General features: G+C 65.9%; 50 protein-coding genes and 2 pseudogenes (1 of these 52 running past the window's edge). 25 read left to right on the plus strand and 27 right to left on the minus strand.

Translation table 11 applies throughout. The annotated features are described in order from the left end of the window. Positions 1-91: 91 nt before the first annotated feature. The gene (locus tag ACZ60G_RS30890; protein ID WP_465814503.1) at positions 92-670 is read left to right on the plus strand and encodes a TetR/AcrR family transcriptional regulator; all 579 of its coding nucleotides are present in this window, start codon (positions 92-94) and stop codon (positions 668-670) included. A gap of 51 nt (positions 671-721) precedes the next feature. Here ACZ60G_RS30890 and ACZ60G_RS30895 read toward each other — a convergent pair whose 3' ends face one another. The 5 genes from ACZ60G_RS30895 to ACZ60G_RS30915 all read right to left on the minus strand — a co-directional run bounded on the left by ACZ60G_RS30895 (position 722) and on the right by ACZ60G_RS30915 (position 6,853). Next, on the minus strand, positions 722-2,194 hold the full coding sequence (locus tag ACZ60G_RS30895; RefSeq protein ID WP_465814505.1) for an amidase: 1,473 nt from the start codon (positions 2,192-2,194) through the stop codon (positions 722-724). A 398-nt stretch (positions 2,195-2,592) separates the two neighbouring features. Beyond that, positions 2,593-3,438, minus strand: a complete 846-nt coding sequence (locus ACZ60G_RS30900; protein ID WP_465814507.1) for a class I SAM-dependent methyltransferase — start codon at positions 3,436-3,438, stop codon at positions 2,593-2,595. Between the two features lie 495 nt (positions 3,439-3,933). Further along, entirely contained in the window at positions 3,934-4,854 is a 921-nt protein-coding gene (gene sigJ, locus ACZ60G_RS30905) for an RNA polymerase sigma factor SigJ (RefSeq protein ID WP_465814509.1), read from the minus strand. Next, positions 4,851-6,044: an NAD(P)/FAD-dependent oxidoreductase gene (locus tag ACZ60G_RS30910; protein WP_465814511.1), complete on the minus strand. Its 1,194-nt coding sequence runs from the start codon at positions 6,042-6,044 to the stop codon at positions 4,851-4,853. The genes sigJ and ACZ60G_RS30910 overlap by 4 nt, the downstream gene beginning before the upstream one ends. A gap of 407 nt (positions 6,045-6,451) precedes the next feature. Continuing rightward, positions 6,452-6,853 carry a winged helix-turn-helix transcriptional regulator gene (locus tag ACZ60G_RS30915; protein ID WP_465814806.1) on the minus strand — a complete coding sequence of 134 codons (402 nt, stop codon included), beginning with the start codon at positions 6,851-6,853 and terminating at the stop codon, positions 6,452-6,454. 113 nt (positions 6,854-6,966) lie between these two features. On the opposite strand from ACZ60G_RS30915, the gene ACZ60G_RS30920 reads away from it, so the two are divergent. Next, positions 6,967-7,839, plus strand: coding sequence for an alpha/beta fold hydrolase (locus tag ACZ60G_RS30920; RefSeq protein ID WP_465814513.1), 873 nt, complete (start codon positions 6,967-6,969; stop codon positions 7,837-7,839). Positions 7,840-8,096: 257 nt separating this feature from the next. On the opposite strand, the gene ACZ60G_RS30925 is transcribed toward ACZ60G_RS30920, so the two are convergent. The 7 genes from ACZ60G_RS30925 to ACZ60G_RS30955 form a co-directional block, all read right to left on the minus strand. After that, positions 8,097-10,067 (minus strand): S9 family peptidase, encoded by a 1,971-nt coding sequence (locus ACZ60G_RS30925; protein ID WP_465814515.1) that lies wholly within the window; start codon positions 10,065-10,067, stop codon positions 8,097-8,099. Positions 10,068-10,430: 363 nt separating this feature from the next. Then, positions 10,431-10,829 (minus strand): DUF4870 domain-containing protein, encoded by a 399-nt coding sequence (locus tag ACZ60G_RS30930; RefSeq protein WP_465814517.1) that lies wholly within the window; start codon positions 10,827-10,829, stop codon positions 10,431-10,433. A 1,099-nt stretch (positions 10,830-11,928) separates the two neighbouring features. After that, complete coding sequence (locus ACZ60G_RS30935; RefSeq protein ID WP_465814519.1) at positions 11,929-12,867, minus strand: SDR family NAD(P)-dependent oxidoreductase; 939 nt, start codon at positions 12,865-12,867, stop codon at positions 11,929-11,931. Positions 12,868-13,151: 284 nt separating this feature from the next. Further along, positions 13,152-13,421, minus strand: a complete 270-nt coding sequence (locus tag ACZ60G_RS30940; protein WP_465814521.1) for a hypothetical protein — start codon at positions 13,419-13,421, stop codon at positions 13,152-13,154. Positions 13,422-13,531: 110 nt separating this feature from the next. Then, positions 13,532-14,299, minus strand: a complete 768-nt coding sequence (locus ACZ60G_RS30945) for an enoyl-CoA hydratase-related protein (protein WP_465814522.1) — start codon at positions 14,297-14,299, stop codon at positions 13,532-13,534. Continuing rightward, a complete protein-coding gene (locus ACZ60G_RS30950) occupies positions 14,299-15,567 on the minus strand; it encodes an acetyl-CoA hydrolase/transferase family protein (RefSeq protein ID WP_465814524.1) in 1,269 nt (422 codons plus the stop codon). Before ACZ60G_RS30950 ends, ACZ60G_RS30945 begins: the two co-directional genes overlap by 1 nt. A gap of 8 nt (positions 15,568-15,575) precedes the next feature. Next, positions 15,576-16,721 (minus strand): CaiB/BaiF CoA transferase family protein, encoded by a 1,146-nt coding sequence (locus ACZ60G_RS30955; protein ID WP_465814525.1) that lies wholly within the window; start codon positions 16,719-16,721, stop codon positions 15,576-15,578. Positions 16,722-16,830: 109 nt separating this feature from the next. Between ACZ60G_RS30955 and ACZ60G_RS30960 the strand changes: the two genes are divergently transcribed. From ACZ60G_RS30960 to ACZ60G_RS30980, 5 genes are read left to right on the plus strand one after another with little or no spacing between them, the layout of a single operon-like run. Then, on the plus strand, positions 16,831-18,324 hold the full coding sequence (locus tag ACZ60G_RS30960; protein WP_465814527.1) for a class I adenylate-forming enzyme family protein: 1,494 nt from the start codon (positions 16,831-16,833) through the stop codon (positions 18,322-18,324). Then, positions 18,321-19,085, plus strand: coding sequence for an SDR family NAD(P)-dependent oxidoreductase (locus ACZ60G_RS30965; RefSeq protein WP_465814528.1), 765 nt, complete (start codon positions 18,321-18,323; stop codon positions 19,083-19,085). The genes ACZ60G_RS30960 and ACZ60G_RS30965 overlap by 4 nt, the downstream gene beginning before the upstream one ends. Positions 19,086-19,110: 25 nt before the next feature. Continuing rightward, the gene (gene acuI / locus ACZ60G_RS30970) at positions 19,111-20,094 is read left to right on the plus strand and encodes an acrylyl-CoA reductase (NADPH) (RefSeq protein ID WP_465814530.1); all 984 of its coding nucleotides are present in this window, start codon (positions 19,111-19,113) and stop codon (positions 20,092-20,094) included. A gap of 22 nt (positions 20,095-20,116) precedes the next feature. Continuing rightward, positions 20,117-21,316, plus strand: a complete 1,200-nt coding sequence (locus ACZ60G_RS30975; RefSeq protein ID WP_465814532.1) for an FAS1-like dehydratase domain-containing protein — start codon at positions 20,117-20,119, stop codon at positions 21,314-21,316. A gap of 12 nt (positions 21,317-21,328) precedes the next feature. After that, positions 21,329-23,029 (plus strand): class I adenylate-forming enzyme family protein, encoded by a 1,701-nt coding sequence (locus ACZ60G_RS30980; RefSeq protein WP_465814534.1) that lies wholly within the window; start codon positions 21,329-21,331, stop codon positions 23,027-23,029. Between the two features lie 52 nt (positions 23,030-23,081). On the opposite strand, the pseudogene ACZ60G_RS30985 reads toward ACZ60G_RS30980, so the two are convergent. The 7 genes and pseudogenes from ACZ60G_RS30985 to ACZ60G_RS31015 all read right to left on the minus strand — a co-directional run. Then, a pseudogene (locus ACZ60G_RS30985) lies at positions 23,082-23,236 on the minus strand (nitronate monooxygenase); the annotation flags it as partial. 2 nt (positions 23,237-23,238) lie between these two features. Next, positions 23,239-24,321: an acyl-CoA dehydrogenase family protein gene (locus ACZ60G_RS30990; protein WP_465814536.1), complete on the minus strand. Its 1,083-nt coding sequence runs from the start codon at positions 24,319-24,321 to the stop codon at positions 23,239-23,241. Between the two features lie 11 nt (positions 24,322-24,332). After that, positions 24,333-25,535: an acyl-CoA dehydrogenase family protein gene (locus ACZ60G_RS30995; RefSeq protein ID WP_465814538.1), complete on the minus strand. Its 1,203-nt coding sequence runs from the start codon at positions 25,533-25,535 to the stop codon at positions 24,333-24,335. Between the two features lie 76 nt (positions 25,536-25,611). Continuing rightward, positions 25,612-26,394: an enoyl-CoA hydratase/isomerase family protein gene (locus tag ACZ60G_RS31000; RefSeq protein WP_465814807.1), complete on the minus strand. Its 783-nt coding sequence runs from the start codon at positions 26,392-26,394 to the stop codon at positions 25,612-25,614. Positions 26,395-26,399: 5 nt separating this feature from the next. Continuing rightward, the gene (locus ACZ60G_RS31005; RefSeq protein WP_465814540.1) at positions 26,400-27,377 is read right to left on the minus strand and encodes an acyl-CoA dehydrogenase family protein; all 978 of its coding nucleotides are present in this window, start codon (positions 27,375-27,377) and stop codon (positions 26,400-26,402) included. Further along, the gene (locus ACZ60G_RS31010) at positions 27,374-27,496 is read right to left on the minus strand and encodes a hypothetical protein (RefSeq protein ID WP_465814541.1); all 123 of its coding nucleotides are present in this window, start codon (positions 27,494-27,496) and stop codon (positions 27,374-27,376) included. The genes ACZ60G_RS31005 and ACZ60G_RS31010 overlap by 4 nt, the downstream gene beginning before the upstream one ends. After that, entirely contained in the window at positions 27,493-28,662 is a 1,170-nt protein-coding gene (locus ACZ60G_RS31015; protein WP_465814543.1) for an acyl-CoA dehydrogenase family protein, read from the minus strand. The genes ACZ60G_RS31010 and ACZ60G_RS31015 overlap by 4 nt, the downstream gene beginning before the upstream one ends. 116 nt (positions 28,663-28,778) lie before the next feature. Between ACZ60G_RS31015 and ACZ60G_RS31020 the strand changes: the two genes are divergently transcribed. Then, positions 28,779-29,585 carry a FadR/GntR family transcriptional regulator gene (locus tag ACZ60G_RS31020; protein WP_465814545.1) on the plus strand — a complete coding sequence of 269 codons (807 nt, stop codon included), beginning with the start codon at positions 28,779-28,781 and terminating at the stop codon, positions 29,583-29,585. A 158-nt stretch (positions 29,586-29,743) separates the two neighbouring features. Here the strand turns inward: ACZ60G_RS31020 and ACZ60G_RS31025 are convergent, their stop codons facing one another. From ACZ60G_RS31025 to ACZ60G_RS31035, 3 genes and pseudogenes are all read right to left on the minus strand, one after another. Further along, positions 29,744-31,192 (minus strand): aldehyde dehydrogenase family protein, encoded by a 1,449-nt coding sequence (locus tag ACZ60G_RS31025; RefSeq protein ID WP_465814809.1) that lies wholly within the window; start codon positions 31,190-31,192, stop codon positions 29,744-29,746. 55 nt (positions 31,193-31,247) lie between these two features. After that, positions 31,248-32,168, minus strand: coding sequence for an SDR family oxidoreductase (locus tag ACZ60G_RS31030; RefSeq protein WP_465814547.1), 921 nt, complete (start codon positions 32,166-32,168; stop codon positions 31,248-31,250). A 164-nt stretch (positions 32,169-32,332) separates the two neighbouring features. Further along, a pseudogene (locus ACZ60G_RS31035) lies at positions 32,333-32,464 on the minus strand (cytochrome P450); the annotation flags it as partial. Between the two features lie 126 nt (positions 32,465-32,590). On the opposite strand from ACZ60G_RS31035, the gene ACZ60G_RS31040 reads away from it, so the two are divergent. From ACZ60G_RS31040 to ACZ60G_RS31110, 15 genes are all read left to right on the plus strand, one after another. Beyond that, positions 32,591-33,880 carry an amidohydrolase family protein gene (locus ACZ60G_RS31040; protein WP_465814549.1) on the plus strand — a complete coding sequence of 430 codons (1,290 nt, stop codon included), beginning with the start codon at positions 32,591-32,593 and terminating at the stop codon, positions 33,878-33,880. 120 nt (positions 33,881-34,000) lie between these two features. Further along, the gene (locus tag ACZ60G_RS31045; RefSeq protein ID WP_465814810.1) at positions 34,001-35,278 is read left to right on the plus strand and encodes a TetR/AcrR family transcriptional regulator; all 1,278 of its coding nucleotides are present in this window, start codon (positions 34,001-34,003) and stop codon (positions 35,276-35,278) included. Between the two features lie 68 nt (positions 35,279-35,346). Then, the gene (locus ACZ60G_RS31050; protein ID WP_465814551.1) at positions 35,347-36,420 is read left to right on the plus strand and encodes an NAD(P)H-dependent amine dehydrogenase family protein; all 1,074 of its coding nucleotides are present in this window, start codon (positions 35,347-35,349) and stop codon (positions 36,418-36,420) included. Between the two features lie 180 nt (positions 36,421-36,600). Beyond that, positions 36,601-38,211, plus strand: a complete 1,611-nt coding sequence (locus ACZ60G_RS31055) for an SMP-30/gluconolactonase/LRE family protein (RefSeq protein ID WP_465814553.1) — start codon at positions 36,601-36,603, stop codon at positions 38,209-38,211. 7 nt (positions 38,212-38,218) lie between these two features. Next, positions 38,219-39,073, plus strand: coding sequence for an SDR family NAD(P)-dependent oxidoreductase (locus tag ACZ60G_RS31060; RefSeq protein WP_465814555.1), 855 nt, complete (start codon positions 38,219-38,221; stop codon positions 39,071-39,073). Positions 39,074-39,089: 16 nt separating this feature from the next. Further along, positions 39,090-40,460 carry an aromatic ring-hydroxylating oxygenase subunit alpha gene (locus ACZ60G_RS31065; protein ID WP_465814557.1) on the plus strand — a complete coding sequence of 457 codons (1,371 nt, stop codon included), beginning with the start codon at positions 39,090-39,092 and terminating at the stop codon, positions 40,458-40,460. Between the two features lie 17 nt (positions 40,461-40,477). Then, a complete protein-coding gene (locus ACZ60G_RS31070; protein WP_465814558.1) occupies positions 40,478-42,301 on the plus strand; it encodes a flavin-containing monooxygenase in 1,824 nt (607 codons plus the stop codon). Positions 42,302-42,332: 31 nt separating this feature from the next. After that, positions 42,333-43,247 (plus strand): SDR family NAD(P)-dependent oxidoreductase, encoded by a 915-nt coding sequence (locus tag ACZ60G_RS31075; RefSeq protein WP_465814560.1) that lies wholly within the window; start codon positions 42,333-42,335, stop codon positions 43,245-43,247. A 2-nt stretch (positions 43,248-43,249) separates the two neighbouring features. Continuing rightward, the gene (locus ACZ60G_RS31080) at positions 43,250-44,986 is read left to right on the plus strand and encodes a thiamine pyrophosphate-binding protein (protein ID WP_465814562.1); all 1,737 of its coding nucleotides are present in this window, start codon (positions 43,250-43,252) and stop codon (positions 44,984-44,986) included. Next, positions 44,986-46,410, plus strand: a complete 1,425-nt coding sequence (locus ACZ60G_RS31085) for an aldehyde dehydrogenase family protein (protein WP_465814564.1) — start codon at positions 44,986-44,988, stop codon at positions 46,408-46,410. The genes ACZ60G_RS31080 and ACZ60G_RS31085 overlap by 1 nt, the downstream gene beginning before the upstream one ends. Positions 46,411-46,419: 9 nt before the next feature. After that, on the plus strand, positions 46,420-47,247 hold the full coding sequence (locus ACZ60G_RS31090; RefSeq protein ID WP_465814566.1) for a TauD/TfdA dioxygenase family protein: 828 nt from the start codon (positions 46,420-46,422) through the stop codon (positions 47,245-47,247). Next, positions 47,244-47,999, plus strand: a complete 756-nt coding sequence (locus tag ACZ60G_RS31095; RefSeq protein WP_465814568.1) for an SDR family NAD(P)-dependent oxidoreductase — start codon at positions 47,244-47,246, stop codon at positions 47,997-47,999. Before ACZ60G_RS31090 ends, ACZ60G_RS31095 begins: the two co-directional genes overlap by 4 nt. 23 nt (positions 48,000-48,022) lie before the next feature. After that, the gene (locus ACZ60G_RS31100; RefSeq protein ID WP_465814570.1) at positions 48,023-48,601 is read left to right on the plus strand and encodes a carboxymuconolactone decarboxylase family protein; all 579 of its coding nucleotides are present in this window, start codon (positions 48,023-48,025) and stop codon (positions 48,599-48,601) included. Positions 48,602-48,612: 11 nt separating this feature from the next. Further along, positions 48,613-49,512 carry an acyl-CoA thioesterase gene (locus ACZ60G_RS31105; protein ID WP_465814572.1) on the plus strand — a complete coding sequence of 300 codons (900 nt, stop codon included), beginning with the start codon at positions 48,613-48,615 and terminating at the stop codon, positions 49,510-49,512. Positions 49,513-49,527: 15 nt separating this feature from the next. Then, entirely contained in the window at positions 49,528-49,911 is a 384-nt protein-coding gene (locus ACZ60G_RS31110; protein WP_465814573.1) for a DUF427 domain-containing protein, read from the plus strand. A gap of 15 nt (positions 49,912-49,926) precedes the next feature. On the opposite strand, the gene ACZ60G_RS31115 is transcribed toward ACZ60G_RS31110, so the two are convergent. The 5 genes from ACZ60G_RS31115 to ACZ60G_RS31135 all read right to left on the minus strand — a co-directional run bounded on the left by ACZ60G_RS31115 (position 49,927) and on the right by ACZ60G_RS31135 (position 55,660). Further along, a complete protein-coding gene (locus ACZ60G_RS31115; RefSeq protein WP_465814575.1) occupies positions 49,927-50,787 on the minus strand; it encodes a mycofactocin-coupled SDR family oxidoreductase in 861 nt (286 codons plus the stop codon). Positions 50,788-50,882: 95 nt separating this feature from the next. Beyond that, a complete protein-coding gene (locus ACZ60G_RS31120; RefSeq protein WP_465814577.1) occupies positions 50,883-51,671 on the minus strand; it encodes an AAA family ATPase in 789 nt (262 codons plus the stop codon). Further along, positions 51,668-53,269, minus strand: a complete 1,602-nt coding sequence (locus tag ACZ60G_RS31125; RefSeq protein ID WP_465814579.1) for a nitric oxide reductase activation protein NorD — start codon at positions 53,267-53,269, stop codon at positions 51,668-51,670. Before ACZ60G_RS31125 ends, ACZ60G_RS31120 begins: the two co-directional genes overlap by 4 nt. 134 nt (positions 53,270-53,403) lie before the next feature. After that, complete coding sequence (locus tag ACZ60G_RS31130; protein WP_465814580.1) at positions 53,404-54,543, minus strand: spirocyclase AveC family protein; 1,140 nt, start codon at positions 54,541-54,543, stop codon at positions 53,404-53,406. A 4-nt stretch (positions 54,544-54,547) separates the two neighbouring features. Continuing rightward, a complete protein-coding gene (locus tag ACZ60G_RS31135; RefSeq protein WP_465814582.1) occupies positions 54,548-55,660 on the minus strand; it encodes an ABC transporter substrate-binding protein in 1,113 nt (370 codons plus the stop codon). A 313-nt stretch (positions 55,661-55,973) separates the two neighbouring features. On the opposite strand from ACZ60G_RS31135, the gene ACZ60G_RS31140 reads away from it, so the two are divergent. Both ACZ60G_RS31140 and ACZ60G_RS31145 read left to right on the plus strand, forming a co-directional pair. After that, entirely contained in the window at positions 55,974-57,149 is a 1,176-nt protein-coding gene (locus tag ACZ60G_RS31140) for a cytochrome P450 (protein WP_465814812.1), read from the plus strand. Between the two features lie 6 nt (positions 57,150-57,155). Continuing rightward, a protein-coding gene (locus ACZ60G_RS31145; protein WP_465814584.1) for an acyl-CoA dehydrogenase family protein crosses the window boundary here: on the plus strand, positions 57,156-57,671 show its 5' end (the start). Its footprint extends 642 nt past the window's final position; 516 of the gene's 1,158 nt are visible here — the first part of the coding sequence; the start codon lies at positions 57,156-57,158; the stop codon falls past the right edge of the window.

Genomic DNA, 57,671 nt, shown 5'->3' on the forward strand with positions numbered 1-57,671 from the left:
CCTCGACCGAGGCAGAAAGCCATCAGCTACACCCCACCGCTCTGGGCATCCAGGGCACCAACCCCAGACAACAACGAACTTAGGGAACGCCATGACTAGGGCAGATGTTGTCGCGCGTGAAGCCGACAGTCGACAGCGCCTGATCGACGTCGCGGTCGCACTATTCATCCGGCACAGCTTTGCCGGGACCTCGCTGCAGATGATCGCCGATGAGCTCGGCTTCACCAAGGCCGCGATCTACTACCACTTCCGCACCCGGGAACAACTACTCCTCGCGGTGCTGCAACCACTGCTGCAACAACTCCGGTCGGTGATCGAAACCGCCGAACAGCAGCGCACCCCGCGCGCTCGCGCCGAGTCGATGCTGATCGGTTACGCCGAACTCGCCGCCGCGAGCCGATCGATCGCCGCCGTCGTGACCACCGATCCCAGCGTCATTCGGGTGGTGCGTCAGCAACCTGACTGGCGCAAGGTGATCGATCGGCCTGTCGCACTACTGGCTGAGCTCACTCCGGGACCCGATGGTGTCATCGCGGCCACCGCGGTGCTGACGGGTCTAGCCGGTGCTGCGTCCGGCGCGCCGAGCGATGTCGATCAGGAGACGCTGAACCGTCAGCTGCTCGACATCGGCCGCCGCATACTCGGACTGCGCAGACCGCGAGTCACATAACGCCGCACCACATTTCGGGCCACCGGCGGTCCGCCGGAGTCCGCTTGTCGGCTATCGAACCTGCTCGGCCACTGACATCGGTGCCTCGAAACCGCCGATCTCCTGCTCGAGCAGTTCGGCCAGCCGCAGCGAGGTGCGGTCCTCGAACATCGGGCCGATGAGCTGCACTCCTACCGGCAGGCCCTCGGGAGACCGGCCCGCTGGTACGGCGGTGGACGGTAGGCCGGGCATGGTCGCCAGACCCGCCCAGACGAGCTGGTCGGCGAACGGGTATGCCACGCCGTCGATGTCGATCCGCCGGTCTCCCAGACTGGGGGTGTGGTCGTGCGGGAACGCGGGAGTCGGCGTGATCGGGCAGACCACGGCATCGAACTCGGCGAAGAGCTGCCGCCAGCCGTGGCGGTGGCGCTCGCGACGGTTGTTGGCCTCGATCCAGTCGCGGTGGCTGAATACCGCGCCGCGCAACCGCGCCGCGTCGAGACTCTGGTCGTCCGCGTTCAGTCCGGTGGCGTGGGTCCGCAACTGCTCGTAGCGCTCCGCGGGATACATCGCGGCGAGGTTCGCCAGCAGCAACTGCGTGTAGAGCGTCGCGGCCTCGGTCAGATCGGGCAGCAGCGGACTGTGCCGTTCCACGCGGGCACCAGCGGCGACGAGCGCGTCGGCGACCCGGTTCACCGCAGCCCGCACAGCGGAGCCGGTCGGAATGAGCGGATGATCGTCGATGACCAGGACACGGAATTCGGAGAGCCGCTCGTGGCGCGCGGCCGGAAGAGCCAAGTCGAATGCGACGCCGAGAGTCAGCGGGTCCGGGCCGGCCATCACGTCCAGCAGCAGCGTGAGGTCGCGGGCGGTGCGCGCCATCGGACCGACGACGGCGAGGTCGCGCTCGGACGGCAGTGCCGGCGCGGGCGGCGGGACATGTCCGCGGCTCGCCACCAACCCATATGACGGCTTATGTGCGTAGACGCCGCAGAAATGCGCCGGGTTGCGCAGCGAACCGCCGATATCGGAGCCGATGGACAGCGCACCGAACCCGCACGCGAGGGCGGCCGCCGATCCGCCGGAGGATCCGCCCGGGGTGCGGCCGAGATCCCACGGGTTGTTGGTGGTGCCGTAGATCTCGTTGAAGCTCTGCAGATCTCCGAGCATGAACGGCACATTGGTCTTGCCGAGCACCACCGCGCCCGCGGCCTTCAGCCGCGACACCTGTACCGCGTCCTCGGCTGGCACATAGTTCGCATGTGGCGGCACGCCCCAAGTCGTCGGCAGCCCGGCCATGTTGTAGGACTCTTTAACCGTCACAGGAATGCCGAGCAACGGCCCATCCTCGCCGCGAGCACGCGCCTCGTCAGCACTGCGCGCCGCGGCACGCGCCCGATCGAAGTCCGGCACACAGATAGCGTTGATCGCCTTGTCGTCCCGCTCGATCCGGGCGATCGCCTCGTCGGTCAGTTCCACCGAGGTCACCTCACCGGAACGCAACGCAGCTGCGAGCTCTTCGGCCGACCGCAAACTCCACTCCATCAGACCGACCCTACCGGCCCGGCGCCTGCGCTCGATGCAAGCGTTTGCGAATTGTGTGGTGACGCTTGATATCCGCAGGCCCTCAGAGGTCGTTCCGGCGTGTGGATGGGAATGAGCGCTGAACAGCAGAGACGATTGCGGCTCGGGGGTCGCGTCTTGCTCTCGTCGGTAGAAATGATGCTGAGCTGAGGCGAAATTCAGGTGTCGCTTGCCTCCAGTAAGTGGTCCTGGCGCGTCGCCGAAAGCAGATATCTCCAGGCCATGTGGGCGCAGCGTAGGCATTTGCCCAGGTCAGGCGGAAAACCGTAGGTGAGGCGATGGTGCGGTACTCCTCTGCCGTACCGTCACTGCCTGGCCCTCGCAGAGGGGTGAAGTTGCCGGACGTGGCCTGCACTCGCTCAGGTGACCCGTGCGGCCACCAGGGTCTCGAAGGTATAGGGCCGCACGCCATCGGTACGGCCGGCGAAGTACCGCTGCTGGAGGTCTGCACGTGCGGGATGGTCCACGACCTTCAGCCCGCACCGGCTGATCAGCCTCTCGATCTCGGATACCGGCCAGCCAGCCTGAAGAGGCTCGCCGACAGAAGCCGCGATCGGCGTGTAGATACGGGCGAATTCCGTCCCCACGTCGTCGAGCGCACAGTCCTCGGCCCGGTAGGAGAACACCACCTCAGACCCGGGAGCAGCCGCCGCGATCGTGCGCAACCCCGACTCGATCGCCTGTGCCGTCAGATAGGGGGCGACGCCCGTCCAGCAGAACATCGCCGGCTGCGCCCAGTCGAACCCGGCCGGGCCCAGAGCATCCTGAACCGGTCCGGCCTCGAAATCAGCCGGCACGAATACCTGCGAGTCGCTGAGCGGCAGGCCGAGCTCCCTGATCCGCTCGAGCTTCCAGGCCTGGGAGGCAGGGTGATCAACCTCGAACACCGTCAGCGAGCCGAGCAGATCCGGCCGCCGCCACGCGAATGAGTCAAGCCCCGCGCCAAGAATCACGTACTGCGTGAAGGCGCCAGCAGCCAGCCGGTCCTCGGCGTACCGGCTGCGGGTGCAGACAGCCGCGCGGGATTCGCGACGGACCGGGCCGGGGAACAGCGGATCGAACTGGTCTCGCAGCTGCTGCCATACCGGGCCGACAAGCACCAGGGCCAGCACATCGTCCAGTACCCACGGCGACGCCGTCTCCAGGCGAAACAATCCACGCGACACGGCCGCAAACATCGCCGTCATGCTCGGCGCGCTTTCCATGCATTCCTCCTCGCTGGCCAGAACCCAGCATGCCGACCACGCTCGCCCACTCTGCGCACTTCACAGGATGCGCTTGAAACGCCCTGACGGCCATAGCCAGATCGCCTGGCCGCCACGATCTGCTCGCCATCGGGATACTCCAAAACGGCCATGCACGCCAGCATCACAACCGCCTGCACGCCACCACGCCCGGAACGCCACCAGGCCCCCGAGGCCCTCCGACTCGACCCCGCATGAATAAAACGGACATAACGCGACTATGCCGAGGCCTTGGGCTCACCCCCAATCTCATGCCGCCAACGCAGCTGACCATTGCTGGATCTCTCAGAGTATCGCTGGACGAATGCCCTGGTGCGCCAATGGATTAGTACGAACGAACATCCGGCATTCGGCAATACCGGACATCGGGAAGCGCTGTCGACCAACCGATTTGGTCGATTGCTTAACGCGCTCCATGCGGCATTATGGGATGTCGGCACCGCGTGCGGGGTGGGGTTACGTCGTGGGTGTTTCGGTGCGACTGATTGCGCGGGGGATTCCGAGGGCGGACAGTTTGTCGGGGTTGCGGATTCCGTAACCGTTGATGATCCTGTCGTCGGCGATATCGAATACGAGAAGGGCTTCCAGTTTGTCGCCGATATAGCACGCTAGTGCCGGTTGGCTGTTGCAGTTCACTGTCTCGATTCGAACCTGCGGTCGCCGCTGCGCGTATCGGAAGACCGCCATGAGAATCGCGCCCACCCGCTCGGCGCCGACGATGACCAGTTCCGGCAGCGCGGTCACCTTGCCGCCGCTGTCGGTGGTCCAGGTGATATCCGGCGCGAGCATCGACAGCAAGCCTTCCATGTCTCCGGTGGTCGCAGCGGTGATGAAGCGTTCGGTGACCGCGGCGGTTCGGGCGGTGTCGACGGGGCCGTACCGCTTGCGCCGGGCTTGCACGTGGTTGCGGGCTCGGCGGGCCGTCTGATAAACGGTGTCGATGGATTTGCCTGTCGCGGAGGCAATCTCGTCGTAATCGAAGCCGAAGACCTCGCGCAGCACGAAGACCGCCCGCTCGATGGGGGTGAGCGTTTCCAACACCACCAGCATCCCCATCGAGACCGATTCGGTGAGCACCACGTCGCTCGAGGCATCACCGTCGGCGAGCAGCAGCGGCTCGGGCAACCACGGACCGACGTACTCCTCGCGGCGGCTGGCACCGGCCCGCAACGTATTCAACGCCTGGCGGGTGACTAGTTGGGCCAGATAGGATTTGGTGTCACGGACAGTGGTCAGGTCCACGCGTCGCCACCGCAGATAGCTGTCTTGCAGCACATCGTCGGCTTCGGTTGCCGAGCCGAGGATTTCGTAGGCGATGGTGAACAGCAGCGGTCGCAGGTGCACGAAACGCTCGGTGTGTTCATCGATGGGGTTCACGGCTGCACGGTCCTCTCCGGTTCGGCTGCGCGCAGTTCCTTGCGCCTGCCCAAGCCCATGAAGGTGGGGGTCGCGCCGGGCTTGCGGGCTTCCTTGCGGATGGTCGCGATCGGTCCGGCGAGACCCACCCGCTCCTTGATCTGCCCGGCCACGCGCCCGCCGAGGTACATCGGCACGGGTGTGTCGTCACGGCGGCTGAACTGCATCACACCCGCGCGGCTGCCCAAGCCCACGGTGCACGCCACGAACGCCACGTCCAGCACGCTGGGTTCGGATCCCGCGATGCGGGCCAGCACGTTGTCGGCGGCCCGGGCGCCCAGGGGCTGGGCGGCATAGCAGCTCATCCGCAGTGGACGGCCCGAGGGCGCGACCGCGTCCCCGGCGGCGACGATGCGATCGTCGTCGATACTGGTCAGCGTCTCGTCGGTCAGCAACCGGCCCAGCTCGTCGGTGCGCAGGCCGCTGCGCGAGGCCAGCTCGGGCACCCCGAATCCGGCGGTCCATATCGTGAGTGCACCGGGTAGCACATCGCCGTCGGCCAATACGACCCCGTCGCGTCGCACCTCGCGCACTCGCACCTCCTGGCGCACATCGACTCCGTTCCCGGCCAGCCACTTCGCCACCGACCGCCGCGCCGGATTCGAGAAGTTCGCCGCCAACCTATCGCCACTCACGATCGTGACGGTGCGGCCCTGCTCGACGAGTTCGGCGGCGGTCTCGATTCCGGTCAGCCCGCCGCCGACCACGACGATCGGAGCCCCTACGGGCACCTCCCCCAGCGCGGCGCGCAGCCGCTGGGCGTGTTCGTATTCGGCGATCGGATAGGCGAACTCGGCCGCACCAGGTACCGACGCGGGCACCGTGGCGGTGCTGCCGACTGCGTAGACCACATAGTCGTATCCAAGCGCGCGCCCCGAACTCAGTTCCACCATGCGAGCGGCGGTATCGATGCGGACGGCACGATCCACGACGAACCGCACGCCCGCGCCGAGCAGCGTGTCGTAACCGATAGCGGCCTCGTGGGTACCGGCCACGAACTGGTGCAACCGCATGCGCTCGACGAACTGGGGGCGCGGATTGACCATTGTGATCTCGATATCCCGACGCAGCCGCAGCCGATTGGCCGCTACGGCACCGGCGTAACCGCCGCCGATGACGACCACTTTGGTGATGGCGTTCAAATCAGTCATGCCCTCGAGACACGCCACACCACCCGGATCTGACACGAAGTGACACTCGTCACGTTCGCGGCCCCGCAGCCACGCACTGGTGGGGTTACAGACCCGGGACAAGACGCGGTGCGCGCAAATCGGCTACTTACAGGGCCTTCATGGAGCGATAGGCGCCTACCCGAGTCATGGGCATTAGAAGTGTGACTCTGGCGTCCATGCGACATGAGGCGGCTTCTTTCACCAAGCCAAGGCATACCTCACAACATTCCGGATGGCCTGTACCACAACTCATCTCACATCAGCAGGAGCGAGCACTGCCGCCGGCCATACGACGCTCTGCCCGTCGATCTTCCGGTGCCCCGCGCTGGCCGGTTCGGTCAGCGCGGTATGCGGCATAGGTCGTTGGGAAGCCGTATGTAGGAGCGTTATTCGCTGGTGGCGAGGTCGGCTTGTGCGTCGTTGACGGCATTGGCGTGGTCGATCGCGGGCATGTGCTCCTCGGCCCAGGTCCGCAGTGCGGCCAACGGGATCTCCAGGGACAAGCCCAGTTCGGTGAGCCGGTAGTGCACGCGTGGTGGCACGGTCGGCTCCACTCGGCGGGTGACCAGACCGTCCCGGACCAAGTTGTGCAGGGTTACCGACAGCATCTTCTGGGACACGCCGGGCATTCGCCGCCGCAGCTCGGCGAACCTGACCTCGCCCGGAGCAGCCTGCGCGAGGACCTTGACCGCCATCGACGTCCATTTTGTGCCGATGCGGTCCAGCAACTGACGTGTCGGACATTGGCAATCGAACAGATCACCACGCTCCGTGGTCTTCGTATGCACTGATCGAGTAGTCACCTGGACCTCACCACCTGTAGCCAACGTGCCGTCTTGGCAGCACAACCGAGGTTACCTACCGTTGTCTGGTAACCGATGGTAACCACCTGGGAGGCTCTATGTCCTGCACGCCGCCGCTCCACGCCGCGTCGATCGAGTTGCGCCGGATAGAGACCAACGGCATCCGCGCCAACGTCGCCATCGCCGGTAGCGGCCCCGCAGTCGTTCTGCTGCACGGCTTTCCACACACCTGGCGACTGTGGAGCGAGATCATCGGCCCGTTGTCCGCGCATTACCGGGTCATCGCCCCGGACCTCCGCGGATTCGGTGCCACCACCCGAGCCCCGGACGGCTACGACGCCGACACACTGGCCACTGATATAGCCGGGATCCTCGATGCCCTCGACGAACCCTCCGCGGCCGTGGTCGCGATCGATGCCGGCACCCCGGTCGCGGTCCTGCTCGCCCTGCGCCACCCCGACCGGGTCCGACAGCTGGTGGTCATGGAAGCACTGCTGGGCACACTCCCCGGCGCAGAAGACTTCCTCGCCGCAGGTCCGCCGTGGTGGTTCGGATTCCATGCCGTCCCCGGCCTCGCCGAAACGGTGCTGAGCGGCCAGGAGGCGCGGTATATCGAGTGGTTTCTCACCAGCGGCACCCGCGGCCGGGGCGTTCGGGCCGATATCCACGACGCCTTCGTCGATGCCTACACCGGAAATGATGCCCTACGCTGCGCCTTTTCCTATTACCGCGCACTGCCGACGAGCACCCAGCAGATCAACGACGCTGCGGCGGCCGGTCGGCTCACCACCCCCACCCTGGCGATCGGCGCCCACCCGGTCGGCGACGCGCTCGAGCGGCAGCTGCACGCCATCGCCGAGGATCTCACAGGACACGTCATTCCCGATTGCGGTCACATCATCCCGTTGGACCGGCCCCGGGAACTGCTCAGCCACATGCTGCCGTTCCTCGCCGCCGGGCGACCAGCCTGATCAAGCAACCGCAAAGCCTTCCGTCATGCGGCGCCCCTAGCGGCGGATATCGTTGGGCCACAGTTCATCTCACCGTCAACCGGGGCCGCGTCGTCCTGGCTCGGTCAGCGCGGTATGTGGCAATAGCGGACGTTTCGCACCGACTGAGATGATCTCCGCCCGTTGATCTTTCGAGGACACGCCCTGGACCGCGCGCCCATGCGGGCATGTCCGCGCATTCGCAAGACCCTCGGCCAATCTCAGCGTGCCGGCCGAACTCAGGTGAGGTTTTCGACAGTGACCGGCTCGATACCTTCGGCTGGTGGCGGCGTGAACCCGAATACTTGGCCGTAGAAACTCAGTTCGGCGTCCAGCGCACGGCGGATGTTCTCCGCGCGGCGGAAGCCGTGCTGCTCGCCTTCGAAGACCAGAAAGGCCACCGGAATCCGCCGCGCCCGCAGCGCCTCGACGATCATCTGTGATTGATTGAGCGGCACCACCGGATCGTCGCTGCCCTGCAACACAATCAGGGGCTTGCGGAGCCGGTCGACGTGATGGATCGGCGACCGCTCGCGGTAGATGTCACGTCTGGCCGGGTATTCCCCGATCAAACCGTCGAGGTATCGACTTTCGAACTTGTGTGTTTCGGCAGCGAGCGCCTCGAGGTCGGCGACTCCGAAATGGTCTGCACCGGCGGCGAACGGGGTGTCCGCCCTGGCCAGCGCGGCGAGCGTCGTATAACCGCCTGCCGAGCCGCCGCGGATAGCGAGCCGTTGTGGATCGACCCGGCCGTGCTCGCCGAGCCATCTGGCCGCGGCGATACAGTCGGCTACGTCCACCACTCCCCACGCGCCTTTGAGCAGTTCACGGTAGTCACGGCCGTATCCGGTGGAGCCGGCGTAGTTGACGTCGACGACAGCGAATCCTCGGCTGGTCCAGTATTGGGTGTGCAGTGACAGCAGGGGCAGCGCGGAACCGGTCGGGCCACCGTGAATCATGACCAACAGCGGTGGCAGTTCTCCGGCCGGGCCGCCGTAACGGCTGCTCGCGGGTGGGTAGAACAGCGCGTGTGCGGTCCGTGGTGCGCCGGTGTGGTCCACCGAGAGAAAGGAGATCGGCTCGGGGACCGAGACCGAGGCGAGGTCGAGACCGAGCTCCCGCGGCGGGCGGAGGAGCTCGACATGTGGTGTGCTGTCGCCGAATTCGATGCGGTACACGCCGAATTCGGTAGTCGGAGTGGCCGCCACTACGACGACGGCGTCCGCGCCGGCACGCTCGATCGCGGTGATCGCAGAGAAGGGCACGTCCAGGTCGGCCACCGAGCCATCCGGCCGGCGCAATCCGAGGCCGTCGTAGCCGTCGCGCCGGCGGGCGAACACGATGCTGCCGTCATCGAGTACGGTGTAGCGCGTCGACCCCAATTGCCAAGCGGGCGTGCCGATCTCGGCGTTCATCTCGATCACGGGGGCGACCGTACCGCCCGGTATCCAGCGGTAGAGATTCCACCATCCACTGCGGTCGGAGAGGAACAACAGCGAACCGTCGGGCTGCCAGCGCGGTTCCAGTACCGATTCTCCGGGCCCGCCCGCGACGACGGTGTCGGCGCCGGTCGCGAGATCACGCACCCGCAGGACGGTGTCATCCCACGGCATGGACGGGTGATCCCACGACACCAGGGCAAGCGCACCCCCATCCGGACTCAGCCGGGGCGCGACGACAAAGTCCGGTCCGCTCACCAGGACTTCCGGCTGCGACGCACGGTCCGCGGACAGACGCACGATCTCGTTGCGAACATCGATCGCGCCACGCCCGTCGGCCGGATGGCTTTCGAGGACAGCCACGACGGCCGTTCCGTCTGGAGCAAGTTCGCCGTCGCCGTACCGGTCGCCGCGGGGCGCGGCGGGGACCGGGGTCAGCGGCACCGGCACACCACCGGGCTCGAGCCGGTACAACCGCTGGTCGGCCCAGTTGGCGAACCAGAGCACGCCGTCGCGCACCCACCACGCCGCGCCGCCGTATTCGTGGACTGCGGTGCGCGCGTCCATACCGTCCGGCAGCAAATCGGTGACGGAACCGTCGGCGCTGCGGCGCACGATCTGGGTGCGGCCGCCCTCGGTGGGACGTCCCTCCGACCAGTAGACATCCGCCCCGTCCACCCGCACCTCCCACAGCCGCACCGCGGCCGTGACGACGAATTCGGAGGTGATGGAAGTCGGCCACGATCCGAAGGGCATCTCTGTGACTGTCACCGGCCCAGGCTAGTCGCCACCAGCCCAACGAACCCGAACGATGCTGGGTACAGCATCCGCTATTCGGCATTATCGGACGTTCCGCGCGGACGTCAACGACCCACGTAGCCTCGGGCCGTTGATCTTCGGACTGTCGCATCTGGCCGCCGGTAGGGTGCCGACAGCATCGCCGATTACGAAATCTAGTGCCGCGTCCAGATTGCTTGCTGCGCTATCTGCCTCCGGCAGCTCGCCGAGCGTAGTGATATGGCGGTCGAATTCGCCGTGGGCGACCATCATTCGACTACGTTCGACGGAACCCCGGGCAGCGATACGGCAGAAGCTATCTGGACACGGCACTAGCTGGGGAGTTCGAATATGCCGCTACGTGACCGAGTTGGCCAACTGATCGGCATATGGGGCAGTGAATTTTCCGACAATGGGAAGCTCTGCGCGGACACCGCCGGTGTTGTTGGTCTGGACCATGGCCATGATCCAGACGACTACTGCGAAGACCGCGACTGCGAGTCCGGCGAGGCTGAAGATGATCCCCAGGACTCCGAGCAGCGAGCCGACGATGCTCAGAACAATATTGACCACCGAGACCGCCCCGAAGAAGACGATCGATTGCGAGGCATGGAATTTCACATCGGGATCGTTCTTTCCCACGAATAGGAAGATGATTCCGGTGAGCCACCCCAGTGCGTAGGACAGGATCGCGCTGGTCTTTTTGTCCAAGCCGGCGGGCTGCGGTTGGTTGGTGGGAGGTTGAGAAGATGCCATGGGGTAAGTAGATGCCGCGCGCGCCACCTACCGATCCCAGGTTTCAGCACGAACCCACAGGTTGCGGGCCAGCCGGCGACCGGGATCCTGGACGGGGTTGTCTCGACGAGATGACTGCCGACGACCTCGAAACGACTGGGATACTCGTCCAGTTCCCGTTGCTCGCAAAACCAAGATTTGGTCGGGTCGAACCATTCGCTCGGCGTCGGGCGCCGGGCGATCATGTAGTCGAGAGCTTCGCGCATCATGTTTCCGTGGACCGGATTCGTGGCGACATTGTCGCGCTCTACCAGGGCAAAACGCCACATCAGGTCACCCAAGTCTGCGTAGTGCATGTAGACGAGCGGCCACAGCAGACGATTGATATGCGGGATTTCGTCCCACCATCTGGTCTTCGCGCGCAAAGTCTCACTGGCCCTTATGTTGGGGCGTGATTTTGCGGCAGGCGCCGGGTAATAGGAGGGGTTGAACGCTCGGTCGACACCCCGGGGCCGCCACGTCGGCCCGGTTCGAAGGTTCATGGGTGGGTACCACACGCGCTGGCCGGTTCACAAGGTTGTGTTCAGCATTCTCCAGGTCGAGTCCGCGATATTACTTCCGGCACAACGGAATCGGCGAATGGGATTTCATCGTGACAGATGACTTCGGATACCAGGATCGAGCGGATCGAGACATCGGCGGATATACGTACTCTCATCCATCGGACGATTCGACTCCGGAGCGGACTCCCGGTCGCCCAGACCAGGTGGTGTCGGCGAGGGGTGCATCCGACAGCCGACTGTCGAGGGATGGTTCGCCACTGCAGGACGGTGAGGCGCCAGCAGCCCTGGCCGCTGTGCCGACGGAGCGGGTGGTCGCCATCGTGTGCGCGGTGGTCGTGGTGCTGGGTTCGCTCCTCGCCGGGTTCCTCAGCGCCGCTAGCCGAGATCGGCATGAGCGGGATGTCCTGAGCCGCAGCACATCTGGGTCGGTGATCGCCCGCCCATCGGCATTATGACGCGTTCGTTTCGAACGTGCGCGGTCGCCGGTTTCGGATCGTGGGCGCCGCGGCAATTCGGGGTCCTCGGTCATGATGATTTGGGCGAAGCAGGAGCGGTTGTCATGGCCGGATCGGGGTAGCCGGACGCTCCAGCGGATCCACGCCGGTGAGGGCGGCACTGGCGGCCCAGAGTCCGCCGGCGGTGTCGAGGTCGGTCATGTGCGCGTGGGGTGTTTCCCGGCGTGGTTGTCCGCGGAGACCGAAAACTCTTGGCCCCCACAGTTGCCCGCTGGTGATCTCGGTGTCCAGGACAGCTCGGACGATGCTTTCGGCCCCCTCGTGTTTGCCGTGCAGCACCACGCCCGCGGGCAGCGCGCGCAGGCGCTGGGCAGCGGTGCTGACGAACAACGGCGGTCGAGGCGGGGTCAGTGCGTCCAGTGCGCCGCCGGGATGGACGACGATGCTGGCGGTATCGGCGCCGCGTGCCCGCAGGCGGCGATCCAGTTCGAAACCGAACAGCATCTGGGCCAGTTTCGATCGCCCGTAGCTGCGCTTGGGGCGGTAGTCGTGCTCTGACTGCAGATCGGCAAGATCCAGCCGTTCCGACCGCGCGGCGAAGCTGCCCACCGTGACCACCCGGCTGTTCGCAGCGGCCGCCAGCATCGGCGACAGGTGAGCGACCAGCGCGAAGTGCCCGAGATGGTTTGTCGCGAACATCAATTCGTGCCCCCGAGCGTTCACGCGGCGTGCGGGGCCCGACAGCAGCACTCCGGCATTGAGCACTACCGCGTCCAGGCAATCGACGCCGAGTGCGTCCACTGTCGCAGGCAGCGAGGACAGATCCGCCAGGTCCAAGCGCACCGGCCGCAGTCGAGCGGCCGGAACCCGTGCTCGGATCGCGCGTATCGCGCGGTCGGCCTTGTCGGTGTCACGACAGCCCAGCACCACGGTGGCACCGTTGGCCGCGAGTTGCTCTGCGACGAAATACCCGATGCCCGCGCTGGCACCGGTAACCAGAATTGTCTTCCCCTCGGCCCGATTGCCGCCATGCCACGTCATGCCGGCAACCCTGACACCACACTCTTGCACCGCCCTCACATCCCACTGGCATGCAGGCCCACACCAATCGCAAATACCCACTCGGTCCGCCGGAAGCGGACGACGAATATCCGGAATTCGGCATTGTGGTGCGGTCGAACTCAGTGCACGCGCTGGTAGCGGAGATAGACTCGGCCGATCTCGGCAAACCCGCACGGCGGCAGGCACGTTCGGGCATCTTGGCGGACCCGTTCGTGTTCCGCGACGCTCCGGGCAGCGATGTGGACGAGGAACCTGCCCCGGTGTCAGCGCCTCATTTGCCCCGCCATCGCCATCAGCGCATCGCGCCGCGGCATCGAGAGGAGTGTTTCGAATGTCGCCCGGTAGTAGTCGCTGCTGATGAAGACGGGACCCTCGGAGAGGTTCTCCAGGGTGAGTCGCGCTACTTCCTCGGCCGACATCACTTCGGGCAGTGTCGACATGTCGATGCCCTGGTTGGCTGCGGCTTCGGATTCCGTTGCGCCGGGGCGCTGGAGTGCGTTTGGACCGCTTCTGTCGTACAGCGCGAACACCATCACCCAGCCGGACCGGCTGCGGCGCACGATCGCGGATGTCCGGCAACGGGGTTTCGCATGGTGCCGGGGGGAGGCCGGACGAGCGCATGATCGGTCGCGGATGGGATGGCTCATCGTCCCTGCCAACGCGGGGAACGCTTTTCGGCGAATGCGCGCGGCCCCTCCTGCGCATCTTCGCTGTGATAGCAGTATTCGGCCGCGTGCCGTGCGGCTTGCAGGGCGGCCGTACGACCCATCTCGGTGGCGAGCATGACCGTTTCCCGGGCTGCCCGCACCGACAGCGGAGCACCCGCGAGAACTTCGGTGGCCAACTCGAGCGCGGTCGCCAGCACTTCCTCCGGTTCGGCGAGGCGATTGACCAGGCCGATCTCATATGCGCGGTGAGCGGTGATCGGCTTGCCGGTGAGCAGGATTTCCATCATGATCCGCTGCGGGATCATATGAATCAGGGGCGCCGCCCACGGCGCGCTCCGGCCCACCTTGACCTCGGTGATCGCGAAGCGCGCAGCAGTGCTGGCGACACACAGATCGCAAGCCTGGGCGATCATCCAACCGCCCGCGTAGGCAACACCGTTGACCGCCGCGATCGTGGGCTTGGACAGCTCGATCGTGTCGTGCGGGAGCGCGAACATATCGCGCGGCGGCACCCGCATACCGGTTTCCACCATCTCCTTCAGATCGCCGCCCGCGCAGAAGGCCTTGTCACCAGCACCGGTGAGAATCGCGATGCGCAGGGCCGGATCTCGCTCGAACCGGTCCCAGGCCGCGGCCAGTCCCGCGCGCACGTCGGCGGCCAGACAATTGCGGGTCTCCGGGCGGTTCAGCGTGATCACGGCGATGCCGTCGTCGCGGGCGTCGAACAGGACGGCGTCGCTCATCAAAATCCTCTCTGGGCGATCGTGTAGGCGGCGCGCGCCAGGTCCTCCCGAAAATCGGGATGGGCGATGGCAATCAGGCGACGCGCACGCTCGGCCAGGGTCCGGCCACGCAGTTCGGCCGCGCCGAACTCCGTGACGATCACGTCCACATCACTGCGCGCGGTGGTGACCGGACCCGAGAGGTCGACCGTGATCCGGCTGATGGTGCCGCCTTTGGCGGTGGCGGGCAGCACGATGATGGAATGCCCACCCGGCGAGCGTGCCCCGGCGCGCACGAAGTCGACCTGACCGCCGGTGCCACCGAGGTAGGCCGAACCACTCTGCTCCGCGTTCACCTGGCCGGTGAGGTCGACCTCCAGCGCCGAATTGATCGTCACCAACTTGTCCAGTCGGGCAAGCACTTCCGGATTGTGGGTGTACGACGTCGGGCACATGCGGATGCCGAGGTTGCGGTGGGCGAATTCGTACAGTCGCTCGGTGCCGATCAGAGCGCCGGTGATCGACACGCCCCGGTCGATGCGCTTGCGCGCATTGGTGACAACACCGGCCTGGACCAGATCGACCAGCCCGTCACCGATCATGCCCGAATGCACACCGAGATCGCGACGGTCGTGCAGCAGGCGCAAGATGGCGTCCGGCACCGCTCCGACTCCGGTCTGCACGACCGATCCATCCTCGATGAACGCAGCCGCGTACTCGGCGATGGCCGTGTCGGTCGCACCGATGCGCGCGGACGGCACCCGTACCGGTGGCCGTGAAACCGTTACGGCGTAGTCGATTTCGGCTGCGGACAGCAGTTCGCCGTGGGTCCACGGCACCTGCTCGTTCACCTCCGCGACCACCACCCGGGCCCGCGCCACGGCCGCGCGCACATAATCGCTGATCAGACCGAAGCTGTGGTTGCCGCGCGCATCCGCGGGGCCGACCTGAACAAAGGCCACGTCACAGCCGATGATCCCGTCCTCGACGAGCGTGGCGACCTGGCTGACATGGCAGGGGATCACGCTGAGCCGGTGCGCGGCAGCCAGCGCGCGCAGTGCACCTATCGCGCCCATGCTCGACAGCGAAAAGCTTTGCGTCGCTCGCTCGGTGAACAGACCGGAGAAGCTGGTCGCGATGAAGGCCGACAGCCCGCCGATATCGCCGCCGCCCGCGATCAACGCCTCGACCAGCGTGGTCGGCTCGCCGCAGGCCTGACCGATGACGATGCGATCACCGGGGCGCAGGAACTCGCGCACGTCCAGGTCGGTGTCGGAGATGATCTTCATGCGCGTGCCTACCCCACCGCACCGAGTTCGCCGACGATTTCGGCGGTGTGCTCACCGAGCCGGGGCGCCGGCCCCGCGATACGACCCGGCGTCCGCGAGAACCAGGTCGGCGGACCGGGAAAACGCACTGCGCCGTAGGGAGATTCCACCGTTTCGAAGAAATCGGCCGCGCGTAGGTGCGGATTGTCGAACAGTTCGTCGAGGGTGCGCACGGGCGCGGCGGGAATGTCGAGGGACCGCAGCAATTCCAGCCAATCCCGCGTCGACCGTTGCAGGAAGGTCTCACCCAGTAGCGCATAGACGGTATCGATCCGGCGGGCCCGCTGTTCGAGAGTGGCGAATTCCGCACTCGCCCATGGTGGTTGCACGGCCTCGATGAAGGCGGACCACTGCTTGTCGTTGTACACCAGCGCGGAGATATAGCCGTCCCGTGTGCGATACGGCTTCCGATTCGGCGCCACCGCACGGGGATACACCGCGGCGCCCAACGGTGGATCGAACAGTGCGCCGTTGGCGTGCTCGACCAAAAGGAACGCCGCCATGGTCTCGAACATGGCGACCTCCACCTCCTGACCGGTACCGGTCCGCTCGCGGTGGAAGAGCGCCATGACGGTGGCGTACAGCGCCGTCAGGCCGGCCACCTTGTCGGCCATGATGGTGCCGACATAGCCTGGCGCACCGGTCAATTGCTCCTGCACATACGGCAGGCCGCATTCAGCCTGGATGGTGTCGTCGTAGGCGGTGAGATTCGCATCCGGTCCGCGGCGGCCGTAACCGTAGCAATTGGTGTAGACGATCGACGGATTCAGCGCGGCGACCGCTTCGTAGTCGAAGCCGAGGTCGGCGATCGCCTTGGCGCGCATCGAATGGATGAAAACATCTGCGGTGCGGACCAATTCGCGCAGTGCGGACTTTCCGTCCGCGGAGCGCAGATCCAGCATCGCACTGCGTTTACCGCGGTTCACGTTGACGAATACCCCGCCCATGCCCGGTTCGGGTCCGACCGAAATGTAGCGGGTGTTGTCCCCTGCCGGGGGTTCGACCTTGATCACGTCCGCACCCATGTCGGCCATGATCTGGGTGCAGTAGGGCCCCATCACCATTGCCGTGAGATCCACGACCCGCACCCCGGACAACGGACCCGAATGTTCCATCTGCCTCAGCCTCCACGAATTCGGTGCGGTCCCCAGTGCACCCGCCGACATCGACAGACTATAAGATTAATCCTTGCAAGGATAGCAAAGATGCTGATATCAAGAGGGCGTGGAAAATAGCATCGCGCGGGTCCTCGACACCGCGCTTGCCACCCGCCCGGACGCGCCCGCGATCGAGGCGGCCTCGGGTCTCTGGTCGTACGTGGAACTCGACGACCAGGCACGTCGTGCGGCGGGCGCACTGTGGTCGCTCGGGATTCGCCCCGGTGACCGGGTGGCCGCCTGTCTGCCCAATGACCTGACGATCGTCGCGGCTTTCCATGGCGCGCAACGGATCGGAGCGGTGTGGGCCGGGATCGGTGAGGCGCTGTCCGAAAGCGAGCAACAGGACCTGTACGAGCTGTGCGCACCGATGGTCGTGCTCGCGGGCCCGCGCTGCCGGTTGACCGTGCCGGAGTGCGTGGACAGTCAGCGCTGGGCTCGGTTGATCGCTCGGACCGAGGCGGCCCCCCGGATCGACCCTGATATCGATGCACCCGCGGCGATCGCCTTCACCAGTGGCACCTCGGGGCGACCGAAGGCCGTCGTGCACAGCCAGCGCAATCTGCTGCTGCCGGGCGCCGCGCTGGTCGCGACCCGTGGTTGGGGACCCGAGCTACGCAAGGGTGACAGCTTCCCGATGACGGTCCTCAACCTGATGGTGTTGTCCACCCTGCTCACCGCGCAGGCCGGTGGTTGTGCGGTCATCATGGACCGCCGTGATGTCGACGGAGTGGCGGAGTGGATCGCCACGCGCAAAGTGACGGTCTGGAATGGTGCTCCCGCACAGCTCTTCGACTTGGCCCGGCGTCCGGAGCTGGATCTGAGCTCACTGCGTGAGGTGTGGAGCGGCGCCAGCGACACTCCGGACCGGCTGCGGGTGGCTTTCGCCGCCGCGCACGGCATCGTGCCCCGAGCCACCTATGGCCTCACCGAGGCGCCGACGGTGGTGTCGATCGACCCTGTCGACGGAGCCTGGCGGCCGGGCTCGAGTGGGCGAGTGCTGCCGCAATACGATGTCGCGGCCTACGACGAGGGACGCCGTCTACCCCCGGGCGAACTCGGCGAATTGCGGTTGTGCGCAACGACGACCGGACCGTGGGCACATCGGTGGCGGCCATTGCTCGGGTACTGGGAATCCGACGGTCTCCGGTCAGTTGAACCGGGCCCGATCGCCACCGGTGATATCGGAACCGTCGACGACGAGGGCTGGCTGACGGTGCTGGATCGCAAGAAGCTGGTGATCATCCGGGGCGGAGCCAACATCTATCCGCTGGAAGTGGAGCGGGTCATCGGAACCCATCCGGATGTGGCCAAGGTCGCGGTATGCCCGGTACCTGACGAAAGACTCGGGCAGCGAGTCGCCGCACTAATCGAATCAGCCGGTAACGCAGTCGATTTCGGCGCTCTTACCGACCTGTGCCGAACGGCGCTCGCCGGTTACAAGGTGCCGGAGATCTGGTGCCGGGTCGATGCCCTGCCGACCAATGCCATGGGCAAGATCGACCGCACCCGCCTCACCGAACTCGTCGACCGACACCGGAGTACCGAGGAGACCAGGTGACACTCGACAATGGCATGTTCGATCTCGGCGGCCGGGTCGCGATCGTCACCGGCGCCTCCTCGGGCCTCGGCGCGGCGGCGGCGCAATCGCTGGCATCGCTGGGTGCGCGGGTGGCGGTGGTCGCCCGCCGATACGACCGACTGGCCGAACTCGCGAAGCGCATCGACGGCATCGCGGTCGCCTGCGACCTGTCCGACCTCGAGGGCGCAGGCGCCGTGGTGTCCTCCATCGTCGAACAATTGGGTCCACCGGAGATTCTGGTCAATGCCGCCGGAAACCGGTTCACCACCGAACGCGCCGAATCCGAGGCGCTCGATGACGTGCGCGACACCGTGGACCTCAATCTGCTTGCCCCATTTGTGCTGGCGCAGCAGGTATTTCCACATATGCGGGCCGTCGGGCGCGGCGCGATCGTGAATGTCTCGTCGATCAGTGGCCGCGTCGGCGTCCCCGGCATCCCGCAGGCCTCCTACGCGGCGGCGAAGGCGGGCCTGTCGGGCCTCACCGCCGAACTGGCGGTGCAATGGGCGCGGCATTCGATCCGGGTGAATACCGTAGCGCCCGGCTTCTTCCGCAGCGAGATCACCGACTCGCTCTACGACAGCGAGCGCGGCGCCGAGTATCTGCGCCGAAACACCCCACTCCCCCAGCAAGCGACCGCCGACGACGTAGTCGGCGCAATCGTCTGGCTCGTCGGCGATGCCGCGAGCTACGTCACCGGTCAGACCATCGTCGTCGACGGCGGCTGGACCGCACGATGACGGACTCCAGAAAGGAATTCCGCCAATGTTTTCCGCACTACTGATCGAGAAAGGTGATGCCGGGAAATCGGTTTCGCCGACCAGCCTGGACGAGAACCGCCTGCCCGACGGAGACGTCACCGTCGAGGTGGCGTACTCCACGCTCAATTACAAGGATGCCTTGGCCATTACCGGCGCATCGCCGGTGGTCCGCAAGTTCCCGATGGTGCCCGGCATCGACTTCGCGGGTGTCGTCACCGCGAGCACCCACAGTGCGTGGGCGACCGGCGACAACGTCGTGCTCAACGGGTGGGGTGTCGGCGAAACCCGTTGGGGCGGTTTGGCGCAGCGCGCCCGAGTCGACGGGGATTGGCTGGTGCCGCTGCCCGCCGAATTCACCGCCCGGCAGGCGATGGCCATCGGCACGGCCGGTTATACGGCGAGCCTGTGCGTGGACGGATTATGGGACCACGGCGTGCGGCCGGACCAGGGCGAAATCCTGGTGACCGGCGCGACGGGCGGTGTCGGCAGCGTCGCGATCGCTCTGCTGGCGAAGGCGGGCTTCACCGTAGCCGCCGCGACAGGCAAGACCGCGGAGGTCGACTATCTACAGCAGCTCGGCGCCGCCACGGTGGTGGACCGGGCCGAACTCGCCGACGGCGGCAAGCCGTTGCAGAAGGAACGCTGGGCGGGTGTCGTCGATGCCGTCGGCAGTCACACCCTGGCCAACGCCTGCGCCCAGACCCGATATGGCGGCGCGGTAGCCGCATGCGGTCTCGCCGGGGGCATGGACTTTCCGTCGACGGTCGCACCGTTCATTCTGCGCGGGGTGACCCTGCTCGGCATCGACAGCGTGCAGGCGACCAAACAGCGACGTCTCGCGGCCTGGAGCCGCCTGTCGCGCGATCTGGACGCGGCCGCACTGGAGGCCATCACCCGCGAGATCGCGCTGGGGGATGCGATCGATGCCGCGGGTCAGCTCATAGCAGGCACGGTGCGAGGCCGCATCGTCGTCGATGTCAATCGGTAATCCGTCGCCCTCAGGAGAAGTAGTGAGCGCCAAGGCAACCCCCGAACTCGAGGTCATCGAACTCGACCTGTCCGACGTGGAACCCCGTGTGGGACAACCGATCGGCGGCGGACAACTGTGGGAGCCGTGCAGCGCCTCCGACATTCGCCGCTGGGTGATGGCGATGGACTATCCCAATCCGCTGCACTGGGACCACGAATTCGCCGGCGAGTCCCGCTACGGCGGCATCATCGCGCCGCAATCCATCGCGGTGGCGCTGGACTACGGACACGGCTGCGCGCCCGCGTGCGTCGGACGCATTCCGGGCAGCCACCTGATCTTCGGCGGCGAGGAGTGGTGGTTCTACGGCGCCCCGGTGCGGCCCGGCGATAAGTTGTTCCAGGAGCGGCGTTTCCACGACTACAAGGTGGCCCAGACGAAGTTCGCCGGGCCGACCATGTTCCAGCGCGGCGACACCACCCATCGCAACCAGCACGGCACGCTGGTCGCGCGCGAACGGTCCACCTCCATCCGGTATCTGGCCGCCGAGGCTAACAAGCGCGGCATGTACGAAAACCAGGTCGGCGAGGTGCGGCGCTGGAGCGAACTGGAATTGAACGAGATCGCCGTCCAGCGCCATGAATGGTTGATGTCGAACCGCCTCGGTATTTCACCGCATTTCGACGAGATCGAGGTCGGCGATACGCTGCCGAGGCGGGTGCTCGGACCGCACACCATCGCCAGCTTCACCACCGAATACCGGGCCTTCCTGTTCAATATCTGGGGCACGTTCGGCTGGGTGACACCCGAGGGCGTCGAGGATCCGTGGGTCTATCAGGATCCCGGTTGGACCGAGGGTTTCGCCTTCGACGAAGAGGGCGCCAAGATCGATCCGCGCAAGCGCGACGGCTTGTATGTCGGTCCGTCGCGCGGCCACATCGACGGTGACAAGGCCGGTGCGGTCGGTATGGCGCGCGCCTACGGCTATGGCGCGACCATGGGCGCCTGGTGCACCGACTACCTGGCCTACTGGGCGGGCAACGACGGTCTGGTGCGCCACATCAAATCGGACTTCCGGGGACCGGCCTTCGAAGGCGATGTGACCTATTTCGACGCCGAGGTGATCGGCAAGGAGGCCTTGTCAGCGTGGGGCGTGCCGCTGGTCCAGATCAAGCTGCGGCTGACCAATCAGGACGGCGGTGTGCTGGTGGACAGCACCGCCGAGGTCGAATTGCCGTTGTGAAAGTAGCCCGAGATGAGCGAGCGACCGATGGCCATAGCTGAACCCGCACAACCTGTTTCGATTGCATCGGGGCCGCCGCTCGACGAGGAGCCCGGCCTCGGCGCGCGCACGCTGCCCGGCTTTCTGCGCGAGGTGACGCGTCTGTACGGCGATCGCGAGGCAGTGGTGGGGCGCACCGTTCGGTGGAGTTACAGCGAGTTGTGGGAGCGTGCGGTCGAGGTGGCACGCGCGCTGCGTGCCGCCGGGGTCGGGCACGGCGGACGGGTCGGTGTGCTGATGACCAATCGGCCCGAGTGGATCGCGGCGGTGTTCGGCACCTCCCTGGCCGGGGGCGTGGCGGTCACGCTCAGTACCTTTTCGACCGCCGCTGAGCTGGAGTATCTGCTCGACGAGTCGGGCGTATCGGTGCTGCTGTTCGAACGCGACGTGGCGGCAAGGGATTTCGCCGCCGTCCTGACCGAGTTGGAACCGCGGATCGACACGTCCGCGCCCGGCGGCCTGCACTCGGTCCGATTTCCCTTCCTGCGCCGTCTCGTCGCGGTCGGAGAACCGTTGCCGGACAACGCCATCGAGACCTGGGACGCGTTCTTGGCGCTCGGCCGCACCGAACCGGCCGATGTGATCGATGCGATCGCGGCCGCGGTGCGACCGAGCGATACCGCCGTGCTGTTCTTCTCCTCCGGTTCCACCAGCCGACCCAAGGGCATTCTGAGCGCGCATCGCGGTGTCACGATCCAGATGTGGCGCTTCCGGCGCATGTACGGATTCGCCCCGACCGACGATGTCCGCTGCTGGACCGCCAACGGATTCTTCTGGTCCGGCAATTTCGCCCTGGCGCTGGGCGCGACGCTGGCCAGCGGCGGTGCTATCGTGTTGCAGCCGACCTTCGACGGCACCGAGGCACTGGACCTCATGCAGGCCGAGCGGGTCAACTTCCCCTTCGCCTGGCCGCACCAGTGGGCCCAACTCGAGGCCGCATCCAACTGGGGCAGCGTGGACCTGAGCAGCATGCGGTTCGTCGACCGCCGCAGCCCATTCGCGCGCCACCCCACGGTGTCGAGCAGCTGGGACGAGCCGAACCACGCCTACGGAAACACCGAAACATTCACCATCACAACATCTTTCCCCGCTAACACACCCGAGGAAATACACGCGGGCAGCAGCGGCGTACCGCTGCCCGGCGTCACGATCAAGATCACCGACCCGGTCGACGGGACCGTCGTATCCCGCGGCGAACGCGGCGAGATCTGCGTCAAGGGACCCACGCTCATGTTGGGCTACATCGGCACCTCCCTGGACGAAACGCTGGACACCGAGGGCTTCTTCCACACCGGCGACGGCGGTCACCTCGACGACGCCGACCGCCTGTTCTGGGAAGGCAGGCTGACCGACATCATCAAAACCGGCGGCGCCAACGTCTCACCATTGGAGGTCGACGAGATACTCGCCGCCTATCCCGGAGTCAAAGTCGCCCGAACCGTCGGCGTACCACACGACACCCTCGGCGAACTCGTGGTGGCATGCATCGTGCCGCACACCGGAGCGCCCCTTGACGCCGAGGAGATCCGCACCTTCGCCAAAGCCCGCCTGGCCAGCTACAAAGTCCCCCGAACCGTGCTGTTCTTCGACGAGGCCGACCTCACCCTCACCGGCAGCGCCAAGATCAAATCCAGCGACCTCCGCGCGCTTGCGGCTGAGCGGCTGGAGCAGTAGTCGACCGCACCACGCGGCCGGTCGACAGCCTCGCCCATGTCGTAAAGCTGATGATCAGCGCCGGAAGCCGCCGCGCAGCCCCGTCCACGCGGCACCAACGATCGGTGCGGTGTCGGGTACCACCCGATGCCGCACCGGCCAACTCAACCCGAACAGAGTTGTCTCCAGCGTCGTGCGGGCGGCGAGGAGTCGCCGCTGGTATTCGCGGATCAGCGGTAGCGGTGGGCTAGGTGGCGGCGGTGGGTGGTTGGGGAGCCGAATAGGGAGCGGTTGAGGGTTGCTCGTTTCAGGTAGCGGTGGATTCCGCTTTCCCAGGTGTAGCCGAAGCCACCGTGCAATTGCATTGCCTTGCCTGTGATTTCGACTGCGGCGGTGCAGGTGTAGGACTTGGCCATGGCGGCGGTCACCGAGGCGTCGGTGGTGTCGGTCACCACCTGCCGTACGGCGGTGGTGACCAGTTGCCGGGCGACGGTGGTTTGTACGAGCATGTCGGCGCAGGCGTGTTTTACGGCCTGGAATGAACCGATCGGGCGGCCGAACTGGGTGCGGGTGCTCGCGTAGGCGACCGTGGCGGCCAGCATGGCCTCGCTGAGGCCGAGGCTGTCGCAGGCGATGGCCACGGCCGCTCGATCGTGCAGCCGCCGGATCGCGGCGGACGGGTCACCGCTGAACCGCCACACCGCATCGTCCGGGACCGCGATCGCATCGGCGGTCACGGCGCCGAAACTCCGTGTCTCGTCGAGCACCGCCTGACCCGAGCAGATCAGACCGACTGTGTCCGCCGCGACGGCGACGATCACCGGGACATCGTCTCGATCCGCGGCGAGCAGCAGCATGCGATCGGCACCGACCGCGTCTGGGACGAATTCCGCACGGCCGCAAGCCCTCAGCTGGCCTGCGGCACCCTCGATCCGGAACGGTGGCGTGGCATCGCAGTCGTCGGCGGTGGCGGCTGATGCCACCGTCGCCACAGCCGTGCCGGCCGCCATCGCGGACAAAAGCGCGTCCCTGGCGGGAGCGGGGGCGAGCAGCCCACAGACTCCGGCGGCCAGGGCAGCGCCTAGATAGCCGCTGGAGACCGCCGCGCGCCCCAACTCCTCCAGCACGATCGCCGCCTCGGCGAAACTCGCTCCGGCACCGTCGAACTCCTCCGGCACCTCCAACCCCGGCCAGCCTTGGGCGGCCAGTACTCGAGGCTCGATGCGCTCCCCCGGGCCGACCGTCGCGAGCAGGTCGCGCGTCACCGCCCGCAGGTCGTCGTGGATTTCGGTGAAATCCGGTTCGGTACACACTGTTTCGGCCTTCACATCGCCGCCGGTTCGCAGGGCAGGCCGAGGCCGCGTTCGCCGATGATGGTGCGTTGGATCTCGCTCGTGCCGCCGGGAATCGTCCACTCCCACGAGCCGATGAAATCGAGCACCCACGCACCGGACTCCCAGCCACCCGACATCGGCTTGCGCAGCACTGTATGGGCGGTCACGCCACCGACCTCCGCGCCGAAATCCGTTACATGTTGCAGCAATTCGCTGTAGAACAACTTCACGATCGAGGCGTCGGCCGGGCCGACGGTTCCGGCTTCGTGGCGTTGCACCAGGTCGCGGCACAGTGCACGCAGACCGGCGATCTCGGTTTCGAACCCGGCAAGCCGATCGGCCACCACGGGGTCATCGATCGGACGCCGTCCTGCCGCGTCCGGCCTGGCACACGTTTGCAGCAACCCCCGGAATCCGGCGTTGCCGAGTCGTTCGGCCAACTCCAGCATGGTCAATCCGCGCTCGGCGCCGAGGGTCTGCTGCGCCACCTGCCAGCCCGCGTGCTCCGCGCCGATCAGTTGGGTAGCGGGTATTCGCACGTTGTCGAGAAAGATCTCGCAGAAGTGTGATTCGCCGGTGGCCTGCCGGATGGGGCGCACATCGATGCCGGGCGTGCGCATATCCAGTAGGAAGTACGAAATACCGTGGCGTTTAGGCGCTTTCGGATCGGTGCGGGCCAGCATCAGGCACCAGTCGGCGTACTGCGCTCCGCTCGCCCATACCTTCTGTCCGGTGACGAGATAGCCGTCGCCGTCGCGCCGCGCGGTAGTGGCGAGCGCTGCCAGATCGGACCCGGCGGCGGGCTCGGAGAAACCCTGCACCCAGATCTCGCCGTCCAGAATGGCGGGCAGGTGTCTGCGGCGCTGCGCCTCGCTGCCCGCGGCGAGCAGTGTCGCCGCCGCGTGATGGATGGCGACGAATGCCAGGACCAGTCGCGGCGCGTCGTGTGCGGCGAGTTCCTGATAGAGCACTACCTGCAAGGCAACCGGCATCCCGCCGCCCCACGCCTTCGGCCAATGCGGCACCGCGAAGCCGCCGCCACGCAGTTCCTGGAACCACCACTGCTGGAATGCGACGAATTCCGCTGCTGTACAACCAGTTTGCGTCTGGCGCCAGTCGGCGGGGATGTGCGCTCGACACCAGTCCCGCACCTCGGCCCGGAACTCGCCCGGATCGCGACCTGCCGCAGTCATCGGGCGACCGATTTCTCGGCGTCGGCCATGCACGGTCGTCCCGGCATGCTGAAAGGTTTACGCCGAACCGCCCAGGTCATCGCCGCGCCGCTTTCTGCCGCATGACCGATAGCCGGTCACGATGCTCGGCGGACCGCATAGTCACCGCCTCGGCGGCGAAACCCGCCTGCAGCGGACCGCCGAGCGCCTGCGAAAGGTACATGTTCACAACATGTTTGGTGCTGCGCAAGGCCTCCACCGGCTGGGCGGCCAACCGTTCGGCGAGCAGCCGGGCTTCGGCAAGCAGTTGCTCCGGCGGAACGACACGGGTGGCGAGGCCGAGTTGGACCGCGGTAGCCGCATCGATGCGATCGCCGGTGAACAGGTATTCCCTGGAACGCAGGATCGGGGTGAGCAGCGGCCAGAATGCGGCGCCGCCGTCGCCTGCGACCAGGCCCACCGCGACGTGCGGATCGGCCAGATGCGCCCGCTCCGATATGAGCACGACATCGCACAGCACGGCTACGCTCGCCCCCAGTCCCACCGCCGCGCCGTTGACGGCGGCGATCACCGGCAGCGGAAAGCGCAGCAACTCCTCGACGATCTGCGCACCCTCTCGGATACTTTCGTCCCGCGCGGCTGGATCGTCGAGAAATGAAGTGATCCAATCCAAATCGCCACCGGCGCTGAAGGCCCGGCCCGCGCCGGTCAGGATCACCACCCGCGCCTCCTGATCCGCCGCCAGCTGCCGCCAGACATTGGCCAGCGCCCAGTGCAGCGCGGCGTCGACCGCGTTCAACTCGTCGGGCCGGTTCAGCACAACCGTGCGGATCGGCCCATCGCATTCGACCGTCAGCGCGGCCGGTAGGTCGTACTGCACGTCGCTCACACACCCGTCGGGTCGGAAAACAGCCCGGCTAGACCGGCACGATCGATGCTGCGAGTCAGCAGATCCTCGGTGGCCGAACGCCCCAGTGGCAGTCGGCGAATCGGCCTGCTGTAGCGCGATAACCACGACAGCGCCGACTCGTCACAGAAGCCGAGTGCGCCGTGCAGTTGGTGCGCGACGCGGAAGACGATATCGGCGGCCTCCAGTGCGGCCAGCCGCAGCGTGAGCGCATCGTCGACCGCGGCATCGCTGCCGGTATCGATGCTCCACAATGCGTACCGGGCCAGCATCTCCACGCCCCGGCGCTCGACCTCCGCATCGGTCAACTGGAACTGCACCGCCTGGAACTGCGCGAGCGGACGGCCGAACTGCTCGCGCGTCATGATATGCGTGCGCGCGAGATCCATTGCGCGGTCCAGCATTCCGAGGAGCGTCCAGCACGGCAGCACCAGCCCCAAAGCCAGATGCGTCGTACCGGCCTGGCCGGAGCCGCCCCAGCGTGAAAGACCCTTGCTGTCGATCGGGTGCACATCCAACTGTGCGACGAACATCGATTCTCGCGGCGACGAATCCGCCTGTCGCACCGACGCGCGCCCGCGCGCACCGTCCAGTGTTACTGCTCCCCAACGCAAGTCGAGATCCGCCACTGGACCGGCCGGTTCCCGACCGGACACCACGACCAGTCCGTCGACACCCAGTCCGACCGGCCGTGCCAACCGCTCGGCAACCGGATACGGCAGCGCCCAGTAGCCCGCACTACGGCACAACGCTGCGGCGGCTTCCAACTCGGCGGCATCGCGCGACGGCTCGAGCTCCCATGCACCGAGTTCGGCGAGCACCGACGCGATCAGCGTCCGTCGCACCCCGGGCTCCCCCTCGCTCCGCCGCACCAACTCGTCGCCCCCGGCAGCCTGCAGCGCCCGCCGCACCTGCCTGCCGAACTCCTTTGCCTCCGAGCAAAGTTCGATATTCACGCCAGCTCCCCCGCCCAGCCGGACACCCGCAGCACCAACTCGTCGTCCCTGGCGGCCTGCAGCGCGCACCGCACTAGCCCGCCGAATTCCTGTGCATCCACGCGTAATTCGATATTCATGCCGCCTCCCCCGCCCGGCCGGACGCCCGCAGCAGCGATCGGGCCAGCAGAATCCGCTGCATCTCGATACTTCCCGAGGCGACCGTCGCGGCGTTGGCGTACCGCCAGTGATCCTCCACGGCACGTCGGAACCGTTGTTGCGCTTGATCATCCGTGGCGGCGAATGCGGCGATCTCGGAAAGCACCGCGGCGCTGTCCTGGTCCAGCCGTGTCACCGCGATGCGATAGGCCGCGGCGTCGCCGGGTGCGACCTGTCCGGTGCTCTGCAGCGACAGGACCTGGTAGGCGAGTAGGCGGGCGCGCCGGCAGTGTGTGAGCAGGCGCGCCCAGCTGCCGCGCAGCTCGCGGGGCAACTCGTCCCAGCGCTCACCCAGTACCGCGGGTGCGGCCTGCAGCAAACGTTCACAGCGGGCATACCGGGCGATGCCGACCCGCTCGAAGGCCAGCACCTCCTGCACCACCGGCCAGCCGTCGCCGACCTGACCGAGCACGTCGGCCTCGGTGGCCCTGACGCCGTCGAAGAAGACCTCGTTGAGGTGATGCGGTCCGAGCATGGACCGGATGGGGCGGACCTCGATGCCCGGATCCGACATCGGCAGCAGGAATACGGTCAGCCCCTGCTGCTTGCGTTCCCCTTTGGAAGTCCGCGCGAGCAGAAAGCACCACTGCGCCATGGTGGCGTAGGAGGTCCAGATCTTCTGCCCGGAGATGCGCCAGCCGTCGCCGTCGCGGCGGGCCACCGTGCGCAGCGAGGCGAGATCGGAACCGGCATCGGGCTCGCTGAAGCCCTGACACCAGATCACCTCGCCGCGCGCGATCGGCGGCAGATGCTTGCGCTGCTGTTCCGGGGTTCCGTGTCGCATGATGGTCGGGCCCACCCAGTTGACGCCCATATATTGCGCACCGCGCGGCTCGTGCTGCGCCCACATCTCTTCCCGGACCACGGTCTGTTCCCAAACCGAGGCGCCGCGACCGCCGAATTCTTCCGGCCAGGCCAGACACAGCAGGCCGCGATCGGCGAGGATGCGGGAAAACCGCTGGGCAACAGCGAGATCCGCGGGATCGTCGGTGAAAGCGCCGAGAAAATCCGCGGAGACCTCGGCGGCTACCAGCCGGCGTAGCTCACTGCGTAGCTCGGCGGCGGCCTCACCCATCGTGAAGTCCATAGGGCGGACATTACGTCAATCCTCATAAGGATAGCAATATTTGAATGGTCACGAGCCTATGAGTAAACTCCCTGCATGGATGAAAGGCGGCTTGCGATGGACGAGAGGCGGTCTGCGTGACCAACGCCCGGCGCGGCCGGATTCCGCAACGCCGCATCGCGGAGAGCGTCGCCGCGGAGTTGCGCGCGCGCATCCTGTCCGGCGACGACGACTACCGGCTCCCCACCCAGGATCAGCTGGTGCAGGATTTCGGTGTCAGCTACCCCTCGATCCGAGAGGCGCTGCGAATCCTGGAGACCGAGGGTCTGGTCACCGTCCGTCGCGGCAATGTCGGCGGCGCCGAGGTGCACCGCCCGGACCAATCGTCGGCGGCATATCACCTCGGTCTCGCACTCCAGGGCGCCCGGGTCACGCTGGGCGATCTCGCAGCGGGCCTGCGGACGCTGGAGCCCATGTGCGCCGCCGAATGCGCCCGCCGCGAAGACCGCGCCGATGTGGTCGTGCCCGCACTCGAGGCCAATATCGCGGAATCGGCGGCATTGATCGGCGAAGGCCTGCCCTTCACCCATACCGCGCGCGACTTCCACGATCTCATCGTCTCGTTCACCCCGAACGCGACGATCCGCTACGTGGTCAGCAGCCTCGTCGCACTGTGGTCATCGCAGGAGGAGGCCTGGGCCGAGGTACTCACCAAACGCGGTGAATACCCCTCCGAGGCCGAGTCCGAGGAATCCGTTCGCACCCACCGCCGCCTCCTGAAGGAAATCGCGGCCGGACGGGCCGAGGCGGCGGAGCGGCTCTATCGGGCCCACCTCACCGCGACCCAAGCATTGGTACTGGAGCGTTTCGACAACGGCATCGTCAACGCCACCTCCGACATGGCGCGCCAGGCGATTCAGGCCAGTCGAGGGCCACGGATCTAATACCCCGTCCAGATAGGTTGCCGCACGATCAGGTCCGGTTCGCTCGCCGAGCGCGGTCGAAACGCGGCACGACACGCCCCGCGGCACCGCCATATGACTGCGCTCGACGGATCTCGATTGCCTCGGAAGGCAACTGGGCGCGGCATTGGCGTCCGGACTCACATCGCGGGAAAGGCGATGGATTTTAGCTCGGTGTACTGGTCGAATCCGGCGGTGCCGTTCTGGCGGCCCACACCGCTTGCCTTGTATCCGCCGAACGGAGTGTCCGCGCCGTAGCCCGCGGTGCCGTTGATGCCGATGAAGCCCGCGCGCAATCGTGCGGCCACAACAAGTGCGTGCTCCACCGATCCCGACATCACGTTGCCCGCAAGGCCGTACGGGCTGTCGTTGGCTATGCGAACCGCATCGTCCTCGTTGTCGTAGGGGATGACGACCAGCACCGGACCGAAGATCTCCTCCTGGGCGATGGTCATCGAGTTGTCCACATCGACGAAAAGCGTTGGCTCGATGAAGAATCCCCTGTCGAAGCCTTGTGGTTGCTCGGCGCCGCCGACGAGCAACGTGGCGCCTTCGTCGATACCGGTCCGGATATAGCCGCGAATGCGGCTGCGTTGCTTATCGGAGATGACCGGACCGCACAGCGTGGCGGGATCCTGCGGGTCGCCCGGAGCAACCCCCTCATACATCGCCTTCAGAATCGCGACACCCTCGTCATACCTCGACCGCGGCAACAACAGTCGCGTGGGATTGGCGCAACCCTGGCCGGCGTGCATACACGGCGCAATACCCATCATGCAGCCCAAGGCCAGGTCGGCATCCTCCAGGACGATGGTCGCCGACTTGCCGCCGAGCTCGAGGAACAGACGCTTCATCGTCGCCGCGCCCTTCGCCATGATTCGTTTACCGACGGCGGTGGAACCGGTGAAGGAGATCATGTCGACCTTTCCGGACAGCGTCAGTTCCTCGCCGACCAGATGATCCGATGCGGTGACGACATTCACCACACCCGGTGGGATGTCGGTCTTTTCGGCAATCAACCGGCCGAGCCGGGTGGCATTGAACGGGGTGTCCGGTGCGGGCTTCAGCACGACGGTGTTGCCGGTCGCCAGTGCTTGACCGACCTTGTGGATGGTGACCTCGAAGGGGAAGTTCCACGGCACGATCGCGCCGACTACGCCCACCGGCTCACGCCAGACCTGCCTGGTCGTGTGCACGCCCGTGACCGACACCAGCGCATCGCCGAGGGAGGTTCGCCACGGATAACTGTCGATCAGCTCGGCCGGATACCTGAGCGCATCCGCCAGTGGCGCGTCCAGTTGCGGACCCATCGTGATCGCCCGCGGGCAGCCGGCCTCGAGTATGAGTTCCTCGCGCAATTCCTCCTGCTCGGACTCCAACGCGTCCTGCAACTGCAGCAGACAGCGTTGCCGAAAGACATGATCGGTGGACCAGTCCGTTTCGTCGAAGGCTCGGCGGGCGGCATCGATAGCCACCCGCATATCGAGTTCCGACGCGTCGGCGACGCCACCGAGCACCTCCTCGGTGGCGGGGTTGATGTTGTCGAACGTCCCGGCCCGGCCGTCGACGAGTTCCCCGTCGATCAACATCCTCGATTCGAAGCGAGCCCGAGGCTTGCAGCCGGCGGGATCGGTAAGCACAGTGTCAGGCATTTCTCTCACTCTCGTGCGAAGGGAGGTCGGCAGGTAGCGGGTGGCTCGCGGCACCGGATCGTGGAATCCCCAGCATCAGACGGGTCAGGTGGTGCAAGGCCGCGGCAGGCAGAATGCGACTGGCGATCAACAGCATTCGCGCATCCGGGCCCACTGCGCGGCGCACGAACGGTGCGGTGCTGCCGAGCGCGCGGGCGAGTCCGGCGGCGAACTGTTGCGGCGAGCGGGCCGCGTACTTCATCGCCGCCCGCCCGCGCCGGTCCATGGTGCGGTGATGGCGGGCGTACGGCCCGTCGAGATCACGGCAATCGGTGGTCCCCGCATCGGTGATGATGTCGGTGTCGTAGGTGCCCGAGACCAGGACCGTGACCCCGATGCCGAACGGCGCGACCTCGATGGCCATCGATTCACCCCATCGCTCGAGTGCGCCCTTGACCGCGGAATACGCTGCCGTAGCAGGCATTCCCCGCACACCGGCCTGGCTGGAAACCAATACGATGCGCCCACGGCCCGCCGCCCGCATCGCGGGTAGAAGCGCCTTGGTGAGTGCCACCGGGCCGAACAGGTTGGTCGCGAACATCCGCTCCCACACATTCACCGGTGTCTCCTCGACCATTCCGGCGGCGGAGACACCGGCGTTGTGCACCACCGCGTGGGGAGCACCGATCGCACGGACGATGGCAGCCGCGGCCTCCTCGATCGACGACGGGTCGGTGAGGTCGAGCCGTATGCCGATCAGGCGCGGATCACCTTGTTTCGCACCGGTTTTCGCGCGCAGCTGATCGAGCCCGATATCGACGGAACGCATGGCCGCGACAACTCGCCACCCCCGCCGGTAGAGATGCGCCGCGGAGGCGAGTCCCAGACCTCTCGAAGCGCCGGTGATGACAACGCTGCGCGATTCGGTCGGCATATGTCCTCCGTGTCGTTCGACGCAAACCATAAAACCTAATATTTGTTCAGAGACTGGCTACGGGGGTGAATCGGTCGGTCAATCACTATCGGTCCCATACCACTTCGAGGTGCGGCGGGGATCGGAAGAACGTGCCCGCGAAATAGGGCGTCGGGGTCCAGCAACCCCGGATGTACCGCCGCCCGCGCCCGCAAGTCGGCCAGCATCGGATACGGCGACGCATCGCCGTCGGCGCCCATGCCCGCATCGAATCTGGCCTGCGCGTCCTTGACGTCCTGTGTCAGTTCATCGGCCATGTGACGACTCCTCGAAGTACCTAACTTTTGTTCGGATCGTAACCCTTCGCACAGCCATCCGAGGGCCGTTGACCAAATATCTGTTCAGAGCTACAGTCCGAACGAACGGTAGACAAGGAGCGCGGTATGGACATGAACGACTTCGTACTCGTCTCGGTCGACGACCATCTCGTCGAACCGCCGGACATGTTCGACAACCACATCCCCGCCAAGTACAAACACGATGTGCCCAAGCTCATCCAGCGAGCGGACGGCACCGATGCGTGGGTATTCGAGGGACAGGAAGCCACCAATGTCGGCCTGAACGCGGTCGCGGGCCGACCCCCGGACGAGTACGGCGCCGAGCCGACCAAACTGAGCGAGATCCGCGACGGCTGCTACAACATCCACGAGCGCATCCGCGATATGAACGCCAATGGCGTTGCCGCGGCGCTGAATTTCCCGTCCTATCCGCAATTCTGCGGGCAGTACTTCGCCCGCGCCAAGGACAAGGATCTGGGCCTGGCCGTACTGCGGGCCTACAACGACTGGCACATCGACGAGTGGTGCGGCGCCTACCCGGGACGAATGATCCCGCAGGCGCTGCCCCCGATCTGGGACCCGGAACTCATGGCCGAGGAGGTACGGCGGGTGGCGAAGAAGGGCTGCCACGCCGTCACCTTCTCCGAGAACCCGACCAAACTGAACTATCCCTCACTGCACGACCCACACTGGGATCCGTTCTGGCAGGCGTGCAGCGACGAGAACACCGTGGTGAATCTGCATATCGGCTCCTCGTCGAGCGTGGTCATCACCTCGATCGACGCACCGGTCGACGTGATGATGACCTTGCAGCCCATGAGCATCGTGCAGGCCGCCGCCGACCTCGTCTGGTCGCCGATGCTGCGCAAGTTCCCGGATCTGACCTTCGCACTGTCCGAGGGCGGGATCGGCTGGGTGCCGTACTTTCTCGAACGCGTCGATCGGGTGTACAAGATGCACCGCGCGTGGACGCACCAGAACTTCGGTGACCGGCTGCCCAGTGAGGTCTTCCTCGAACGCATCGCACTGTGCTTCATCGACGATGGCTTCGGCGTCGAGAACCGGCACAAACTCGATCTCGACATGGTCGCCTGGGAATGCGATTATCCGCATTCGGACTCCACCTGGCCACTGGCTCCGGAGACGCTCGCCCACTACCTCGACGGCGTGCCCGACGCCGAAATCGACAAGATCACCCACGCGAATGCGTTGCGGCTGTATTCCTTCGACATGTTCAAACATCTGCCCGAGCAGGACGCCACGGTCGGCGCACTGCGGGCGCAGGCCACCGACGTCGACCTGGGATTCCGTTCATCCGAACGCCTCAAGAAGACCGGTACCGACACCGTGACGGTCCTGGACCTGGCCCGGCAACTGCCGACGCCGTCGGCTTGAGACCCTCTGCTACCGTTGAACAAACATTGGGTAGCCCATATTGTCAGGGGCCCCTTAACGGCGGCGCGGTGTCGGGGAGGTGTTGTGGGGCGTGGCCAGGGCAAGCCGGCGCAGCGCGATGTGCAGCCGCGCGCCATCGCCGCCGATATCGGCCACGCCTACGACGACGGCACCCGACGCACCGAGATCCTGCAGACCGCCGCATCCCTGATCGCAACCTCTGGGCTGCGCACGTCGCTGCAGGAAATCGCCGACGCGTGCGGCATCCTCCCGGGCAGTCTGTACCACCATTTCGAATCCAAGGAAGCCATCCTCGTCGAATTGCTGCGCCGCTATCACGCGGACCTCGACCGGGTCGCGCAGCGGGCACAGGACCGGTTGAACCATCCGGACTCGCGCCCGCCTTTCGACCGAATCGTCGAGCTCGGTTCGGCGATCGCGCAGTGCGCGGTCGCCCATCGTGCCGCACTGCAGATGTCGTTCTACGAGGGGCCGAGCTCGAAACCCGAACTCGTCGAATTGACCAGGCAGCGACCGACGGCCGTACTCGAGGCAATGCTGCAAACCCTGCGCGCCGCGAGGTGGAGCGGGTACTTGCGGGCCGATGTCGATCTGCCGATACTGGCCGATCGGATCTGTCAGACGATGCTGCAGGTCGGTTTGGACGTCATCCGGCACAAGGGAACGCCGGACAAGTTGGCCACCTTGCTGTGCCGAATTCTATTGGAGGGCTTGGCCACACGGCAGCACACCGATGCGGAGCTCGACCGTTCCGCCGCCTTCCTCGCCGCCGACGAAGTCGTCCGGAGCTGGTCCGAGGAGAGCGAGCCCGATGACAAGGCGGCTCGCGTCCGCGCGGTCGCCCGGGCCGAATTCGGTCGACGCGGATATGAGAATACGACCGTCCGCGATATCGCCTCGGCCGCGGGACTCGGCACCGGAACCGTGTACTGGCTGATCGGCTCGAAGGAGGAGCTGCTCGCCTCGATCATGCAGTCCTTCGGCGAGAAGATCGGCCTCGGCTGGACGAATGTGCTGCGGTCGGGTGCCTCCGCGGTCGAGAAGCTGGATGCGCTGAGCTGGATCAATACCAACGCGCTGGATCGTTTCGGTGACGAGTTCCGCATCCAACTGGCGTGGATGCGCCAGTCGCCGCCCGACACCCCGAATCCGGGCTGGCTCTTCACGAAGCGGCTGCGGCAGATGAAGACATTGCTCGCCGAAGCGATTCGATCGAATGAGATCGAGATCGACAGTCCGTCGAACGAGATGCTCGCCCGCTGCGTGATCGTCGTGGGCTGGATCCCGGAGAACATCCTGCGGGATATCGGGACTCACGCGTCCCAGACTCACGTCCGCGACACCGTGTTGCGCGGCGTCATCGACCGAGCGGGTTGATTCGTGAGAACCGGCAGCGCGGCACGCTGGCCGGTCTGCTCTGAACAAATTTTGGGTTAGGGGTCTCCGTGACAACTCCCCTGCGAACAGTTGTCTGGTCGACCGGCGGCGTCGGCTCGATCGCGATCGACGCCATCGCCCGACGGCCGGATCTCGAACTCGTCGGCGTGTGGGTCCATTCCGCGGACAAGGTGGGCAGCGATGTCGGCGAATTGATCGGCGGCGAACCACTCGGCATCACGGCCACCGACGATGCCGAGGCCCTGATCGCGCTGCGACCCGACTGCGTCGTGTACGCGGCCAGTGGACCCGAACGCGACGCCGGTGCGGTTCCCGACTACATTCGGTTACTCGAGGCGGGGATCAATGTTGTATCAACGACTTCCACCAGTTTGGTGTATCCCCCGGCGTACTACTCGCCCGAATGGCGCGACCAACTCGAGGCCGCCGCGAAGGCCGGCAAGGCGTCATTCTATGCGTCCGGCATCTTTCCGGGATTCGGGTCGGATCACCTGGCGCTGCTGCTGGCCACGCAGTCCAAGAAGATTCGATGCGTCAAGGCGACCGAAGTCGCGTTGAACGACCACTACCCAGTGGCCGACGTGATGATGGACGGGATGGGTTTCGGCAGGCCGCTGGATTTCAAACCTATGCTCGCGACCCCCGGATTCATCGAAATGGCTTGGCGGGCACCGATCTACCTGATCGCCGAAGGGCTCGGCGTCGCGGTGGAGCAGGTGCACGGAGCACTCGATCGGCAAACGACAGAGCGGGATATCGAAGTCGCCTTCGGCACGATCGCCGCCGGAACCTGTGGCGCCGTGCGCACCCGAGCCGCGGGCGTCGTGAACGGCCGGGAAGCGATCGTGATCGAGCACATCATCCGAATGTCTCGCGATGTAGCCCCGGACTGGGCGACATCGGAATTCGATGCCACCTACCGGGTCGACATCGAGGGCGATCCGGATATCCACTGCGCGATGAACCTCGGTGCCGCCGAGGGGCACGGGGCAGGGCACGCCGCGATGACCGCGACCGCGATGCGTGTCGTGAACGCCATCCCGTTCGTGGTGGATGCGCGAGCCGGATTGCTCAGTTCCCTCGATATGCCGACCACACTGCCACGGTACGCATTCGACTGAGCGCGAGAACATCACTCTCAAAATTCGGAATGGCTACTGGCGAAAACCGATCAGTCAAGTATTGCTATCCTTATGAGGATTGAAGTAGCGTGAGCCCACGAAAAGTGGCCTGCGTCACGACCGCCGACACCGGTCCGGCGTGCCGCAGCACCACGTCGTGCACATCCACCTTCTCTTCGCATGGGAGGCCCCGCCTTGACTCGAGGGGCGCGCTATACCAGCACCGCACCAGTAACTCTCGCCGCAGGCTGGAGTCTGGAACGACTCACACCGCCGAGCCGACTGTTCGGCGCCAACGGATTACGCACCGGTCCCGACGGACGCATCTACGTCGCCCAGGTGACCGGCAGCACGATCAGTGCCCTGGACGTCAACACCGGACAGGTGGAAACCATCAGCGCCAAGGGCGGCGACATCATCGCACCCGACGACGTCGCCTTCGACGACGCGGGCAATCTCTACGCCACCGAAGTGATGGACGGCCGGGTCAGCGCGCGCGGCACCGACGGCCGCACTCGGCTGCTGCGCGACGACCTGCCCAGCGCCAATGGCATCACCGCGCATCAAGGGCGGCTGTTCGTGAACGAATGCCGGGTCGGCGGGCGCCTGATGGAATTGCCACTCGACGGCAGTGCACCGCGCGTCCTCGTGGAGAACATCGCGATGCCGAACGCCATGGAGGTCGGCCCCGACGGCCTCCTGTACTACCCGGTGATGGGATCCAACGACATCTGGCGCATCGATCCCGAAGGAGGCGAACCCGAGCGCGTCGTCGGCGACCTCGGTGTCCCCGACTCGGTGAAGTTCGATGCCGAAGGATTCATCGTGTCCACTCAGGTGGCCAGCGGTGAGGTGCTGCGCATCAACCCCCGCAACGGCGAACGGCAGGTGCTGGCCGCCCTGACGCCGGGGCTGGACAACTGCACCTTCGTCGACGGTCGGCTGTTCGTCTCGCACTTCACCGGTGCGATCACCGAAATCCTCGGCGGCCGCGAAACGCGGGAAACCCTTCCTGGCGGCCTGAATTGGCCGCTGGATCTGACCGTCGGACCCGACGGAATCCTCTACGTCGCCGACGGCACCTACTTCTACGCGCTGCCGCGCGGCGGCGAACCGCAAACGGTCGGGATGCTCTTCACACCCGGCTACCCGGGCTTCCTCCGTGGCGTAATCGCCGTCGGCCCAGGCGAATTCATCGTCACCACCGCAAATGGTGAGGTCGGCCGCTACCTGACCGGTTCATCCGAAACCGAGGTGCTGGCCGAGGGATTCGACCAGCTCTACGGCGTGGCAGTGGCTCCGGGCGGGGCGGTCGTGGCAGCCGAACTCGGCCGGGGGCGGGTGCTGTCGATCCGGTCCGGCAGGGTCGAAGTGCTGGCCACGGGACTGAACGAGCCGCTCGGAGTCACCTTCGGCCCGGACGGTACCTGTCTGGTCTCCGAATCCGGTGCGGGGCGAATCATTTCGATCACCGGCACCGGGACCGAGACGGTCGTCGACGGCCTGGACAAACCGCAGGGCATCCTCGTCCGCGACGGAGAACTGTTCGTGGTCGACGTCGGGACCAAGACCCTGATCAGTGTCGATCTGACCACCAACACTCGCCGGATCATCGCCCGTGACCTGCCGGTCGGCGCGCCGCCCGGGGTGACGCCCAAACCGCTGCACGGTTTGCCGCCGTTCTCCGGGCCGCAGGGGCCCTTCGCCGGTATCGCCGCCGGTCCGGATGGCACTCTCTACCTTTCCGCCGATGCCGAGGGCAGTGTCATGGCGCTGCGCCGGACCGAATGAGCCGGTTATGACCAACGCGGACAACGACTTCTTCGGCCTCGACGGACGCATCGTCATCGTCTCCGGCGCGGGCGGCGGCGGTATCGGCACCGCGGTGACCCGCATGGTCGCCCGAGCCGGGGCCACCGTGCTCGCGGTGAGCCGATCCGAGGAAAACCTTCGCAAGCACATCGAACCGCTTGCCGCCGAGGGACTTACGGTCCTGCCGGTCGTGGCCGACGCATCCACCGATGTCGGGGTCGGCACCGTGCTGGATCGGGCGCGCCAGCTCGACGGCGAACTGTACGGGCTGGTCAATGTGGCCGGTGGCGCCGCGCCGTCGACCTGGATGCCATCGACCCGGGTGACCCGCGCCGACTGGCGTGCCCTGTTCACCCAGAACCTCGAAACGATGTTCTTCATGAGCCAGGCGGTCGCGGCGGAGTTGAAGTCGCGGGGCCGTCCGGGATCGATCGTCTCGATCTCATCGATCAGCGGTATGAATACCGCGCCGTTCCATATCGCTTACGGCACAGCCAAAGCCGCGCTGGTGGCGGCCACCCGGACCATGGCCGTCGAACTGGCGCTGGACGATATCCGGGTCAATGCCGTCGCCCCCGGCGTGACGGAAACGCCCGCCTCCGGCGCCTATGTCGGCGACGATGTCGAACGCGACCGCCGGGCCATCGCCATGGGCCGACGTGGCCGGCCGCACGAGCAGGCGGGGGCGATTCTGTTCCTGCTGTCCGAGCTGTCGAGCTACATCACCGGGCAGACCCTGCTCGTGGACGGCGGTCTGAATCTCAAATGGCCCCACCTGGGCGCCGACAATACCTCCCTCTTTCTCGAGGACGAGTCGTTCCGCACGGCAATCACCCACTGACCACCAGGAGAATGCCATGACCGAAACCGTCGAGAACGCGCAAGCGGCGGCCGAGCCGTTGTCGACTCCGATGACGATCGGCGTGGAAGCGTACCTGTCGGAGGAGTACGCCCGCGCCGAGCGGGACAGGCTGTGGGCCAAGGTGTGGCAACAGGTCTGTCGCGTGGAAGAGATCCCACGGGCCGGCGATTTTCTCACCTACGACATCCTCGACGACTCTTTCATCATCCTGCGCACCGCGCCGGACACCATTCGCGCCTACTACAACGTCTGCGCGCACCGGGGCCGCCGACTGATCGACACTGCGCCGGGCGCACACGACGCCCGCGGCAGCCGCAAACAGTTCGTCTGCGGTTTCCACGGGTGGCGCTACAACCTGGAGGGCCAGAACACATTCGCACCCGAACGCGCGGACTGGACCTGCGGGCTGACCGAGCGCAACGACGGACTGCAGCGGGTCTCGATCGACACGTGGGGCGGCTGGGTCTGGATCAATATGGATCCGGAATGCGAACCGCTGCGGGAATATCTGGAACCCGCGGCCGGTCTGCTCGATCCCTTCCACCTGGAGAATATGCGCTACCGGTGGCGGCGGTGGCTGACCTTCGACTGCAACTGGAAGGTCGCCTTCGAGGCGTTCATGGAGACCTATCACGTGCCCTACACCCATCCGGAGTTCATGAACTTCGGCAATTTCCTCGGTTGGGGACGGGCCCAGGGCAAGCACAGCAATATCGGCTACGACGCGCCCAAGGGTATGGAGGAGAACCAGGGCAAGCTGCGGCTCGGCAGCGGCCCCGATGCCCGCCTGTCCACCGCCCAGCTGCAGAACTTCACGTGGGACAACGCCAATACCAACACCACCGAATCGATGGTCGCGGTCGCCAATCGGCTGGCCGATGAACTGCCCGAGGGCACGTCCCCCACCGAGGTGCTGCGGTATTGGCTGGACACGTGCCGGCGCGAGGATGCCGAGCGCGGCGTGATCTGGCCGACCGTCGACCCCGAGACCGTCGCGAAGAGCGGCACCGCATGGCAGATCTTCCCCAATTTCCAGATCGGCCATGCGCTGAACAACATGCTGTGCTACCGATTTCGGCCCTACGGCTACAACCCCGACAAATGCATTTTCGAGGCCGCCGTATTCGAACTGTTCCCGGCGGGCGAGGAGCCGGAAACGGAGTGGATCTACACACCGGTCGGCGATAAGGACTGGCGGACGGTGCTGCCGCAGGACTTCGACAATATGGCCGCGGTTCAGCAGGGCATGAAGTCGCGCGGATTCTCCGGCCCCAAACCCAACCCGTATCGCGAACGCACCATCGTCAACCTGCACCACAACTTGGCCAGGTACATGGGTACCGGCGAACCGCGCGAACTGCGCTGACTGACAAAGGAATTGGCATGCGAGACTGCGAACCCACGCAGACCCCCGAGGTCGATAAGGCGGCCCTCAGAGCGAAGTACCTGGTCGAGCGGGACAAACGCCTGCGCCCGGACGGCGGGAACCAGTATCTGCAGGCCGAGAACGAATTCGCGGAGTTCTACGAGGGCGATCCGCACCTGCCGGTCGTGCCGCGGGAGCCGATCACCGATGACATCGAGGTCCTGGTCATCGGTGGCGGCTTCTCGGGTCTCATTACCGCACACCGCTTACTGCAGGCCGGTGTCACCGACTTCCGCATCATCGAATTGGGCGGCGATTTCGGCGGTGTCTGGTACTGGAATCGGTACCCGGGCATCCAGGTCGACTCGGATGCCTATTGCTATCTCCCGCTGCTCGAGGAAACCGGCTTCATGCCGAAGGAGAAGTTCTCTCACGGCGACGAATGTTTCGAACACGCCCAACGCATCGGAAAGCATTTCGGCCTCTACGAGAAGGCGATCTTCCATACCCTGATCCGCTCGCTGGAATGGGATGAGCAGCTCCAGCGCTGGCGCATCGCCACCAACCGCGGCGATCAGATCCGCGCCCGCTTCGTCGTCATGTGCCAGGGTCCGTACAACCGGCCGAAGCTGCCGGGCATCCCCGGGATCACCGATTTCAAGGGGCACACCTTCCACACCGCACGCTGGGACTACGAGTACACCGGCGGCGATCTGCACGGTGGGCTGGACAAGATCGCCGACAAGAAAATCGCGATCATCGGCACGGGCGCGAGTGGCGTCCAAGCGATCCCGCACCTGGCGCGCGGCGCCCGGCACCTCACTGTTTTCCAGCGGACGCCGTCCTACATCTTCGAGCGCGACAACCACCCCACCGATCCCGAGTGGGTGCGGACGCTGCAACCGGGCTGGCGGGCCGAGCGGCAGCGCAACTTCCACAACGCGGCCTTCGCCTTCTACTCCCCCGGCGAACCGGACCTCATCTGCGACGGTTGGACCGAGGTCGCCCGCAACCTGGCCGCCAAGCTGAATCGCGGCAATCGCTGGGCGGAGCTGACGCCCGAAAAGTTCATGGAGTGGAAGGAAGACGAGGACTACCGGGCGATGGAACGGCTCCGGCGGCGCGTCGAGGAGATCGTCGAGAATCCGGAGACGGCGGAAAAGCTGAAACCGTACTACCGCAATATGTGCAAGCGGCCGGTCTTCAACGACGATTACCTGCCGACCTTCAATCGTCCGAACGTCACGCTGGTCGATGTGTCGGAGACCAAAGGTGTTGAACGCATCACCGAAAAGGGCGTTGTCGCAGGCGGTTTCGAGTACGAGGTCGACTGCATAATCTTCGCGAGCGGCTTCGAGATCACCACCGCCCTGGACCGCCAACTCGATATCGAGCCGTTCGCGGGCCGCGAGGGCAGGTCGCTTTACCACCACTGGGGCAAGGGTTTCCGCACACTGCACGGCGTCATGGCGCACGGCTTCCCCAACCACTTCGCCACCGGTTTCATCCAGGGCGGCGTGACGGCGGCGACGACTCTGATGTTCGAGCAGCAGGCCGATCACATCGCCTACATCATCAAAGAGGCGCAGAACCGTGGCGCGGCCACCGTGGAGCCGACCGAGGAAGCCGAGGCGGAGTGGGTCCGGACCATCCGGGCGAACGCCTTCGACAACAGCACCTTCGTCATGGAATGCACGCCCGGCTACTACAACGGCGAGGGCGAGCCGAACGGGCGCTCGTTCCTCGGTGATCCCTTCTGGGGCGGCTTCTACGTACTCGAGGAACTGCTGCAGACCTGGCGCGATGCGGGAGACCTGCGGGGCTTGACGCTGAGCGAGTGACGGACATCGACCTATCGGGAGAGGAAACTCATTGTCCGAACTGAGATTCGACGATCGTGTTGCCGTAATCACGGGCGCCGGACGCGGTTTAGGGCGCGCATACGCCGAATTGCTTGCCGCCCGTGGCGCGAAGGTCGTCGTCAACGACGTCGGCGGCACGATGCGCGGCGACGCCGTCGAGGGTGATGTCGCGGCCGAGGTGGTGCGGGCGATCACCGAGGCCGGCGGTACGGCGGTCGCGTCCACCGAATCGGTCGCCACGCCCGCGGGCGGTCAGGCGATCGTCGATACCGCGTTGAACGCCTACGGCCGCATCGACATACTCATCCACAATGCGGGCAACGTGCGCTACGGCTCATTGACCGAGTTGAGCTACGAGGATTTCGACGCCGTCGTGGACGTGCACCTGCGCGGCGCCTTTCACATGGTGCGGGCGGCATTCCCCTGGATGAGCCAGGCGGGCTACGGACGAGTGGTCCTGACGTCGTCGATCGGGGGCATCTACGGCAACCTGGCGGTCGCCAACTACGCGGTGGCCAAGGCCGGTGTGATCGGGCTGTCCAACGTGGTCGCGTTGGAGGGCGCCGAGGTCGGCGTCAAATCGAATGTCATCGTCCCGGCCGCGCTGACCCGGCTGGCCGAGGGCATCGATACCTCCGCCTATCCGGATATGCGCCCGGAGCTGGTGGCGCCGACCGTAGGGTGGCTGGCCCACGAATCCTGTTCGGTCAGTGGGGAATTGCTGGTAGCGATCGCCGGACGGGTGGCGCGCGCCTATATCGCCGAGACACCGGGGGTCTATCAGCCCTCCTGGACCATCGACGAGATCGGCGCGCGCATCGATGAGATCCGCGATACCGGGAACTCCTGGGTGCTGCCGCCGGTGCCGTCCGCCTTCGGCGAACACATCGGCCGCAGCTTCGCGATGGCGACGGAATGGAAGTGAGCATGAGCGAACGAAGTGAGCGAATCATGTCCCAGCGCGTCAAGGTTTACGAACGCATCCTGGACCTGTTCGAGGCCGAGGGAATCAACATCCTGTTCGGCATCCCGGACCCCAACTTCGTGCACCTGTTCCATCGCGCCGAAGAGCGCGGCTGGCAGGTCGTCGCACCGCACCACGAAGAGTCCGCCGGTTTCATGGCCGAGGCGGTATCGCGGATGACCGGCAAGGCCGCGGTGTGCATCGGCACGCTCGGTCCCGGCGTCGCCAATCTTGCGGGCGCCATGATGTGCGCCAAGGTGGAGAACTCGCCGGTAATCTTCCTCGGCGGGCAGCGCGCCCGGATCACCGAGCAGCGGGTACGTCGCGGGCGCATCCAGTTCGTCAAACAGTCCGGCCTGTTCGAACCGTCGGTCAAGTACGCGGCGAGCATCGAATACGCCGATCAGACCGATGAAATCATCCGGGAGGGCCTGCGCAAGGCACTCAGCGGGACGCCGGGGCCGGTCTATATCGAGTATCCCTCGCACATCATCACCGAAGAGCTCGACGTCGAACCGGCGTTACCACCGCAGCGGTATCGCCTCGTCGGGCAAACCGCGGGACCGGACAAGATCGCCGCGGCCGTCGAGTTGATCCGCGCGGCGCGGCAGCCAGTCCTGCTGGTAGGCCACGGTGTGCACACGGCCCGCGCCGGTGCGTCGGTCAAGGCACTCGCGGATCTCATGGCGGCACCGGTCATCCAGACCTCCGGCGGCACCTCCTACATCGAGGGGCTCGAGGACCGCACCTTCCCCTACGGCTTCTCGCCGTCGGCGGTCGAGGCGGTGGTGCAATCGGATCTGGCCCTGGCCATCGGCACCGAACTCGGTGAGCCGGTGCACTACGGGCGAGGCCGGCACTGGGTCGCGGGCGAGGCCGACCGCAAGTGGATCCTCGTCGAGCAGGACCCCACCGCGATCGGCGTGAACCGGCCCATCGATGTGCCGCTGGTCGGTGACCTGCGCGCGATCGTCCCGCAATTGGTTGCGGAACTGGAGGATTCACCGCGCACCGCCTCTCCCGAACTGGCTGGCTGGATCGAGCGGGATGCGGCCCGGCTGGCCGAACTCGCCGAGACCGCCCCTTCCGGCAGCACACCCGTCCATCCCGCACGCCTGATCGTCGAGGCGACCAAGGCGTTCCCGCCGGAGGGCATCATGGTCCGAGACGGTGGCGCCACCACGATTTTCGGCTGGACCTACTCCCAGGCCAAACCGCACGATGTGATGTGGAACCAGAACTTCGGGCATCTGGGTACCGGCCTGCCTTACGCCGTCGGCGCATCGGTGGCCGACGGCGGCAAACGACCGGTCATGCTCATCACCGGAGATTCGTCGGTCCAATTCCAGATCGCCGAGTTGGAGACGGCCGCGCGACTGAATCTGCCCCTCGTTGTCGTCGTCGCCGTCGACTACGCCTGGGGTCTCGAAGTCGGCGTCTACAAGCGCACTTTCGGCCAGGGATCACTCGAGACGGGCGTGCACTGGAGCACGAACACCCGCCTGGACAAGGTCGCCGAGGGCTTCGGCTGCTACGGCGAATACGTCGAGCGCGACGAGGATATCGCCCCGGCGATCAAACGGGCCTATGCCAGCGGCAAACCGGGCGTCATCCACGTCGCGGTGGATCCGAAGGCGAATTCGGAGGAGATGCCGAGTTATGACGAGTTCCGCACCTGGTACGCGGAAGGAATGCAGTAATGGGTAGGTATTCGAAGTTCTATATCGACGGGCAGTGGGTCGAGGCGGCCCAGGCACGGACATTCGATGTAGTCAACCCCGCAACCGAAGAGGTCTGCGGCACAGTCGCACTCGGCTCGGCGGCCGATGTCGACCGTGCGGTCGCGGCCGCCCGTGCGGCATTTCCGGCCTGGTCGGAAACCACCGTGGCCGAACGGCTGGATGTGCTGCGCGCCATCGCGGACGCGTACCAGAAGCGCCGTGACGATCTCGGCGCCACACTGACCGAGGAGATGGGCGCGCCAGCCGGGCTGGCGAATGGTTTCCAATTGGATCTCGCGGCCGGGCATCTCGCCAAGGCGATCGAGGTGCTGGAAACCTTCGCATTCACCGCGCAGCGCGGGCAAACCCTGATCGTCAAGGAGCCGATCGGTGTCTGCGGCCTGATCACACCATGGAACTGGCCGTTGAATCAGATTGCGGTGAAGGTATTTCCAGCCCTGGCGACCGGCTGTACCGCGGTGCTCAAACCCTCGGAGCAAGCGCCGTTCACCGGGCAAATCTTCGCCGAAATCCTCGATGCCGCAGGGGTTCCCGCCGGGGTGTTCAATCTGGTGCAGGGTGACGGCCCGAGCGTCGGAGTACCGCTGTCGGCACATCCGGATGTCGACCTGATCTCCTTCACCGGTTCCACGCGCGCGGGCATCGATATCGCCCGCAATGCCGCGCCGACGGTCAAACGAGTGGCTCAGGAACTCGGCGGCAAGAGTCCGAACATAATCCTCGACGACACCGACTTCGCCGGCAATGTCGGCAAGGGCGTCTCCGGGGTGATGCTCAACTCCGGCCAAACCTGCAGTGCCACAACGCGCATGCTAGTCCCGCGCAGTCGCATGGCGGAGGCCGTCGAGGCCGCCCGTGCCGCGGCCGCCCAGGTCACGGTGGGCGATCCGAATGGCGACGCCGTAATCGGACCGGTGGTGTCCGGATCGCAATTCGCCAAGATCCAGGCACTGATCCAACAGGGCATCGATGAGGGCGCCACGCTGGTGATCGGCGGTACCGGCCGACCCGACGGGCTGGACAAGGGCTACTACGTCAAACCCACCGTATTCGCGAATGTCACCAACGATATGACCATCGCGCGCGAGGAGATCTTCGGTCCGGTGCTCTCGATCCTCGGCTACGACGATATCGACGACGCCGTGGCGATCGCCAACGACACCGAGTACGGGCTGGCCGGCAATGTGGCGGGCGCGGACCTCGACCAGGCCCGGGCCGTTGCCCGCCGGATACGCGCCGGTTGGGTATCGATCAACGATGCCTTCGACTTCGCCTGCCCCTTCGGCGGTTATCGCAAGAGCGGCAACGGTCGTGAATGGGGCGAATTCGGATTCGACGAATATCTGGAAATCAAGGGCATTCTCGGATACGCGGACCAATAGGAGCGATGGATGGCCGCGCTTGCCACGGAGAAACTGAGTGCGACGGTCGGAGTGGAAATCCTCGACGTCGATGTCGAACGACTGCTCGGCGACGAGGATCTGCCCGCGCAGTGTCTCGAACTGCTCGAGCGGCACAGTGTATTGCTGTTTCGCGCATTGCACGCCGGTGACGATGCCCAGGTGGCGTTCGCCCGGAAGTTGGGGCCGCTGGCGCGATTCCCCAATTATCCGAATCCGAACGTCATGATCATCAGCTTCGATCCGGACAATCCGAATGCGAAGTACTACCCCAGCAACGACTACTGGCATATCGACGGGGCCATGGACGAGGTTCCCGCCAAAGCCTCGATCATGAGCGCACACGTGATCACCGACAAAGGCGGCGAAACGGCCTTCGCCAGCACCTACGCCGCCTACGACGCACTGTCCTCGACCGAGCGCGAACGTTTTGCCGAACTCCAGGTGATCCACCGGATGGCCCGGATCCAGCGCCTCACTTACCCGAATCCGACGCCCGAGCAGCAGGCGGACTGGGCCCGATGGCCCGACCGGGCGCATCCGCTGGTGTGGACACATCTGTCGGGCCGAAAGTCGTTGGTATTCGGTGCTTCCGCGTCGCATATCATCGGGATGGACCTCGCGCAGGGACGAGCACTGCTGGACGATCTGACCGCGCGCGCCACCGCGCCGGATCGGGTGTACAAGCACACCTGGTCGGTGGGCGACATGGTGATCTGGGACAACACCGGCCTGATCCATCGGGCCTGCGAATTCGACCGAGCCCTGCCGCGCCGGATGCACCGGTCCACCGTCGTCGGCGAGGAGTCGATCAAATGAGTACTCGCACAGGCATTCCCGTCCGCACGGCAATCGTCACCGGCGGCGCTTCCGGTATCGGCGGCGCGACCGCCCAGCGCCTGGCGGCAGACGGCGCACCGGTGGCGATCTTCGATCTCGACGGTGCTGAGGCCGCGGCCGCCGCGATCGAGAAGGCCGGTGGCCGGGCCATCGGTCTGTCCGTCGACGTGGCCGACCGCGCCGCCATCGATGCCGGCGTCGCCGAAGTCCGCGGCAGGCTGGGCAGGCCGACCATCCTGGTGAACAGCGCCGGGGTCACCATCGCCGGACCTTTCCTCGATATCACCGCCGAGACCTGGAACCGGGTACTCGCCGTCAATCTCACCGGTACCTTCGACTGCTGCCAGGCGGTGCTGCCGGACATGATCGACGAAGGCTGGGGTCGCATCGTCAATATCTCGTCGTCGAGCATTCATTCCGGCGTCCCGGGCATGGCGGCCTACGTATCGTCGAAGGCGGGCGTGGTCGGCATGACCAAGGTGCTGGCGCTCGAATACGGCCGAAAAGGCATTACGGTCAATACGATTCCGCCCGGCTTCATCGAAACCCCCATGATGCGCGAGAGCCTGCGCCGAGGGGTATTCGACCTGGATAAGCAGGTGGACGCGACCCCGGTCGGCCGCATCGGCCAACCCGAGGATATCGCCGCCACCTGCGCGTTCCTGGTAAGTGCTGAGGCCGGATACATCACCGGCCAGGTCATCGGCGTCAACGGCGGCCGTAATACCTGACCGACCCGAAAGGATCGACGACAATGGCTCGCATAGCACCGGTGCCCCGAGCGGAATGGTCGGCGGATATGACGGCATTCATTGCCCGATTCCGCAATTCGGTCGTCGGCGAGGAGCCGAACGACAGTCACCAGAGCGGTACCAATCTACTCGGCACGCTGGCGGGTTATCCGGCGCTGACAAAGCCGTTCCTCAGCTTCAACCGGCACCTGCTGGCGGAGAACACCTTGTCGGCCAGGCAACGAGAGCTGATCATCCTGCGCGTCGCGCATCTACGGCGCTGCGCCTACGAATGGGCGCAACACACGATCCTCGCCGAACGGGCCGGTATTGCGCCCGAAGAGATCGCCCGCGTGGCGCAGGGAGCTCTTCAGGACTGGCCATCGGGCGAGCGGGCGCTACTGCGCGCGACCGACGAATTGCTCACCGACGGCACGATCGGCGAGGACACCTGGCGCGGTCTCGTCGGCGAATTCGACGACAAGCAGCTGATGGACCTGGTATTCACCGTCGGCACCTATGCTCTGTTGGCCATGGCGTTGTGTTCGTTCGGCGTCGAGCCCGAAACCGAACTCCTCCCCCACCTTCCGAACGGCGACTGAATGCGAGCCATATGCTGAGCAACGAATTCGATTCGCAGGCGGGCATCGCCACACCTGCGTGGACCCAGGCGGAACTACAACGCCTGATGGATGTCCAGCCGTGCGGCGCAGGCCGATATCTGGCCCCCGCCCACGGTCCGACGGCCCGCGATGTGGTCGAAGCCGGACAAATGCTCGGCGACGCAGTGGTGGCAGCAGCCAAACATGTACCGCACCAACGCGTTACCTCGGCATCGATGATCTTCTCGCGCGCGGCCGCACATACGGCTCCGCTCGATATCGAGGTCGATGCGTTGCGATCGGGACGCACTTTCACCACCGGGCAGGTCACCATCCGCCAGCACGATTCGCCGCGCTGCGCCGGGATCGTGCTGCTCGACTCCGGTGCGCCCGACCTGATTCGCTCGGCGGCCCCGATGCCGCGGGTCGATCCCCCGCACGGGCTGCGTCCACTCGCGATTCCGGGCACGGAGGTAGACGGCCGCGACATGCGGGTAGTCGACGACGCCTACGACCCGGATCCGAATCGAGTCGGCCCGCCGGAACTGTTCGTATGGACGCGGTTTCGCGACGCACCGGAGCACGACTACCTGCACGCCGCGCTGCTGACCCAGTCCAGCACCCACTGGACGGTGGCCGCCACGCTGCGCCCGCACGCGGGTTTCGGTGAGGCGATGGCGCACCGGTCGATTTCGACCGGAATCACGATGGCCACCATCACCTTCCACGACGAAGTCGACGTGACGAAGTGGCTGCTGTACGCCACCCGCGTCACCTACGCCGGGCGCGGGCACGCCCAGAGCGAAGGCCAGGTGTATACCGAAGAGGGGGCCGTGGTCGCCTCCTACAGCGTGCACGCGATGGTGCGTGGCCTCGAACCACGTGCCACGAACTCCGACACACTGCTCTGACCCTCAGGAGACCTCTTGGAGCCATCGGGCTATCTCGACCGGCCGGATTATCGTGTCGATATCCGGCGCATCCGCAATCTGGTCCGAGTCACCGCCGGCGGTCGGATTTTCGGCGAATCGACCGCGAGTCTGCTTGTCGCGGAACAGGATCACGGCATCGTGTTCTATCTGCCCGCATCCGATGTGCGCTTCGACCTGCTCGTCCCCGACGAGCAGACCTCACGCTGTCCGTTCAAGGGCACGGCGCGGTACTGGCGTCCGGCCGATGGTCCGGATCCGATCGCCTGGGAGTACGCCGAGCCCTATGCGGAGGTCGCGATATTGAGCGGCCACATCGGCTTCTATCAGGATCGGGTCCGCGTCGAGGTCGGCGTAGCGACCCCTGCGGTCAGCCGATGATTCCCGGGACGCGCGTCAGATGTGGTAGTCGTACCACCTGAGATAGCCACCGGCATCCACCCGCATCTGCATACCGGTCACGTAGCGTGATTCGTCCGATGCGAGGAACACCACCATCTCGCTGATGTCCTCGGGCTCCACATAAGGCACCGGCATCACCTGCTGCACCGGAAAGGCCACCTCGGCATCCTCGCGCGTGGGATGCTCCAGATCCGGACGGAACGCGCGATACATGGGCTCGCTGTGCAGCATCGGCGTATTGCAGTTGGTGGGGTGAATGACATTGGCACGGATCTTGCGTGGGCCGAACTGTGCCGCGAACTCGTGCATGTATTGGGACAGCAGGCGTTTGGACAACGGGTAGGCGATACCGCCCGGATCACTGCCGGGGACGTCCAGTTTCTTGGTTTCCATCAAGCCCGCGGTGGAGCCGGTCGCGATTACCGACGCGCCCTCTCGCAGATGCGGCAGTGCCGCCTGAACGGCGTTGATGGTGCCCATCAAATTGGTGGCGATCACGTCGCACCACGCCTGATCCTGCGGTTCGCCCCGCATCCCGGCGATACCCGCCTGGGCGACCACGATGTCGAGCTTGCCGAATTCGGCGATACCGCGCTGGACTGCTCGACGCATCTGTTCGGGGTCCCGCACATCGGCCTGGATCGTCAGGATGCGCGCGCCCGCCTTCTGCACCAGCCGGGCGGTTTCGTCCAGATCTTCCGGTCGCGCCAAGGCGTATCGGATCGTCTCGATATCGCGGCACAGATCGACCGCGACGATATCGGCGCCTTCCTCGGCCAGTCGCACCGCGTGACTTCGTCCTTGGCCACGGGCTGCACCCGTGACGAATGCGACCTTGCCTGCAACACGCCCCATCTCGATTTCCCTTCGCACAGTTTCGATTTCGACCCCCGTCTTACTAATCAGCTTACGGAACGAATATTCGGTTCACAAGCAAAATGCGTCCGCGATCAATTGCCGAGATAGGCATCGACGAGTTCGACAAGTCCGGCCGTCACGGCGGGATCATCGCTGAGCGGACCGGCAATCGCCGCCAGCGCGGCGGCTCGCGGGTCCAATCCCTCGGCGATGAGTCGGCCCGCCGTGACCAGCACCCGGGTCGAAGCGACCTCGCGCAGGCCGACGCCGTCGGCGCGGCGGACGGCGTGACCTATCTGCACCAGTCGCGCCGCCGTCTGCGGATCGACACCCGCTTCGGTGGCGACGATCCTCCCCTCCACCTCGATCGGCGGGAAACCGAGCTCGATGGCGACCATGCGCTGGCGCGTCGAATCCTTCAAATCCTTCAACACACTCTGGTATCCGGGGTTGTAGGACACCACGAGACAGAAACCCTCGGCGGCGTCGAGCGTGACGCCCAGCCGATCGATGGGTAACTGTCTGCGATGGTCGGCCAGCGGATGGAGCACGACCGTCGTGTCCTGTCGGGCTTCGACGATCTCGTCGAGATAGCAGATCGCGCCCTCGCGCACCGCACGCGTCAAAGGTCCATCCACCCAGCGGGTTTCGCCACCGTGCAGCAGATAGCGGCCGACCAGATCGGCGGTGGTCAGGTCGTCGTGGCAGGCGACGGTGATCAGCGGCCGCCCGACGGCGTGCGCCATCGCCTCGACGAATCTCGTTTTCCCACAACCGGTCGGACCCTTCAGCATGACCGATAAGCCCTGCCGGAATGCCGCCTGGAAGACCTGTTCTTCGGTACCGACCGGCACATAGTAGGGACGTAGCGAAACTGTCATGGGGATCTCCTCGAGATCGTCTGCTGGCGAAGGTCTGCCGCACGAATCGCGTCGCGGAGTAGTGGACCGATCACCGGCACCAGATCGTCGGGGCGAGGCACGGCGGCGTGTGCGGCGGTTCCGAAGACCCGGCGGAGTGCGGCGAGTTCCGCATCGGCACCGATACTCAGGCACAGACAGCCTGTTCCGTGCGCGCGGGCCTCGGCCAAGGCACGCCGCGCGTCGGCCTCGGCATACGGGCCTTCGTAACCGTGGTCGTAGGCGAACCCGTCGGAGAGCACGACCAATATGCGGCGAGTCGTCCCACCGGAGGTCTCCAATAACGCTGTGCCGTGCCGGATTACCGCGCCCAGGCGGGTATACGCCCCCGGCACGAGCGCGCCGAGACGGCGCAGCGCGGGCAGATCGAGGCGATCGTCGAAACTCTTCACCCGTACCAGACGGACGGCGGATCGTCCCTGGGAATAGAAGCCGTACAGTGCGACTCGATTGCCCAGACCGTCGAGCGCGGTGGTGAGCGACGCGGCCGCGGCTCGCTGGAGTTCGTGCACCGACGCCCCGCCGGCGCTCGGCATGGCCGTCGAACCCGAGACATCGAGCAGGACCAGAACCGCGAGATCGTATCTGCGCCGGACACTTTCGATATAGACCGCACCGTCGGGCGTCGTACCGGTCATGGCATCGACCCGCTCCTCGACGGCCGCGTCCACATCCAGATCGTCACCTTGCGGCCGTCGATGACGGCGCTCCAGGCTCAGGCCCAAACGGGCCAGCGGTCGATACAGTCCGGGACCGGTGACGACGACCGGTGTGCCGAGATCGGGCGGATCCAGCTCGGTCACGGTGCACCAGTCCGGCCGGTAGCGTCCGCGGCCGAGATCCCATTCCGGGTACGCGATACCGCGATGTCGGATCGCCGGTACCGCGGCACGCAGCGCGGCGGTACCGATCACCGGTCCGGTGCCGCGCAGGCGCGCCGCGGCGACCCGCATGACTCGCGGCCGGTCCCCACCGGTGGCGCCACCCTGCGATGTGCGGCCGAATCCGATCATGCGCTCGAACAGCCTCGATAGCGCCCCTCGACCGCCGACCAGGTCGATGCTCAACGATGGGGCCGCCGAATCGTCTTCGGTTTCGGATTCGGGCTTCCGGCACGCGCTTTCGTCGTCGACCGGACGTTGTCCCAGAACCGCCGCACCCGAAGACTTTTCCGCCGCGATTATTAAGCTTTCCGAGTGGATGGCTCCGAAACTCGGAGGCGGATCGGGCAGTGGGTCGGCTCCACGGGCAAGTGCCAGCGATGCGGCCGCCGAACCGACGCGCCCGGCCAGATCGGCATCGATGATCGACTGCACCAGCCACGGCAGCGCGAACCTGTTGGCCGCCAAGGCCCGATGGCCCTCGATCGCCAGGTATCGCCGGGCGAGCGCGGGCCGACGGGCCAGTGGCCGAACGACTTCGGGTGCGAGGCTACCGGCGGCGAGCAACGATGCCTGCACCGCGACAGCCGTGATCTGTTCCCTGATCGTGGTGGCCGGGTCGAGGTGGACGCGGGTACCGTCGGTCCAGGCCAGTTCACCGACCTGCGCTGACGCCACCTCGAGTGGCCGACCGGCGATACCTGAAGCCAGCAATCCGAATCGATCCGGTTGCCGCTCTGAATCAGGGCCGGCCGCGATCATCCGATTCCCACGGCTCGTCCCGCCGCTGACCCGGTAGCTCGCCGCTGACCTCAGCCATTGTTCGCTCCGCAGCGGCCACCATCCGCGGGCGGGATCGCGGCGGGGCGTCCGGATTGCGCGCTCTCCCACCCCGACCAGATCCCGGCGGAGTACGGGCCGGGCTGTCCGGCCTTCTCGTAAAAGCCTTGCGGGTCATACACTTTCGCCTCCGGAAACGGCCATGGACAGGCCACCGATGTGGCGACTCGCGTATCGCGAATGAGCGTGAACCCGGCGCCGTAGCAGAAGTAGGCGACGTTCACGATCACGAACATCACCATGAACGCACCCAGCACGGGCCTGCCGCGGAACAGTCGCACACGCAGCGCCAATTTCTCGGCGACGGTGCGACCGGTGTCGTCCCGATAGAGCAGCACGCCCGCCGGGATCATCACGACCGTCACGAGCGCCGACTCCCAGATCAGCGGAAACTGGTACGACTCACCGGTGAATACCGAACCGAACGGAATGACCTGCGAATAAATGTACAGCTGGGTCCGGACCAGAAAGCATTCCAGCAGTGCGTCGAAGGCGAACCCGATAGCGAGAATCAAAGCGGCCAAGCAGATCAGCGGATGCCGCCAGATGAACGAGCCGGGCGCCCGGCGGGCCTGAATTCGTCGCAGCAGCCAGATGGCCGGGAAGAACGGTCCGAGATAGAAAGTCGCGTAACCGATCACGATGAACGGCTCGACCGTCGGCGACAGCGAGACCAGCGGCCAATGCACCGGCCAGTGCCACAGCTGTGGGTTGTAGACGGCGTACGGGGCCCAATTCATGACCGGGTCCTGCCACACGATCGCCGTCGTCACCAGCACCATCAACAGCACCGGGTGGCGCGGATGGCGCCGCCACATGACCACCACCACCGTGATCAGCGCGACCATCATGACGACGGTCCCCATCTCGTGCAGCGTGATCCAGTGGTCCCAGCCGAACAGCGGCGGCACCGGACGGGGCGCACCGCTCACGTCGGGGTTCGCTATGCGCGGATCGTCAGCGCCGCGCCTGGCGTTGGCGGCGATCAACCCGATCACGACGGCGACCACCGCCACCACCGCGACCGGCAGCCACCTTCGTGCCTTCCCTCCTGCGACCGGATCCGTTGTGCCGAGCGATGTTTCGCTCACTTCCGATTTCGACGATGCCATGGTTTCAGTCCTCACCGAATCGCGCGACGAGATGCGAATTCTGTCCATCCGGATCCAATTTGCGGGCGACGAGATAACCGGCGCCCATCCAGCCCCGCCGAGTCCACTTCCCGAAGGAGACCCGGGTTCCGGGTGCACCCGCGGCCGCGGGCAGCATCTTCACCCGTTCCATGGCCTCCTTCACCCCGCGTGGCGACAGCGGATGAGCATCGGCGAACGCGTGCAGCAGCACGGTCGCTATATCCCGGTTCATCACCGGCACGCAATACTGCGGGCGGCGTCCGTAGGCGGTCTCGTATTCGTCCAGGAACCGCTGGCCGACCGCATTTCCCTCGTCGTACTGGTCCACACCGGTCCAGCCGAGGAACGCCCGCCACAGGAGCGGATTGATCCAGGCATTCTGGAATGCGGTGCCCATGAAACGGGGCGGGTCCCAGTCGAGCGCCTGTAGCGCGGGCGTGACCATCGCGACGCCGAATCCGAAGCCGCAGTGCACAATTGCGCTCGCCTTGGCTTCCTGCAGGGTGCGCACCGCGGGGCTGATGTCCTGGGCCGTCTGCGGTATCTGCGCCTCGCCCACGATCCGGATGCCCTGCTCCCGGCACGCGCGGCGAAAGTTCTTGATATAGCTCTCGCCGACCAGGGACTGTTCGACGAGTGCACCGACGTCGGTGTGTCCGCCCTTGGCCAGCAGATGCGCCCAGAACACCGGTTCATCGGTCATCGAGCCCTGTGGCAGCGCGAATGTCCACTCGCCGAGCCAATCGTCGGTCCCGGACACATTGATCGCCGGAACATGGAATCGCCGTTCGATCTCTTCGCGGGTTGGGACCGCATTGTCGGTGATGTGCGGTCCGAATACCGCCAGGCAACCCTCGTCGACGAGTTCGCCGTAGGCATCGATCACCGCCTTCACCGTGCCCTTCGGCAGCCCCTCCACCTCGCGGAACACGATCTCGACGGGGCGATCGATGATGCCTTGCCTGCGGCCCTGTTCGAAGACCAGATCGAACGGGCGGGTCAGATCCGCTCGCATCTCGGGCGGATAGCCCTCCGGGAGGCGGAAGTCGAACAGATAACCGAGTTTGATCGGCTCGGCAGTGCTTTCGTAGGCCACGTCACTCTCCGTCCGCGCGGCCATTCTCAGGCCGAACCTAAAATTCGTTCAGAATGTTACGTAGCTGTACCGGTGCCGTCAACGCATCGATCGCGCCTGCCTGACGCCAATTCCCAAGCGTTGCAACTGACCTGGTTGAACGACGCGACAGCCATCAGAGACCGTTGACGCGACCATTCGACTCACTTACGCTGATCCGGAACGAATATTCGGTCAGATGCGAGGAGAAGCCGTGGACACCCCTGTTCGGACCACGACCGACAATGCGAATGCCGACCAGGATCGCCGCGCCGGCGACGACAGCGACTTCGAAGTGTTCGACGATGCCGTCGCGGGAGATGTCCGCGACCCGTACCCGGAGTTGGCCCGCGCCAGGCAAACCAATCCGGTGCAGCGGTTGGACACGTCGAACATGCCGCACGCCGACGATCAAGCGGTGTTCTTCGTCTACGGCTACGACGACATACTCGAGGTGCTGCGCGACGGAGCGAGGTTCTCCTCGGGGCACATCATCGACATGCTGCTCGGCGACATCATGGGCAAGCACATCATGCTCGGAATGGACGATCCCGAACATCGCCGCTACCGCGGACTGGTATCGACCGCGTTCCGGCAGAAAGCGTTGGCGCGCTGGGAAACCGAACTCGTCACCCCCATCGCCGACGAACTCATCGATGGCTTCGCCGACCGCGGACGAGCCGAGCTGGTCAAGGAGTTCACCTTCCCGTTCCCGACGCAGGTGATCGCGGGGATGCTCGGGCTACCGCGCGCGGATTACAAGCAGTTCCAGCGCTGGTCCATCGCCATTCTCAGCTTCCATACCCAGCGCGAGCTGGCCGTCGGGGCCTCACAGGAGGTCAAGGAATACCTCGCCACAATTCTCGACGAGCGGCGCCGGGCCCCTCGGGAGGATTTGATCAGCGATCTGGCTCGCGCCGAGCTGGACGGTGAGCGCCTGACCGACGAGGAGATCTTCTCGTTCCTGCGACTGCTGTTGCCCGCCGGTGTCGAGACGACCTACCGCTCCACCGGGAACATGCTGATGACCCTGCTGTCGCGTCCGGCCGAACTCGAAGCGATCCGCACCAATCGCGCGCTCGTGCCACGGGCGATCGAAGAGGTGCTGCGGTATGAGACCCCACTGCTGAACATCACTCGATTGGCCACCCAGGACACCGTGCTGTCCGGTGTTCCCATCCCGGCCGGATCGACGGTCATGCTCATGCTCGCGGCGGCGAATCGGGACGAGAACCGCTGGCCGGACCCGGACCGCCTCGATATCGTCCGCGCCTCCCGGCCGCATATGTCGTTCGGTCAGGGCGCACATCTGTGCCTGGGAATTCACTTGGCGCGCACGGAAATGCGCGTGGCGCTCAACCGGTTGCTCGATCGCCTGCCCGATCTGCGCCTGGATCCGGACGGCGATGACCCCCATATCCGCGGTCAGGTGTTCCGCTCGCCCACCGCACTGCCAGTGCTGTTCGGGTAGGTCCGCGTGGACTTCTCCCTGCCCGCGCACGTCGAGGAATTTCGAGACGAGCTGCGCACCTGGTTGGCCGAACATTTGACCGATGACATCGTGGCGGCGAGCAAGCACATCGGCGACGATCCCGCCGCGTTCGATGTCGTGCGCGACTGGAATCGCACCATGGCCGACGCCGGGTGGGGCGCGGTGTCCTGGCCGGAAGAGTACGGCGGTCGTGGGGCGGGCCCGCTCGAGCAGCTCGTCTATGTGGAAGAAACGGTGCGTGCTCGGGCTCCACTGCCCGTCAATATCATCGGCCTGAACAATATCGGCCCGGCGATCATGCACTACGGGACGCCGGAGCAGAAACGAACGCTGCTCCCGCGGATGGTCCGCGCGGACGATATCTGGTGTCAGGGCATGTCCGAACCCGACTCCGGCTCGGACCTCGCATCGCTGCGCACCCGCGCGCTGCGGGTGGGCGAAGAGTTCGTCGTCACCGGTCAGAAAATCTGGACCTCGCTGGCCCAGCGCGCGCACTGGTGC

It is taken from the genome of Nocardia sp. NPDC102475 (assembly GCF_055584605.1).

What these genes read in the sequence shown, in the direction of transcription:
- ACZ60G_RS31060 (WP_465814555.1), top strand. Translation starts at nt 38,219, where the DNA reads ATGACCAACGCGGACAACGACTTCTTCGGCCTCGACGGACGCATCGTC.
- ACZ60G_RS31130 (WP_465814580.1), bottom strand. Translation starts at nt 54,543, where the DNA reads ATGGCATCGTCGAAATCGGAAGTGAGCGAAACATCGCTCGGCACAACG.
- ACZ60G_RS30890 (WP_465814503.1), top strand. Translation starts at nt 92, where the DNA reads ATGACTAGGGCAGATGTTGTCGCGCGTGAAGCCGACAGTCGACAGCGC.
- ACZ60G_RS31040 (WP_465814549.1), top strand. Translation starts at nt 32,591, where the DNA reads ATGGACATGAACGACTTCGTACTCGTCTCGGTCGACGACCATCTCGTC.
- ACZ60G_RS31085 (WP_465814564.1), top strand. Translation starts at nt 44,986, where the DNA reads ATGGGTAGGTATTCGAAGTTCTATATCGACGGGCAGTGGGTCGAGGCG.
- ACZ60G_RS31100 (WP_465814570.1), top strand. Translation starts at nt 48,023, where the DNA reads ATGGCTCGCATAGCACCGGTGCCCCGAGCGGAATGGTCGGCGGATATG.
- ACZ60G_RS30945 (WP_465814522.1), bottom strand. Translation starts at nt 14,299, where the DNA reads ATGAGCGACGCCGTCCTGTTCGACGCCCGCGACGACGGCATCGCCGTG.
- ACZ60G_RS31095 (WP_465814568.1), top strand. Translation starts at nt 47,244, where the DNA reads ATGAGTACTCGCACAGGCATTCCCGTCCGCACGGCAATCGTCACCGGC.
- ACZ60G_RS31030 (WP_465814547.1), bottom strand. Translation starts at nt 32,168, where the DNA reads ATGCCGACCGAATCGCGCAGCGTTGTCATCACCGGCGCTTCGAGAGGT.
- ACZ60G_RS31065 (WP_465814557.1), top strand. Translation starts at nt 39,090, where the DNA reads ATGACCGAAACCGTCGAGAACGCGCAAGCGGCGGCCGAGCCGTTGTCG.
- ACZ60G_RS31015 (WP_465814543.1), bottom strand. Translation starts at nt 28,662, where the DNA reads ATGGACTTCACGATGGGTGAGGCCGCCGCCGAGCTACGCAGTGAGCTA.
- ACZ60G_RS30995 (WP_465814538.1), bottom strand. Translation starts at nt 25,535, where the DNA reads ATGACTGCGGCAGGTCGCGATCCGGGCGAGTTCCGGGCCGAGGTGCGG.
- acuI (WP_465814530.1), top strand. Translation starts at nt 19,111, where the DNA reads ATGTTTTCCGCACTACTGATCGAGAAAGGTGATGCCGGGAAATCGGTT.
- ACZ60G_RS30920 (WP_465814513.1), top strand. Translation starts at nt 6,967, where the DNA reads ATGTCCTGCACGCCGCCGCTCCACGCCGCGTCGATCGAGTTGCGCCGG.
- ACZ60G_RS31025 (WP_465814809.1), bottom strand. Translation starts at nt 31,192, where the DNA reads ATGTTGATCGACGGGGAACTCGTCGACGGCCGGGCCGGGACGTTCGAC.
- ACZ60G_RS31010 (WP_465814541.1), bottom strand. Translation starts at nt 27,496, where the DNA reads ATGAATATCGAATTACGCGTGGATGCACAGGAATTCGGCGGGCTAGTG.
- ACZ60G_RS31080 (WP_465814562.1), top strand. Translation starts at nt 43,250, where the DNA reads ATGAGCGAACGAAGTGAGCGAATCATGTCCCAGCGCGTCAAGGTTTAC.
- ACZ60G_RS31055 (WP_465814553.1), top strand. Translation starts at nt 36,601, where the DNA reads ATGGGAGGCCCCGCCTTGACTCGAGGGGCGCGCTATACCAGCACCGCA.
- ACZ60G_RS31115 (WP_465814575.1), bottom strand. Translation starts at nt 50,787, where the DNA reads ATGGGGCGTGTTGCAGGCAAGGTCGCATTCGTCACGGGTGCAGCCCGT.
- ACZ60G_RS30895 (WP_465814505.1), bottom strand. Translation starts at nt 2,194, where the DNA reads ATGGAGTGGAGTTTGCGGTCGGCCGAAGAGCTCGCAGCTGCGTTGCGT.
- ACZ60G_RS31120 (WP_465814577.1), bottom strand. Translation starts at nt 51,671, where the DNA reads ATGACAGTTTCGCTACGTCCCTACTATGTGCCGGTCGGTACCGAAGAA.
- ACZ60G_RS30910 (WP_465814511.1), bottom strand. Translation starts at nt 6,044, where the DNA reads ATGACTGATTTGAACGCCATCACCAAAGTGGTCGTCATCGGCGGCGGT.
- ACZ60G_RS30955 (WP_465814525.1), bottom strand. Translation starts at nt 16,721, where the DNA reads ATGGAACATTCGGGTCCGTTGTCCGGGGTGCGGGTCGTGGATCTCACG.
- ACZ60G_RS31070 (WP_465814558.1), top strand. Translation starts at nt 40,478, where the DNA reads ATGCGAGACTGCGAACCCACGCAGACCCCCGAGGTCGATAAGGCGGCC.
- ACZ60G_RS30900 (WP_465814507.1), bottom strand. Translation starts at nt 3,438, where the DNA reads ATGGAAAGCGCGCCGAGCATGACGGCGATGTTTGCGGCCGTGTCGCGT.
- ACZ60G_RS31090 (WP_465814566.1), top strand. Translation starts at nt 46,420, where the DNA reads ATGGCCGCGCTTGCCACGGAGAAACTGAGTGCGACGGTCGGAGTGGAA.
- ACZ60G_RS30930 (WP_465814517.1), bottom strand. Translation starts at nt 10,829, where the DNA reads ATGGCATCTTCTCAACCTCCCACCAACCAACCGCAGCCCGCCGGCTTG.
- ACZ60G_RS31105 (WP_465814572.1), top strand. Translation starts at nt 48,613, where the DNA reads ATGCTGAGCAACGAATTCGATTCGCAGGCGGGCATCGCCACACCTGCG.
- ACZ60G_RS30950 (WP_465814524.1), bottom strand. Translation starts at nt 15,567, where the DNA reads ATGAAGATCATCTCCGACACCGACCTGGACGTGCGCGAGTTCCTGCGC.
- ACZ60G_RS30940 (WP_465814521.1), bottom strand. Translation starts at nt 13,421, where the DNA reads ATGGTGTTCGCGCTGTACGACAGAAGCGGTCCAAACGCACTCCAGCGC.
- ACZ60G_RS30935 (WP_465814519.1), bottom strand. Translation starts at nt 12,867, where the DNA reads ATGACGTGGCATGGCGGCAATCGGGCCGAGGGGAAGACAATTCTGGTT.
- ACZ60G_RS30980 (WP_465814534.1), top strand. Translation starts at nt 21,329, where the DNA reads ATGAGCGAGCGACCGATGGCCATAGCTGAACCCGCACAACCTGTTTCG.